This is a genomic window from Oribacterium sp. NK2B42 (assembly GCF_000424445.1).
Taxonomy (GTDB): domain Bacteria; phylum Bacillota; class Clostridia; order Lachnospirales; family Lachnospiraceae; genus Oribacterium.
On the sequence record NZ_AUJX01000016.1, the window covers coordinates 1 to 57,671 of the forward strand.

A 57,671-nucleotide genomic window follows, 5' to 3' on the forward strand; every position below is an offset into this window, starting at 1 on the left:
GCTTTATTATATCGCGCAAATCTTCCTTATATTGATTGTAAATTATTTTTCGTCTATACTTTGGTGTAAATACGATATGATATTTACACATCCATTTCGTATGGGCGAGCGAGTATTCTTTATTCGCCATTTATATCACCGTATCCTTTCTGTATAGTGGCTTGAGCACTACTATTATAGTGAGGATACGGTGATTTTGTATAACTTGAACACCCACCCGCATAGCGGGTGGTTTTGTGTGCCACGCGCTTGATCGTTTTGCTGCCGGCAAAACTTGAAGCAGCGCGCGGCACGTGGTCTCGACCTACAATAAAAAAACTGCCGGTACCTTTCGATACCGACAGTTTAAATCTCATTATATATGAAATTACTTAGCAGCGATAGCGCCTGTAGGACAAGCTTCCTCACATGCTCCACAATCGATGCAAGTGCCCTCATCTACAACATACTTTGAATCGCCAGCTGAAATAGCCTCTACTGGACATACAGATGCACATGATCCGCAGCTTACGCACTCATCATTGATAAAATGTGACATATTAGGTTCCTCCTTGAAATAATATAAATCAAAACTTAGTGTTCGATGAAGTGTTCAATCTCATCTGTATTGTATCTTAATATAGTTTCTATAAAAGCACAACAAAATAATTTTCTTTTTTTGTATTTTTTTGGATAATATATTTAGTTGAGACTAACCAATTCATAGCGGATGTATAGGAGATTCGAACCAGGGGGACGGGGTTAGTGGTTCATTTTTTGGAAGAATGAACCACTAACCCCGTCCCCCAGGTCCATCATACACATTGGCACATAAGTGCTTCATATAGTCTAAGTACTGCTGTGTACTGCAAAAATCGGTAACCACGGGGATAACGTGAATATTCAGGTCTGAAACATTAGCGCTCTGCTTCTATTCCGAATTCTCCCGGAAGGAATCTCGGGCAGACGTTGTCTGTTGTTAGGATTACCGAGTTTGCGAGTCTTGATCCGATCTGACAGGCTTCGTTAAGTGATTTGCCGTAGGTGAGTCCGATGGCAACGCCAGAGAAGAATGCATCTCCAGCTCCGGTTGTATCTATAACTTCTACTGATATGGTCGGGCTGAAGCCGGCCTCATCATTCATTGATGCGTAAACTGCACCCTTTGATCCCATGGTCACTACCATACGAGGATAATTAGCAAGCTTGATCTGCTTATCAAGTATCTGCATCATTTCTTCAGGAGTTTTATTGCAATAATCATCGGAGAAAAGCATTCCCGCTTCCTGCTCGTTGCAGACCAGAACCCCGGTGCGTTTGATCAGGTCTCTTCTCTGCATTGCGATAGACATATTGGAAACTACCGCATAAACTTCTTTCCCGTATTTTTCTGCAAGATCAAATACAAGCTTCAATATAGAAGAATCCATGTCGATCTCTACAACCACGCTGTCTGCTTCGGAAATAATCTCGTCTCCCTGCTCCTTAAGGATATCCTCGATTTCGCCAAGGTCAGGTCTTTTGGAAATTGAAGCTATGACATCGCCATCATTGTTGAAAATAGCAAGCCACATGCCGAGACCGTCCTCTACCTTTCGGATATATTTCGTGTTGATCTTGTGGCGGTTCAGTTTATTGATTACATCTACACCGGTTCCTGTATCATCCACCAGACTGACGAAGGTTGGCTTAAGCTCAACATTGGCTATATCCTCAGCTACATTTCGGCAAACGCCTCCGTGCACCTGCATTACCGAACCTGCATTTCTTCCGTTTTGGAGAAATGTCTCCGTTGGATATCCTTTGATGTCAACAAATGTGGCACCGATAACTACTATTCCGTTTTTGGACATACATTTTTACCTCTTGTATAGATTGTTGTTATTAATATTCATTGAAGTCTATCTCCGATTCAATTTCATCAAATCGTTTAACCTCAGGCTGGTTTTCAACGTGCTCGCCGATGAACTTTTCCATCCAGATCAAGTTGTACCAGCGATTGAACTTATAGCCGCACTTATGGAATTCTCCCACCATGCGGTATCCAAGGTGTTCATGGAATTCTGCGCTGTTTTTGGTGAGATGTTCATCTTCATTATCCGGGTAAGCGATGCTGACGTTAATGTTTAGATAGCCCTGCTTTTTCAATATATCTTCAAGTGCGATATATAGCCTTTTACCGAGGCCGCTGTGCTGGAAATCTTTATCGATATAAATGGAGGCCTCAATATTGAATCTGGCAGCCACACGGACGTGAAATGGTGCGGCGTAGGCATAGCCCACTATCTTTCCATCCTGCTCAGCAACGAGGTAGGGTAATTTCTCGAGAACGTGATTTATTCTCTGTTTGAATTCCCCTACAGTTGGAACCTCAACCTCGTAGGTTATGGCAGTTCCCAGAACGTATGGCGCGTATATCGAAACTAAAGCTTCGGCATCTGTTTCGGAAGCTTTTCTGATTTGAAAGGATTTTGTAATGGGGTCAGACCCCCTTACAGAATTCTTAATTTTGAAGTCATTTTTCATATGTCTCTCCCATTGATGTCTTGATTATAATGTCTATGCCGTAAGGTTATCCACCGGGGACGGTTCTCGCCGGCGAGAACCGTCCCTGATGGTACTTTGAGATGCATATACTATACGCTTTGAAAAGATTTAAGTCCACAGCTAAGAAGACTTATTAATCATACAACACAATATAGACAAAGCATCCCGAAGTCGGAAAGTATCGTGCTTTTATGTAAACTTATAATCTGGAATCATTAATTTATTCAGGAAACATATGCCTCCGGCTCGTTCAGGATTATGTCGGTAATGCCTTTGACTTCCATGGCTGTGAGATTCAGCCTGTGTCCGCTAGGCTCTTCAGGGAACAAACGGCCGCTGCCCCAGGCTCTGACGGTGTAGCCCTGTAATTCATCCAGGGTGCTGTCGATGGATCTGAATTCCGGGTGAATGGCGTCAGCATTAACACCGCCTCGGATTTTGAACAGGCAGTCAGAGGTGTAGCGGTCAAGGATGCCGATCTCAGCCTCATAATCAAGTTCACGAATGAGGTTCAGGGATTTTCCGTAGAAGGATGAGTAAACGATGGCATTCTCCAGACCTCTTTTGTGAACAAGCTCCACTATCTTCTGCTCCATGCCCTCGTAACGGATATTGCTGTTTTTGAGTTCCAGGTTCAGTTTCAATGTTCCTGCATTAAGACGAGGCTCAAGAAGGTCCAGGAGTTCTTCCACGGTGGGTATTCTTTCGACTCTGCCTTCTCCTGCATCTATTTTCATGTTTTTCAATTCTTCAAGTGTGTAGTTTCTGAGCTCGCCTTTTCCGTCTGTTGTCCGGTCCAGGGTCTCATCATGCATGATCATCATGTGACCGTCTTTTGACAACTGGATATCTGTCTCGATACCTGTGAGATCTTTTAGTTCCATTGCTTTTCTGAAAGCTGTAAGTGTATTCTCAGGAAATCTCAGACTGCAGCCTCTGTGTGCCCATATTCGCATAACATTCTCCTTTAGACTCTCCGAAATGATATTTCAAAGTGAGTCATTGTTCGTTGGATATATCTATGACTTCAATTATACTATAAAGAAAGGTTTGAAAACACCAAGAGGGTGATGGATCTCATTAAGAGAACCATCACCCTCCCGGCGTTGGAATTGATTAGAATTATTTGGATTTATAGTTGTCTCTGAAAGTGTTTAACTTGCTTTTTTACCGGAAGACTTACTCGTGGTCTTTTTACCGGAATTCTTTTCGTTCGCTAAACGGGATTTCAAGTCGGCTTTTGAATTGCTTTTTGTTTTACTGCTTTTTTCAATGTTATTTTCTATCGGCATGATGGAGGCGCCCATATATGCGAAATCATCAATGTGATCATCGTCGGATGCAGGGTAGAATACAAACTCCAGAATCATACCGTCTTCCACTTCAAATGCAAGACAGGCACAATCAGATTCCGGCAGGTCATAAGAAATAGCTTTGGTTCCATTAACTAAAATATAATTTACATTCTCAGCTTCGTCTAATTTTTCAACTTCTTTTTTATAACCCGCAAGATTCACTCCTACTTCAACATAGGTTATTGATGTAACTAGTTTTTGATCCTTTGTTTCATAGTAACCTATAAGTGTGCCATCCTCATCATCATATGTCGATTTGGTATCCTTCATTACATTTGGAATCCACATTTTGTAATTTACTTCATCGAAGGTGACGAATCTGCCTTGAGAAACCATGTCTTTTTTATATAACTTTTCAATCTGAAGAACATCATCCCAGTTAAGCTCTACAAGCTCTTCGGCAAACGAAATCACATTACATTGCAGCAGACATAAAGCAAGTATAAAAGCTAATACTCTCTTCATTTCAGACTCCTTTCATGGCTTTTCTACAGATAATTTTCATACATGTAAACATTAAAAATTACGATTATTTAACCCATATATAATTTTATCGACCATTTTGGAAGTCTAATAAGTCCTATAGAAAAAGAGTTCAGTTCTTTTTGATGCAGTTTATCCATCATGTAAAAAATAGATTTAAACACTGAGGATATAGAAAGACTGTTCAATGAGTTACTGTCCGATAAATTCATCCTGAAGTTCAAACCTGTATTTCTGTTTCACATCCGGATACTTCTCGTGGTCCACTTCGGAAAGGAACATGTCCTTTGGTCGCACCCAGAGGGAGCCGTCACCGTAGAGTTTCCGGTATATAACAATTTCCTGCTGAGTTTCTGAATCAAGAGCGATATCTTCAACCAGATAGTAGTTACCCTTGAAATGTTTGTATATGCGATGCAATAACAATTCCTGCATGATTAATCCCACCAATAACTTCCGTAGTATGTTGTGATCCTGTCACCATTTATGCCAACCTTGAAGACTCCGTGAAGGGGAACGCCTTCAGAGTAAGCTTCAGGATCGATTTTGTCGAGCTCAAGATTCTTTTTGATCCACTCATAAGGAGTTTCACCTTTTTTATAGTTTGTGAAGGTGCCGAGGTCTCCGTCCTTTGCGAACTCCGTGTCTTTATCAACGTAGAGATTCATTGTTGAGTTCTCGCACTCTAAAGGATAAGGAAGAGCTACAGGGACATCCTTCAAAAGGATATAATCATCCTCAACTGAGATTCCTTCTGTACTTGTCATGGTATAGAGGTACTCTCCTCCGATGTATTTTCCGGCATTCTTCACGTAGGCATCCTTGAAGCCTGCGGCCTTAACTTCTTTAAGGCACTTCTCTGCTTCTTCCTCTGTGATGAAAAGTCCTGCTGCTACAGCATAGTAGGGTTCTTTATTGAGGCCTGAAAAATCAGGGGTATATACCGTTAACTCATCGTAAAATTCAGCATCCATTAAGGCTGACTCTGTATCCAGGCAATCGTCTGAATTCTTTGAAGCCATTATAAATACACCGTAGACTTCCTCAGGACTTTCTGGAAGCACTGAGCTTTCGTGACCGGAACCTGAAAGCTGAACTTCATAAATTCCGCCGAAGTCAGAACCGTGGAGGCCTGCTTCATCATCGTCCCAGGCTTTAATGTAGTCACTGATGCGGATATCATAGGTCGCGTTCATATAGTTTATGGATCTTGAACCATCGCTGTTTTTTGTTTCTTTATGGTAGTTTACATTGATGATTCCATTGTCCCTTTGGATAATGTTATCGACGGTATATCCATCACCCTCCAGCTCTTTTACAACATCGGTTCCAACGATATCTTTAAGGTCGGAAGCATTAATCTCCTTTGCCCCGTACTCCATGAAATCCCCGGTGTTCCTGCTGTAATAGAAGTAGTATGGTTTCCAGCTGTGTCCTGCCCACATAGGCTCGTTGGAAACTTTTTCGTAAATACAGGTGCCGTCATAAACGCTTAATTTGATAACAAGGTCCCCAGTTTCCTGATCCACATATGCATCGCCGATCCTGGAAACAACAGACTCTTTGCAGGTATCGTCATCCATGTAGTAAAGGTTGGTGACTGCTGAAGTTACATACAGGTCATTAAACTCAACAAAGTTTTTGTCATGTCCTTCAACGATGCCGAAAACATTACCATCCTTGTTTAAAAGGTATTCAAACTTGTCATGCAGCTTCTTTGAGCCATCTTCATTAACAAACCATATCTCGCCTTCACAGGAGTTGTCTTCCTTGTTGGCTTCTGATCCGATGAACATGAAGCCTTCGTATTTTCCGTCAAAGTTGATATCATCAACAAGATGGAATCTTACATCTTTAGTATTTGCACCGGCATCCTTTGCGACTTTGGAAATGAAGAAATCTGTCATCTCAGCTTTGGCAGACTCTGTTTCCGAGGTATCCGAACCTTTGTCAGTCACAACCTCATCGGCTGCTTCAGACGCATCGGTTTTCTCTGTGTCGGTTTTTGCTCCGACGGTTTTCGTTGCATCTGTTTTTGCTCCGTCATTTTTTTCTACATCGGTTTTTGCTCCGTCGGCTTTCCCTGCTTCGTTTTTTGCTTCGTCAGTTTTCCCTGCATCGTTTTTCTCAGCTTCACTCTCCTGCTGAACCGCTGCAGTTGTCTCCTGAGGTTTATCGGAATTTGCGGCAGGTAAATTTGAACCGCCGCAGGACGCAAGTGACATCAGTACAGCTGCCGAAACACCAACAGAAACCAACACATTTAGATTTTTCTTTTTCATTTACAATTCCCCCATAATCACTTCACTGCCATTCGACAGCTACACCCCATTGGTTTTACTACTGTTTCTGATTTAGACACGCAGATTACTTTTGTCTGCTATTATACGTGTCATATTCTTCCATAACAGGCTTGTTTAGGCACGCAGATATCTCGTTTCTGTTCTTTTGCGTGTCTTATCACTTCAAAACAGGCTTGTTTAAACACGCAGATATCTTGTTTCTGCTCTTTTGCGTGTCATTTCCCACCGGGACATTCTTATTTAGACACGTAAATTACTTGTTTCTGTTCTTTTGCGTGTAATAACCCGACAAATCTTAGAACACTATCGCACATGTGCTTCCCAGCAAAATGAAGAACAGACCGATCATCAGTCCGAAACCTGAGCATCCCATCAGTTTCATGGTACCGAGAAGAGTTATACGCTTCCCGTTTCGATCCATTCTTCCTATGCCAAGCATTGACAGGATGCTGAGCTTTCGGTCGATGCGTTTGCCGATAAGCTTTTGTCTGCCGTCGGGCCTGAGCTCATAAATGTATGGATGATCGTAGACATCCTTCCTCACGCCCTTCACAAAATAAACAAGAACAATCATTGCAGCCAGAACATACCACGCGGCACCGTTCATAGGATAAAAGTGATCGAAAAATCCTTCACCCTCTTTCATATCCGCAAGTCTTAACAACGTCGCCGGGATAAGCGGAAGGAAAATAGTAACAAGTGCGTTAATGATTATTCCCACCCATCTTCCGAAGGTGTAGAACTTTAATCTCACGGGAACTCTCTCGCCCTTTGCATTAGCCTCATAAAACACCGGAATGTTACTGTAAGGGTTCTTCAAAATGCCCTTTCCTTCATTGATGACAAGCTCGCCGTCTTCACGGTATGCTTTTGAAGCTTCACTTTTGAGTGTTACCCTTCGGATCAGAGAGGTTCTGCCGTCGCACATTACCGCGAATATGATGCAGCCGAAAACCATGGCGCCGTAGAACATCGGCTCCGCAGCCCAGCCATAGAAGTATCCCATGATCAGGGTAAGAATCACCGTATAAATCGTGGGTTCGATCATCCATGGGTAGGATTTTGTGTTCCTGTTTTTAGAAACTGCGATTCGCCCGGTCTGACCGTTCATAACTGCGGTCAGGGGTCCGTTTTTAATGAAATAGACCGGAAGTATGGCGGAGAGGACATTAATCTTTTCCGTGTGAGTGCTGATCTGTACTCCGGAGGTCTGCATTACCGACTCAACCTTAGGTCGGAAGTCTTCTGTGACCTCTTCCTCGATTCGCTGGTTTATCACCTTGTCGGGAGAGTCATTGAGCTTGACGGGCATGCCTGCGATGAGGCCGAATTCGAAGGGTCTGGCTGCTGACCAGTCAAAGGGCTCCATCTCGTTCATCACCAGATTGTCAAACTGCTTCGAAGTATTGACTGCTGTTCCGTCCAGGTATCCGCCGCACTGATATCTTCTGTCATTTCCGTCCCTCAGAACTTCCGCATAAACAGGTCCCTTTGCCACCCTGTAGGGCAGATATGAGCCGTGGAACTGACCCATGGATGAAACCACAGCCTTTCCTTCAGGGGTGTTCGAATGTTTATGCCCCCAGTCCAGCATTCTCTTTTTTGCTTCCTCAGGCGTTATGGTAAATGGAATGATCAGGTCCGGCATCTGCGATGAGTCCGTGAGTTCCGATCTCACAAGCTTACTGCCGCAGAAAATGCATTTCTCTGAAGCTTCCCCTTCACCAAATATAACTATGGCTCCGCAGGCTGAGCAGGAACACTCTTCCATTTTGTCACCTGCAGCCCGGATCTTTATACTGTTTTTGTTTAGTTCTTTCCACTTATAAACCGAATCGTATGCTTCCTCTATGCCTGTTGACATACCGCAGTTCGGACATCTGTAGGTCTGATTAACGATGTCGAAATTTGCCGGTGCCCCGCAGTTTTTGCAATAGATCCTAAGTGGAGATCTGCTCTCATTCATACTCCCCTTCTACTCCCCTATGTTTTCTGTTTTAAAAAACCACCGGGGACGGTTCTCGCCGGAGAGAACCGTCCCCGGTGGATAAGTTTATTTTACCATCTCATACCGGAGAATCGTAGTATGCATATTTTTTAATATTTTTGTACGCAGTGACATTGAGCACCACCATAGAAATCAGAAGAAGCAGTCCTGTGAGGATCTGAATGATCTCGTTTTCGCTGCTGCTTCCGAGCATGCAAAGGAAGTCGTAGCCGCCATGAATCAGGATAGTTATGATCAGGCCTTTTTTTCGAAGCTTCTTTGAGCCTTCCAGATCCCCGTGAAGCTCATGAGACTTTGCTATGCCGTAGTAGTAACCCATGTAAATGCCGAAGACGCAGTGTCCAGGAAATGCCGCTCTCATGAAAGCAGTACTCAGGGTGCTGTCTGCAATATACATAAGGTTCTCGGCTATCTCGAAGCCAAGTGCAAGCATGGTGCTGTAAACCACGCCGTCAAAGCGGTAGTTAAATGCAGGATGCTTCCAGGTGTATTTTTTCAGAAGGAAATATTTGACCAGTTCCTCTGTGGCTGCAGCCAGAATAAATGCCTCCATAAAGCAGTAAACAACAGGATCCCAGAAGAACAGGAAATCTATGATCATGCCAATGAAGGATTCAATCAGTCCCGACACCAGAGTTGCGATACATGCACCTGCAAAAAAAAGCTTAAGCATTAAACCAACCGGCTCTGGCTCTATGCGGTCCATCTTGTAAATCAGAAATATCAGTACTATACCTGGCAGGCAGGATAAAATCATCGCGAGGTCGGCATCACCATCTTCAAATATAAATGAGCTGATGAGAAAACCCATGGTTAGTACAATGATGACAAAGATGGGTAGTCGCCTGACCACAAATGGCGGCTGCTGCACCATGCCGGAGGTTTGGATTCCGGGTGTCTCATATGTATTCGAGTTTCTCGTGGGATATGCCTGCCTTTGATCACTGTAGGTAGCTCTGGGCTTAGATATATCATCGGTATTCGAGTTTCCCGTTGAAAAGGTCTGCCTTTGATCACTGTAGGTAGTTCCGGGGTTAGGTGTCTCAACTGTTTCAGACTCTCTTGCAACAGAGTTCTGTTTTTGAACTATGGCAGGGGTTCCGCAGTTAGAGCAGAATTTATCTCCCTCTTTAAGCGGCGAGCCGCATTTTTGACAATTCATAGTACTTCTCCTGAACTTATGATGTGAATCAGGGGGACGGAGTTACCGGTCCATGGACCGGTAACTCCGTCCCCCCTGATTCATTATACACCTATTTATTATTCATGCAGTTTGAATTCAGTATCTTCCTTTATTATCTCAAGCATAATTGCTGCGAACTTCGGATCAAACTGGGTTCCGGAGCCTTTTTCAAGCTCACTCATGACCACATCCTGGGGGATGATGCCTCTGTAGCTTCTGTTGCTGGTCATGGCATCGTAAGCATCGGCAACTGCAATGATCCTTGCTTCTTCGGGGATAGCATCTCCCGCTAATCTGTCAGGATATCCTCTTCCGTCGTAACGCTCATGATGATAGCGAGCTCCGATGGAAAGCTTGGGCATTTCCACAATGTTCTGAAGTATTTTATAACCTCTTCCCGGATGTGTTTTTATGGTGTTGTATTCTTCATCAGTAAGTTTACCGGGTTTATTGATAACGGCATCAGGCACTCCTATCTTCCCTACATCGTGTAGAAGTCCTATCATGTATATCTCTTCCTGCTTTTCGAAGGTATAACCGGCTCTTTTGGCTATTTCCCTTGAATACTCGGCAACCCTGCTGGAATGTCCCTTTGTATAGGTATCCTTGGCATCGATGGCTTCTGCAATGGTCTGTACTATATGTACGGATAATGCTTCTATCTCTTTAGTTTTCTTTACTACTTCGGCATGCAGATTCCGCTGAAGCCTGATGAGCTCCAGAAGATGTCTCACACGCAGTGTCAGAACCTCTGCCATAAAGGGTTTTCTGATAAAATCCATGGCACCCATGGAAAGACCGGTAGTCTCAGCCCGGCAGTCATCATTAGCAGTAAAGAAAATAACCGGTATCTCTTCCTTTTGATTTTCTTTCTCCCACTGCCTTAGCAGCTTCATGGTCTCAAAACCGTCGAGGTCTGGCATCTTTATATCCAGAAGCAGGAGATCGATGGAATTCTTCACGACATATTCCAGCAAAAGCCGTCCGCTTTTAAGGCAGGTTACCTTAAACCCGGCTTCCGAAAGAACAGTTTTTGCACTTTTCAATATGATGGCGTCATCATCAACAATCACTACCCGTTCTTCCATTTATTTCCCTTTCTTTAGAGGATCAGTCCTCCCACAAACCTACTTTCTACGGAGGATCAGTCCTCCCATAAACTTACTTTCTTTCGGAGGATCAGTCCTCCCACAAGCTACCGTATGCAGCTATTGCCTCATCTACAGTCATAGTACCGTTTGCAACCTTGTAGGCTGCTGCGCGAAACTCCTTGTCTACGGCATCATTAAGACCGGTTTCCTGATAGCTGAATGACTTATCTTCAGGAAAACCTTCAAGAGACGAGTAAACCTCATCCAGAGAAAAATTATTTGTCGGAGTTATAAGTCTCTTTATCTGAGCCATATTTCCAAGTTCTTTTTCTCTCATGATGAACTTGATGAATTCATTGGTCATATTAAGGTTACTGCTGTTTTTATTCACACTGAAGAAAATATTGACCGAATCCAGAAAATATCCGCCATCATCCCCAATGGGTACCACATAGAATTTATACTTAAAGGGAGCTGATTGGAACTTTTCGGATTTACTCTCCCGCTTCAATGTTCCGGAAACCATGTCTCCGCTTCCCAGCATCATGGGAACATCCCCTTCGAAAAAGCGCATTATGACAGCATTATAATCATCCTCTATCTCCTCCGTGCATCGTCCGGGATTAAGGAATCCCCTGTCAACAAAGACCTTAAGCTTTTCCAAAGCGGGGCGCATCATTTCTCCTGCGGACTTATCCATGGCTTCAAGAGATTTTGCCGATCCCGGATTTTTTATGACGTCGTAACAGAAAAGAGGAAAGTCAAAAGCATAGTACATGCTTGCCACTGTTGTTCCATTGGCACCCATGATGGGTGTTTCGTATCCGGCTGCCTTAAGCTTATCACAAACCTCCATAAGCTCACTGTAATTGTTCGGGACCTTCAGTCCGTTTTTCTCAAAGATATCCATATTCACAAGCATTCCGTAGGATCTTGTGAATATGGGAAGCATGTTCACATCTCCGTTTTCCAAAGTCAGCATGGCTCCTTTACGGACACAATCCAGATCTATCTTAAGGGACGGATCGGAAAGGATCTCTGCATTTTCAAAAACAGAACTCATACTGTCATCCTCAAGCATCCATGTTGTGGTAACATAAATATCCGGAGCTTCATCACTCATGAGAGCACTGGTTATGGTATTTCTATAATCATCCAGATAAACATAGTTAAGGCTTACGTTCGGATAGTATTCATAAAACCTCTCAAATTCACTTTCAAGGGACTCAAAATTCGAGTAGTTTCCCGCCACCTTGATGGAGCATGCCGTATCGGTCGGCAATCCGGGCTTGAAATCCCCACTGTTATCCGGTTTTTGTGCGCAGGAAGTAAACAACATTAAAGCGGCTGCCGCCGGAATCAATACCCTCAGTTTAAACCCCGTATTTTTGATCATTATGCTGCCTCCCTCATATAAATCAAGCCCTTAGTCATTTTCCAGGGCCATATACTCTATGAATCTTCTCCACCTGCTAAGATTTCAGGTATCTTATCATAATCAAAATCGTCCAAAGCCTTTCTGAGTGCTTCAAACCTTTCGTTTTCATTCTCAGGTAATCTGTGATTTTCAAGTGATTCCACAATATCACTCACTTTATCAAAATCAAAGGATTTACAGCTCTCCCTGATATCAGAGTATGCCTTTTTAAGATCCTCCGGGGATATAACAGGTCTGTCATCTTCAGCATCCGATCCGGCTTCCGATGCTTTTTTATAGAAATTAAGAGGCTCAAGTTCCCTGACAAGCTTTCCATACCGGTCAAGAAGTTCTCCCAAATCTCTTTTCAGAGTATCTTCATCACCGTCTTCTCCTGCTTTTTCAAGCCGTGCCGCAAAATCTCCAAGCTTCGATGCCCCTATCAGACGGGAAGAACTTTTCAAAGCATGTATTTTGACTGTCAGGTTCTTGAGATCTCCGGCTGCCCGGTATCTTTCTATATCTTCTCTGTTCTTCTCAGCGGATTCAATATACTTCTCCACAGTATTTATATAGATTTTATCGCTTCCGCAAAATTTAAGGCCTGAAGCAACATCCAGTTCTTCTATATCATAGATAAATTCAGGTATAAGCTGACTCTTTTCATCATTCTCATCAGCTGCGGGAGCAATCTTCTCCTTCGGAAGATACTTAAGAAGCAGCTTCTCAAGCCGGTCAGGGTCTACAGGTTTCGTTATATAATCATCAAAGCCTGAGCTAATGTAGATATTCCGCATACCTGAAAGAGCATTAGCCGTAAAACATATTACAGGTGTATGAGCATTGGGTGCACCCGGAATTTCCCTCATTTCTATCAGCGTTTCTACACCGTCCTTATCAGGCATCATATGATCCAGGAATATGATATCGTATTTTCTCTGCTCATAAAGTACTATTCCCTCATCTCCGCTGATGGCAGTATCTATCTGCACTTTAGTCCGTTTAAGCAGGTTTTCGATAACAGAAAGGTTGACCTCGTTATCGTCCACCACCAGAAGTCGTGCCTCCGGTGCAGTAAAGGATTCTTTGTATTTTTTTCTTTTGGCAACGGTATTTTTGAAGGTTTCCACATAATCACCTATAGGTGTCCGGTCCTTTACAGCCTGAACAAGCTCGAAGGAGAAGGAAGATCCCTTCCCATATTCACTTTCCACCTCTATATGACTGCCCATCATGTTGAGAAAGCTTTGAGCAATGCTCATGCCAAGGCCTGTACCTTCGATATTTCTGTTCTTGCCCTCTTCTATACGTTCAAAAGCCATAAACAGGCGTTTCATATCTTCAGGCTTAATGCCTATGCCCGTATCCTTTACACTTATCAGAAGTCTTACGGAATCAGGACCTTCTTCTTTAAATCCTGCTTTAAAGGTGATGGATCCTTCCTTTGTATATTTTACCGCATTTGAAAGAATATTGGTGATAACCTGTTTGATACGTATTTCGTCTCCGTACATCACCATCGGGATATCCCTGTCCACATCAAGTTCAAGTAAAAGTCCCTTTTCCTCTGCCTTGGTCTAAACCATATTTACCAGGTCATTAAGCATTAAAACAAAGTTATAATCTGCATTGTGTATATCCATCTTTCCTGCCTCTATCTTTGAAAAATCAAGTATGTCATTAATAATTCCCAACAGTGTTTTACCGGCTGTCCTGATGCTTTCGGAATATGCAACGATTTCCTCTTCGTGACTGTCTCTCAGCACCATTTCATTAAGTCCCAGTATCGCATTCATAGGTGTGCGGATGTCATGGGACATGGTGGAGAGGAAGTGGGATTTTGCTTCATTGGCCTGATTGGCCGCCTCCGCAGCTTCCGAGAGTTTAATGTTGTAGGCCATGAGTATGATGTAATTAAAAACAAGTAGTCCGAGCAAGCCAAGGGTCACCATCCCAAGCAACAGCCAGTCAACCACTGTGTTGGTGCTAAGCTCCCGGGCCGGTATATATGCCAGGAGATACCATGTTTTAAGGGATTTCAAAGGAATATGAGAAATGATACATTCCTCTCCTTTTGAATTCAGCATCTTCATGGTGCCAAGCTCAGAGGTGATTTCCTTTGTCATGTTATTGTACCCGGTGCTGTCTGCCCGGTTATAAGACTTGTAATATTCGAAGAAATTGGAATTCTTCAGTGACTTGCCATGAACCAGATAATCTCCGTCCTTGTTTATGAGAGAAATCTCTACTCTGTCGTACTCACCGTTAAAAAATACAAGTTTATCCTCAAGAGTACTTACAGCCTCGACTCGCATCAGGATGGCCTCTTTAAGTTCTCCCGTTGTTTCATCCAGAACCTTAACGTAATTCATAAAGGCAATAGACTGTACCCCGTTCTGGGGGTTTGTATATGCTCTTGTAAGGTTTAATACTCCGTCTTCTTTACTTATGTTATCAGGATCACCAAAGAGATTGATCTTACTGTATGATACCGAATAATCATCCTGATCTGTCAATGAAGGGTTGGTCGATATGCCGTTTTTATTTGGATCCTCCGGAAATATCAGATGACCGTAAATACTTGGTGATATCTTAGCTTTTCTGATATAAGATATAGCTTCTTCTGCAGTCATGGGTGTTCCGGCATCTGCGGAACGATTGATAAAATTGGCCCAGATATCACAAAGATGCTGCTCGTCCAAAAGGTAGTTCGTGACGATCTGCTCTGCGGAAATCGTCATTTTCTCGAAAGCTTCAACAGCATTCCTGTTGCTCTCGTTCATCTTTGTATTGGCATATTGAATTATGAAGAAGAGTATCAGTGCAATGATCAAAAGGTTGATAGCAATGATCTTCGATTTTTTCAAGCTTACACCTCCATGATCATCCCAAAAATGTACAGTTCCCTTTATTATGTCGACAACAATACATATTTATCCATGCTTTAACTATGATTCTTCCTCTGTTTCAGTATCCACTGCACATTCCTGTCAATATATTTTGGATCCTTTGAGGTAAGTGACAGAAACTCCCTGATCCGTTCGGGACTGCAGTCACTGTTTACAAGTTCTGCCCTGTAAAGATAGTAATAGGCGACGGTGGAGGAAAGCTCTTCAAGGTCTGTACCGCCAAGCTTATCTTCAGCAAGGCGGAGTGCGGTATCATGCTCTCTTTCGATCATCTGAACGAGGTCCCCAAGTGTACGTTTTCCAAGGAAATCAAGCTGGATAAGCTGTGACTCGGGATTCGATTCGTTTACAGTGGCTCCGGTAATGGCTGCTATCTCCTTGAGAAGCTTCTGATAGGATCTGCTTCTTTTTGTAAACTCAGCGATGGTTATAGCGTCCAGATACAGATTGTCGGCACAGTCGTTTTCTATACTGCTGATAACTTCCTGTTTATAATGAACCAGACTTTTGTGAATTCCTGAGAAAAGATCATCAGCTGTTTCCAGGAGACTTGCTGCTTTTGAAAAATTCCTTCTAACATCACGTGGCGTTGTGAAGGTCGATTTGTATCCGATATCGTGTTCTATTTCTGCCCAAACGTGCTGAAGTAAGGTGCGGATCTGTACTTCAACCCACATATCCCGAAATTCTTCGGGATATTCGTCACTATCAGGAAGTGCGATGATATAGTGAAGTGAAAGATATCCAAAGGAAGTCGGGTCTATGAGATTTCTTTTGTCTTTTGATCTCGTCATGTCAACGCGAAATACTTCCGCAATTTTCCCGGCGACCATATCTATCCCTTCTTCAAAATAGCAAATAACACGAAAACCAAGGATATCACGAAGTTCATCAGCATTGTGATACCTGTCAGGTTTCCGGTCCAGCTTTCCCTTTATGGATTTCACTGTCTTGATTCTATGGGTGATGCCGTAGATGACAGAGCCGCCAAGCTCTCCTAAAGCATCATTAAGCCGTTCCTCCATAACCGGTTCCAATGCCCGGTATTTATCAACTAAATCTTCTATTTCCCGATCCCTGGTATAAATCATATTCTTTTCCGTTTCTCATTTATTGGTATCAGCTACTTTGATTCACTGTAAGTCTCAACATGTTGGGATACTCTTTTCTTAAATGCCGGATCTTAATCATTTTCCTTTACCCCCTTTAAGATCTGCTCTTTAGTTCTATGTTTTGGGTTGTATTTCAGTTCCATATGGCTGACCATGATTCCTATAAGCCACTCTAGCACATGGTATTGGCGAAGACATTACCGCCTCTGCATGTACAAGAGACGGTTCTCCGAAAAGAACCGTCTCTTGCTTTTTACGCAGCATTTGTATAATCCATAATAAAAATTTTACTCGCGATATTCTGTGCTTTGTCTAAAATTCCTTCAATTTTTTCAATTACGGAAGCCGTGTAAACCACCTCGCCACATTGATTGCATTTATAGCATGGAACATTTTCTATAATCACATAACAATTATCCAACTGTGCAAAGTATGTACATTTTGACTCGATCATGGAATCAGCTTTGCAAACTAAACACCTCATCAATATATCTCCTTTCTCGTCTTAAGATCATTACTCCATTTAGTAGGATCGGGATAATACGCAGTGATAATCCTGCTTGATTCACCTTCATCGCTCATACAGATGTGTATGATCTTATCATCACTTCCTTTTCCACATATCAAACAGCTTGGAAATGGGTAATCCTCAGGATAATCTTCAATTATCTCTCCACTTATAACAGCCATCCGGATATCTTTTATTCGTATGCCTCGTTGTCGAAATCTTTCTGCTGCATGTTCAGTTACAAATACTATATCCTCTGTAAAGAGGTTTCGTAATAGCTTTATATCAATCATGTAATATATCCTTCTAAACTATACTTTAGAACACTTTAATTATATATCAGTTTTGCGCAAATCTGATAATAAAATTTCAGATCATACGGTCCTTAGTGGGCTGGAATTTAGGTCTATTATTTTTTCCAGATAAAAAAAGACCGATGTTACTCGGTCTTAGTCTTAGATTCATTAAAGAATCTTTCCGTCTCTTGAAATCGTTACAACCTGCCAGGGAATAAACTTGCCACTGTTTCGAAGTGCTGTCTCTGCTGCCCTTTGCAGACCACCGCAGCAGGGAACCTCCATCCTGACGATCGTTACACTCTTGATGTCATTGTTTGAAATGATCTCTGTCAGCTTTTCGGAATAATCTATGTCATCAAGCTTCGGACACCCGATAAGAGTGATCTTCCCTTTCATAAAGTCTTCATGCATGTTGGCGTATGCATATGCAGTGCAGTCTGCAGCAATAAGAAGCTTTGCTCCGTCATAAAACTCTGCCTGTGTTGGGAGAAGCTTGATCTGACATGGCCACTGTCCGAGTCTGGATATAGGTTTGGAATACGATACAGGTGATGAATCCGGGGTTTCGTCGACTTCTGCCTGTTTAAGCTGCATAAATCTCGAACCGGGGCATCCGTGTCCTGCAGCATGTTCTGCCATTTCCTTCATCATTACCTTCTCATGATCTTTCATATTTTCCTCTCTCATTTTCATTTCCTGTGCACTCTTTACCGCAGCTTCATCATATGCCGGAGCTTCCCGTTCCTCAAATGTTATCGCTCCTGTCGGACATCCCGGCAGACAGTCTCCGAATCCATCACAGAAATTCTCTCTTACCAGTTTTGCTTTACCATCTATGATGTCAATGGCTCCTTCATGGCAGGCATTTGCACACAGGCCGCAGCCATTACACTTTTCTTCATCTATTCGGATTATTTTTCTGATCATAATGCTTTCGTCTCCTTCTGTTATTTCTTCCCGGTGCCGATGTAATATACCTTGAAATTGTATGATACATGGCTACATAAACATTGTGCCCTTGTTTTGACAGTACCAATATAATATACTTCCTCTTGTGAGTATGTGGCTTCAGCAACATTTTTCAAAATTCAGTGAGGTTTATATGGATATAAACGAACTAAAAAACAAGGTTCTGTTTCAGGGGATGACGGAAAGTGAGATCGGTAAATGTCTGTCAGCATTAAATGCCTCTGAGAAGAACTATAAGAAAGGAAATATCATAATGCAGGCCGGAGAACGTACCGACCGTATGGGAATGGTTCTTTCCGGAAGTGTGACCATCGAGAGTAATGACATTTGGGGAAACTGCACCATCTTGAGTCACGTTGGATCCGGACAGTATTTTGCGGAAACCTATGCGTTGCTTCCGGATGAAGTTATGCTTGTGGATGTAAAAGCCAATGCTGACTGCGAAATACTTTTTATTTATACATCCCATGTCCTGGACAGTCTTCCGCCCAGTTCATGGAAAGAAAAGCTCCTGAAAAATCTCCTTCGGATATCTGCAGGCAAAAACCTCGCATTGTCCGGAAGAAGCTTCCATACCTCCATAAAAAGCTGCCGCGGAAGGATACTGGCCTATCTGAATACGGTTTCACTTCAGAAACATTCCAAAGAATTTGATATTCCTTTTGACAGACAACAGCTTGCTGATTATCTGAATCTTGAACGGACAAATATGTCGAGAGAACTTACACGGATGAAAAATGACGGAATCATAGAATGCAAAAAGAACCATTTTAAGCTCATTTGAGACTCAGGGACGGAGTTCATGGTGCTTATGGTCTCAAGAGACTGCACCATGTATATACGCATAATAGTGGAGAGGATTACACGTCCATAAATCTGTAATCCCCTCCCCATGAATCTCACCTCAAATGTAGTCGAATATACCCTGAATAGCATCAGTTATATTGATGATATCAGGATAATGTATTCTATCTATTTTCGTATAGCCTCTGGCATTCAAATCAAGCAATGCCAGCTTCTCACATTGTACATAACCTTCAACATTCTCAGCTTTAATATGTATATGCAATGGTCCTGCTTCACCTGTTTCAAAAATAGGACAACCAATTATTTCAAAGGTCTGATTAAAGAAATCTTTACTCACAATGAGAACCGGTTTTCTGATATGCTCGATTTTAAGAATATCTCCCTGATTTAATTCTTCGTTCATTTACCAAATCTCTCTTCCTGCCGCTTCACCCCAGTCAAATTCACCGTCCAAATTAAGCTTTCCGTCGTATTCAGCAGCGCGCTCTTCTAATGTTTTATGTCTGAAAGGTTTAACAAGCATTATCATTCCATTAGATACCTTTACATCGAGAACATCATCTACAGAAATAGCTGCTTCCTGAAGCACTTCCTTAGGGATTCTGATTCCCTGACTATTGCCCCATACTTTTACTTGAGTCTGCATATGTATCTCCTCCTTGTATATACATCGTATATCCTTAAGGTTGAAAAATCAACTAATATTCCGTCCCCGGTGGTTATTAGGATTCCCTCGTTTTCGCGCCCATAGCCTTGAGCTCCTGCTTGCGCGCATACATCATTTTATCGGCTCTTTCAAATATATCCCTGACATGGTGGTCTCCCTCTTCCAGCACGGAATAACCAATCGACACAACGACACCCTTTTTTGGAATATTTTCTTCTACCTTCCTGTTCATGGTGCTTATGGTCTCATTCATGGAATCATAGCCTTTATCCTGAAGTATTACCACAAACTCATCTCCTCCTATTCTGAATACTGCACCATGTATAAAGATCTCGCATATCAATACGCAGGCATCCTTTATAAGCTTATCGCCGGCTGCATGCCCAAATGTATCATTTATATATTTAAGCCCGTTTATATCGCAAACAATAACTGCCAGATTTTTGAGCTCATCATCATGGATTTTCCGATTCAGAGCATGTTCATACTCTGTATACGCATGCTTATTTCTTACGCCGGTCATGGAGTCTGTATTTGCCAGATTTTGAAAAGCCATTCTCGATTCTTTTTCTGCATCAAGTTTCTTCTTTGATATTGCCCTTAATTCCAGCAAAAGAACAGTCGCGAAAAGCAGCACCGTAATAAGTGTAAAAGCAATCTGATTCCTGTTGGCTGTGAGGTTTTTCTCACTGATGTCACGGATCTCACCAAGGATAACGTTCTCATGGATCAAAACAGCAAACTCCCATCCTGTATTGAGAAGCGGAACGTAGCACATCGTTTCAGTTACACCGTTGCAGGAATACGACATGCTTCCCCCTGCATCATTTATAAAGTTTTCGCGATTCTCTTTCCATATATCATCGGAAACAAGTCCTTTTGTTGCTTCTAAAATATTCTGATCTGAAATTACCGGACCAAGTTCCGTTCCTGACAGATTGCTGCCGTTTACTGAATATAGTGCAAAATATGTTATGCCCTGATCATCAACCGCAAGGAGGTCAATGATGTCTTTTATGTCTATCTGGATAAAGCATGCTTTAAATCGTTTACCTAGGATAGTAAGCTCCGGCGTCGGTATAGCCAGGCAAAGCTGTTTGGAAGATCCGTAAAGGGAAACTGTACTGATGGTACGATCTTCCATTTTCTCTTCTGATAAAAACTCATGTCTGCTTTTACCGGTATATGTTGTATATTGCGTGTACACAACATCATCCTGATCTACCAGTGCAAAACGGTTAAGGGACAACAGATTTCTGATTTTACCAAGTGTAGTTCTTAATTCTTCCTGTGATTTAATGTTTTCTTCCCGAATAAAGTCAAGCGCCTTTTCCATCTGGCTGAATTCGCTTTCGATTCGACTTTCAACTGTCTGAGCTCGACGGTCAGCTATGTTTTCAAGATAAAAATTGCTTACAGCAAAAACTGCTTCCTCTGTCTGTAAAAGCGTCTGATTTGATGACCAGATTGCATTGGAAGTTATCATCACAATTATAAGCAAACTGCCTATTATGGCTGTAAGAAAAAATGTTCTGTTCGTTATCTGTTTCTTTTTCATCTTCAAATATCACCATACAGCAGTTCAAGCATCAATGCCGCGTCTTTCTGATAAATAACAGTGGTTATCTCATCTGTTTTGTCCGGAAATAACTCTCCCGGCAGATTTCCGTCAGCAATTTTTACTGCTACCTGAAGTGTATCAAAGCCTATTGAATAGCAATCCTGAACTCCCAGACAGTAAATCACTCCTTCATCAAGATATCTCAATGCTTCCTGATCATGATCCATGCCCACAATGACTGCTTTGCTGCCTGCTTCATTGATAGCTCTGGCAGCGCCTACGGGGTTACTCATATTACAACAGATAATGCCGTCAAGATCAGGGATCTTTTTCAGGATATTCAGTGTAAGCCTGTATGCCAGATCTACAGAGTCCATATCGTATTCCGTGGCCACGATCTTCATGTCAGCGTACTTTTCGATAGTATCCCGGGCACCCCTCGCCCTATCTTCATGACACGGAGCACCTTTGCTCCCCACAAGTATGGCTACTTTACCTTTGTACTGAAGCTTTTCGCAAAGGGCTTCCGTCAAGTCCACACCGTCCTCATAATTATGTGTGTTTCCGACATATGCTATCCTTTTACAACCATCGGCTGCATCCGAACTTGAAAAGGTCATTACCTTTGATCCTGCGTCGATCATTTTGTCAATTACCGGAGATATGACAGACTCGTCTGCAACATCCACGCCTATCACATCATAGTCTTTCTGTTCTGCCTGAAGCAGACGTTTTGTCTGATCCTCGGCAGAAGCCCCTTCCGGTGCCATGTACTCATAAGTAATAGTGATTCCTTTATCCAGAAACTGTCTCTGGGCCTCTTCCATACCAAGTGCTACGGCATCCCACCAGGGATGTACGGTTTTATATGTAAAATAGAAATTATAATGATACTTCTTCGGAATATACGAATCCAGCTCATGATCAAAATCAACCGCGCTTCTAACAGGTTCTGCATCTGTTGATGTGTCCTCAGATGAAGCTGTACCGGCTGTGCCGGCTGTATCGGCTGTTCCAGATGTATCAACTGTTCCGGATGAATTTGCTGTGCCGGTTGAATCAGCTGTTCCGGATGAATCAGCAGGAGCTGAAGTCACATTCAAACTATTACCAGGATTTGCGGTAGAGCAAGCCCCCAAAGAAAGTGCGATTGCCGATACCGGAATCACTAAATATAACTTCCAAAATTTATTTTTCTGCATTTAAATTGCCTCTTTATTCGATACTTCCCGGCAGAAAGCTTCGTTTCTTAGTAATACCTCAAATTGATATCCGCTTTCTGCCTATTATTATTTTTTATATCGACAAAAATTCAACTTAAATCAGTATTTTTTTGTTTGTCTCGGGGGACGGGTTTCATGGTCCATCCGGTTTGCATTGTACCTAAAAAATCAGATCCCACAACGGTAGTTGAATCCGGTGTGGGATCTGTGAATTTAGTTTGAACTTTCGTATAGCACGGGCTTTCCGTCTGCTTTAGTGTAAAGTACGCCGTTCTCTGAATAATATATCTCGTTTTCCGGGTCCACGTCAAAATACAGTGTCGGACGGTAAACAAGGATGCTGCCGTCGGACTGTATTATACCATCTTTGTAAATCTCTTCCAAAATGCTGTAATCGGATATATGTGGTCCCGTGCCTGAAACATTCTTGCCGATGTTTATGGTAAAAGTGATGTCCTTGTAAACTATGCGTTCCGGATCGATGTCTGATTCGGTTGCTAAACTGCCATCCGGATTATTTACCTTTATAAGATGACCAACCAGCTCATCCGGATGCTGTTCCGCATATTCCCGGTAGAAGGCATCAGCCTCTTCCTCTGTCATCTTTCGGCTTCTGCTTTGCGGGAGTTCAGGCCAGTTAACTTCATACTCGATGCGGAAGTGTAACGGAACACCTATACCGGTGAGGCCACCCATCGTTACGACAGGGGTTCCGTCCGAGAGAGTATCGGGGATAGTGATAACTACATTATCTTCTTTGGCGTTCCACTGATAGGATTCCGCCATGGCTTCCTTGTGATTGTCTGAAATATTGTATTCAACACCGTTTTCTATCACACTCTTCTCGTTACTATATCCTGTGCATGCTGTAAGTAATAGTGCGAACATGCTGAAAAGTATTGCTTTCTTCATGTGGGTCTCCAATCTGAAAATATATTGCCGGAATGTACCACTAACTACGTCCCCCCAGGTCCAATTAATGAGCCGTGGGGACGGAGTTAGTAGGCCGCTTAATGGGCCGAGAACCCCGTCCCCATGGTCATTGTCTTAATGGGTTTGTGAGACGGGTGTGTGATCCTCAACTAAAAAACTTGGAATGGGTATAGGTTTTTCCGCTGAATTCTGTTACAGGCCACTCTTTAGTTTTCTCTTTTCCCTGATTTTGTGTGGTGACTTTGACGGTGTAGCGGGGCATGCCTTCGGAAACAGTCATTTTGTACATGGCGCACCGCTCCTTGTTCAGGTACTTTGTATAGGTGAGCTGCTTATCACCCTCGTATACATCAGCCGTTGTATCATTCTGTAATGCAACAACCAGAACATCGTTCTCGGCCCCTTCCTCGATTACTTCCTGCATGTTAAATACATTCCGTGTCCAGATCTGAGGGTCTACTGCAACAAAGAAGACTGCGTCTTTAGGAGCATACTCCATAAACTTTCTGTAGTCGCTTGCTCTTCCCGAGTCTGCAAATGTGCAGTAAGCATTCATGGCACCATCAAGTCTTTCGGGCATTTCGAAAACTTCTTCATAGGTTTTACTATCCCCTGATTTGATTGCCGAACATCTTACTTTTTTGCCACCTTCTATGAAGGCAAGGTCCAGGATCTCATCATAATTCGAATGATACATGAGATCTCCGCAAAGGTCTATTACGTCATTCCCCTGTGAATATATGGCAGTCGTGAAATCATCATCAAGCCAGATAAGGTTTGTGCCTTGTATGGTCTCCGGGCAAAGCTCACCCAGGAATCTGTCATATATATAATACTCACTCATGTGCGGACTCACATGGCAATCTATGATCTCTTTTCCGTATGCATGGAACACGTCCATGATGGCATTGCCTGCACCCAGTTTGGAAAGGTCATAAAACTTGTTTTTAAAGTGGAATGTCATTCCCTCGAAGCTTATTTCCGGCTCCAGGTCTCCGAGATCATACATTCCGTAGAAGGCATGATCCACCTCTTCGATGTCCTTGAGACTGCCGTCTGAGTTAACTGTCAGCCTGCACATATATCTCGGGAAATCCAGCTCGAGATTGTATTCGTTGAGGAGCAGCTTCTTGTTTACACTGTTGGAATACTTATAATATTTGGAACCCATTTCCTTTGGCATGAATGCCGCTGCGGTATATGGGTTTCCGGTGTATTCATTTTCATCATCCCAGGTAAGGGGCTTCATCTCCTGAGCCCAGATGCCGTTATCGTCGGCTTTCCATATCCATGCGTAAAAGCTGTCAGTTTCGGCAGAAGCATTGGCAGCCTTACTGCTCTCTCTGTGCATGATAAATGAGTTTGAGCCAAGTGAAAATGTCTCATCCGGATATTTGGGATCCTGGAACAGCACGGAACTCATGAAGGAATCTCCGTTTCCTGTCTCCTCCATGTATATGTAGTCTTCTCCGTCGCAGTTTCCGTAATAGAGCTTCGCATATGTGGAATCGTATCCGTCGTCCGGAGCAAGATATCCCGTATCGGGAAATGTCATCTTGTCCAGTCCCGACACACTGAGAGCAAATGACAGAGGTACGTTCTCTTCTCCCATATACTGGTGGTCCGGCGTGAACACTCCGGTGCATCTTTCATCAGAGCCTGTGTATCCATACTTGAAATATCCGTTGTCCGATATTTCGATATGAGCGTAATCCTCATGAGTGACAGGATTTGTGAGATTCCATTCGCCGGACATGAAGGTGAAAAGGTCTTTTTCCGAGGCGGGGACTTTGAGGGTTTCTAAGTCGGATTTTGTGGTTGAGTCTGACTCTGTTGCTTGTGAACCTGAGTCTGCTTTTGATCCTGATTTTGATTCTGAGCCTGTTTTGGACCCTGAATATGATTGTGTTTTGGCTCCTGAGGAGTCTGCATTTTCCGCAGGATCACTTTTCCCGGCGCCTTCACTTCCGGCGCCCTCACTCTGCCGGGTACTCTCTTTCTGCAGTGTGCTGTCTTTCGCGCTTTGCGGTACATTGCCTGCGCATCCACCGAGGAGCAGGCCGGCTGATATCAGCATTGACGCTGTTAATAAGGTCTTTTTTCTCATTTTTCTTTTCTCCACTTCCTTTGATCCATGTTCTATGGACTTCAAGTAAAAGTATATCGCATTTTCAGGGCTGTGTGGGCGGGGTTTATAGGGACTTTTGATGGAAATGACACGCAGAAGAACTATAAAACGTAATCTGCGTGTCTTAACTGGTGGATTTTGGAAAGAAATGACACGCAGAAGAACGCCGGAAAGACAATTTGCGTGTCTAAATTAATCTTTGTTTTATTATCTCTTGTATGCCGCAACTCTTTTTGCTACGTTGTCCTTGATGTTGTTATAGTAAATCTGGTATTCGTCCTCGTGGAAGCTGTCAGGGCCGAAATATTCAGTCATCTCAGAGGCAGGGAAGTTTGCATTTGTCACAACCACACCACGACCGGGAACAACCTGCGCATCCGCACCTATGTCCTTAATCTCATACTCTTCTGCTTTTTCGTTAAATACCAGTGACCCCAGATTCTCGCTTGCCGGAGCGTACGTGTCATCAAGCTTCCAGTTAAGGGGGTTAATGCTTATGGCGTTAGGCATTACCACCACGTTATTAGCATTGGTCTCCACATTCTTTGGTCCTTCAGTGTTCCAGCTTACGATACATCCTGTATCACTTTCGCCGGTAGCAAACTTCAAATGCGGATATGTTTCAAGGTCTTCCTTTGTGACTGAGAAGCCTATTAAATAGGCTGCCACCATACGCTCATAATATTCAGGATGATCCTTGAAGTAATTCTTCAATACATACTTAACTATTCCGGAGCCCTGACTGTGTCCGGCAATGATAAACGGGCGTCCATTGTTGCATTTCTCGAAGAAGTAATCAAGGGCAGCCGAAATATCATCGTAAGGTATCCCCGATATTGCCGCGTCAATGCCTCCTGTCTTCTCACGGATCTCTCCTGCGTGCCGCATGCTGCTTTGTCGATAAAATGGGACAAATACATTTGTAGAATCTTCATATGCACTTGCATTTGTCACATATTCGCCAATTGCACCCATTACCATTTCCCGGTTGTCTATGGTGGCGTAAGCGGGATCATCCTTGCCCTGTCCCATGTACGCCGTCGAGTAAATGTAGAACGTGTCCACATCCTTGGTGATTTCCGGAAAACTCAGCCAGCTTTCTTCTTTGGAATAATCAATTTCACTCATTCTTTCTCCTCCTAATCTATAAACACATTTATTATGGCGACTACGATCAACAGCTCTGCCAGTGTAAAACCTTTTTTTATTCTTTCTCCAAAAACTGTATCAGTCTGTCTCTGAATTCATGATAATACGGTTTTTCAATCATGATAACATGAGAACCACCGTCAATCACCTGAACCTCTGAACCCTCCGGTAACTCGACTATTTTGTTTACGGCGGCAGCAATGTCATCTGAGGCATAATCAGAGTCGGGAACAAAGCCGTCTACAACAGTTTCAGACTGACCAAATCCCGCAATATCAAGTCGTCATACGCTATAATCGTCCTGAGCCAGTTTTCTCACCAGACTGTAATCTTCATAATCAGTATCAAACTCATTTGACGAGTACGTAACTCCATGGATAAGCAGGATGTCCTTACAGGTTTCATATGTCTTATTGAATCCATTTTACCAATTATCCGTCTATTTTTAAATGAAATTATTGAATAATCACAACCACCCGTTTGACGGGTGGTTGTGATTCTCCAATATTCTTTGTATGATGTTGGTAATCACAAATTTGAAAATATTACTGTCCGATAAGTTTCAGAAACCTTTTTTCATTCATCTGCTCATTTGTGACATACTCCCCATCATGAAATAAAGCATAGTTCGTCACAGGAGTCGGAGCATTCTGAGCTTCTTCTTTGCTTTCAATATGAATAGCATGGAATGGAATATTATTTTCTTTTGCAGTCTGCTCCAGAACCGGAACATACTTTGCATTGAACGGGCACTGGCTTGTGTAATACAAAACATAGCCCATCTCTTCTATATGTGGATGCCTTGCACATTCCTTAAATCTCGGAGCATCCGTCCCCTTATCAAATGGAAAATACCATAGCTGAATACCATTATCTGCCTCATCAGAAACGGAGAAGCCCTTGTACTTCAAATACTTCGGATCAGCAAGGAACGGTTTTTTCTTCTCGGCGCACAGAATACAAAGTCCTTTCTTCCCCTTTTCCTTGCTATCCTCTATGCAGGCGTTAAGCAGATCCGTTGAATATCCATGCCCCTTGAAAGACCCAGACACCCACATGCAGTCAATATACATATATCCCTCTGCCTCAATCGGAATCCATGCATATTCTGCAGGAATATATTCAATGAAGCACTTACCACGCTCGGCACTTTTAAGAAAGACAAGTCCCTCATCAAATCTATCCGCAAGCCAGGCTTTCTTTGAAGATACCTGTACATCTTTATTATTGGAAATAGCGCAGCAGATATGCTCTTTTTCCAGATTATCCTTTGTTACCCTGATATAATCCATGCTCATTTCTCCTCGTATCAAATATTACATAATTAATAAGGACACAACACGACATTCTCTTATTATTCTTCAAAATCCTTTAGTAGCTCAATGGCTTCAACAGCATATGCATAGCCCTCCGATGTTAATCTCTTTATTTTTGAAAGCTTTTTGTATTTTTCAGATGTAATAGGTCTTTTAAAGTATCCTTCTGGATTATCTATTCTTTTTATTTCAGAGTCAGTCAATACACAAGCTGCCACATACATTACCTTACATGCTCTGGCCACAGCCATTTCAGCGGTAAATTTCCCATCAAAAATATGATTATCTATCGCTCTTATACCAGATAAGTAATGCTCGTAATCCTTGCCTATCTGTCCTCTTCCAGCCACGCAAGCAGCTGCATCTATTGTATCAAGTAATGCATCTCTATAAGTTATGTCTTTCTCTCTGTATGATATTTCTGACTGAACTGTTGCAATATAGGAATCATGCACATCTTTATAGTTTTCAAATACATCAAACAGACACGATACATCATACATCTGCTTAATAATTTCAAGTTCTTTATCTATACCAAAAGGAATACCTGTTGTATGTGGTGCAAATGCCGTAAGCTTATCACCCATTATACAATCAGCTGTTGGCATTGTTACATTAATATAGGGTTCTGCGGTTATAAGCAAAGGACTCTTTATCTGCCTTTGAGTGATCTTTGCATAATGATTCTCCTCAAAAAGAATATCCAGTAATATATAAAATTCCCTTCCATAAGCCGGAGAGTCATAAGTAAACTTATAGTGCCTTTTTTCGATGTTACCTGCTCTATTTCTTTTTTGTTCTTCCTTAGCTTTAAAAGGAATAATCTTTGATGCCTCTTCAATATATTTTTCAAAATCTGTTCCTGGATCAACAATGATATCAATATCAGTAGATAACCTCATAGGGGAATCCAACAGTAAAATAAGGCAGGTGCCTCCTTTGAATATAAATGGAAGACCCACTCTGGCAAGTGCCTCCAGTAATCCTAAAGCATAAATACATCTTTCAAGAATAGTCTTATCTACTTTTTTTGAACCTCTTACATCTTCAATATGCTCAAGAGAAAAGTTCTGTTCTAATATCATCAATCTTCTCCCAACAATTTAATACTTGTATGATCTTTAATATATTTAATGAGCTCATTCTTTTTATTCCTGCGTCTTGCATACCTGAGCATCTTAGTCTGGTCTATATTATACTTTTCAAATATTGTTTCTAGCGCTTCCGGGTAATCTCCCTTAGAAATCATACTAATAAGAGTTTTGTTTGCAAACATCTCAACAATAATCTTCTCTATAGGAGTCTCATAAGCATTATTCTTCCCTTTAGGACTTTCACTAATCAAACGTTCTATAATAATACTGTCCGTTTGCAAATAATACTGCAGTTCCTTAACTGATGGTCTTAATAGCATCTTTCCACTATAGTCATCAGACAGAGATGTATATACAAACTCACACCCATCATTTTCTACATCTAGAAATATCCTGTTATGTGAAACCAAATGATTTAAAAACTCGTTTAGCCACGTAATCTCCCACACCTGAAAATTTAAATATGGGAATTTTTCCTTAACATCTACAATTATTTTATTTGCCTCATCTGAATAAACAGGACTATATTCCTGCTTATTACTACCCTTACGGACATAGACATTATGCGCGATCCTTACAATACTACCATCAACTATCATAGCTTCCATTAGATTTCTCATGTCAGATTCTTTGAAATCTTCTTTTGTACTAGAAGCAGCATAAAACACATCTCGTCTTGTAAAAATATTTTTATATATTCTATCTAAAATAATGCTGGTATCCATTGATATAACCTTTCTTATCAACTTGAACATATATAATTAATCTAAATTTAACTATTTACCCGTTTTGGCATTTTTTTATATTTTTGCCAATATGGGTAATGTAATAATATAGGTTTTTTTGCAAAGTATCAATACCCATTTTGGCAAATATTATTTTTTTTGCCAAAATGGGTATTATGAATTTCAATTGTACCAATTAAATGTTAGCCAATATGTCTATTATTCCTACAAGAGCCGATTCCCCAAATAGACAAACCAAACGCGGAAAAGCCCCAATTAACGAACCTCCAATCATCCCTTCTGCAAAAAGCTTCCAGTCTATGGGATGACAAAATAATCCACGTATAGCTCCTATTATTATAAATCCACCAACTAATCCAAATATTTTATCAAATATGCCGCCAGCAAAATCAATCACATAGACAAGTACAGACAAAATAATCTGAACCGGAAGCAAAGCTATCTTAATAATCAAGTGAATAATAAAACCTATACCCTTAAGTATCGTCATAAAAGCATCCATATCAACGTCCTATTTTTGCAGCATCTTTTTCATAATTTCTAATATTTCTTCCTGCTCATTTACTTCAAGCTTCATAAAAAGCTGGTAGTACTTTCCAAATCTATGCATACGTTCTATTTCATTTTGATCATTTCCAAAAAGGATCCAGTCTGTCGACACCTTATATAAATCAGAGAATTTCCTTATTTCATCTGCTGTCACTGCCCTTTTCCCTGCCTCAATGGCACTTAGCGTTGGTCGGGACATTCCCATGCTACGTGCAGCATCTTCCTGATGCATTCCAATATTGTTTCTTGCTTCCTTTAATCTATAACTAAAATCTTTGCCCATCATCCGCCTCTATGTCAGCATTTCTGACATCAATAATATACCACATCTCTCTGTCAATGTCAGCATTTCTGACATGCTGGATAAAAAATTTCAGACTCATGATTTTCATGAGTCTGGATTCATGATGCCCTTTTCAGGTTAAGCATTCATTCTATGCCATTGTTCAAGTAAAGATATTATCTGCATTTCCATTTCCCTGCTGTAAGTTAGGCGTCCTTCGACGATAATATTTTGTTTTATCTGACAGATTATGGTTTTGCACCTACGGTCCGACCAATCGGTCTTATCAAACGTGAAATGTTCGTAAAAGTGCGTAAATTCAAGGATTTCTTCTAGTTCTGTTTTTGTAGTAACGCTATACACTCGACATTGTTTGTGCGCGGAAACATATCAACAGGACAAAGCTTCACAACCTTGTATCCGGCAGCCTGAAGCGGGGTCAGGTCCCTTGCGAGACTGGAGGGCTTGCAGGCAACATATATCAGCTTCTCCACGCCATAATCTATAATTTTTGCGAGAGCCTTAGGATGAATGCCGTCTCTCGGAGGATCAAGGATGATGAAATCCGGTCTCGGAGCGTCCTCATAGGTGCCGTCTTCTTTAATGAGCCTGCCGCCCTGCTCGATAACCTTAAGTACATCTCCGGCGATGAAATCGCAATTGGTGACTCCGTTAAGCTCAGCATTTTCTCTTGCCGCAGTAACGGCTTCCTTAACTATCTCCACACCGATTGCCTTTGAAGCAACACTGCTCATGAGCTGTGTGATGGTTCCTGTTCCTGAGTAAAGGTCATAGATCACAGGCTTTTTAATATCTCCACTTTCCTGTTCCTTTCGAAGCTCACTAAAGCCTGCGTACTCTCTTACCTTGCTGTAAAGCTTTTCAGCTCCCAGAGAGTTAGTCTGGAAGAAGCTGAAAGGTGTGATCCTGAATCTGAGTCCCAATATCTCTTCATAGAAGTAATTCTTGCCATAAAGCACGGTGGTTCCCATATCGGTGACTGCATCGGCAAGGGAATCATTGATAGTATGAAGAATACCTGCGAAGGTTCCCTCTATTTTGCCTTCCTCCTTGAGTCCTAAAAGCATATCCTTCCAGCCCTCAAGAACCTCCTCTTCTGATACAGATGGCTTGACTCTTATGTATTTGTCCGGCTCTGGCTTTTTATGCTTCTTCTGAGCCTTGGGACTGTATCTTCTGTTAAACCACTCATCAAGCTCCTTTGCCCGCTGCTCGATCACTTCCTGAGGAGCCGGAACTCTCATGGCACTGTCCCACTGGGAAGTAGTCACGAGGTCCACAAGTATCTCCCCTGTTTTAACAGCTCTTCTGAAGAGAAGATGTCTCAGATACCCTTCATGCGCTTTCTTATGCTCATAGGTGATCTCAAGTTTTGAGAAGTACTCTCTTGTGGCTCTGACGATATAGTCTGCATCCTTGTGTGTAAGTGAGCAGCCGTCGGTATTGATAATGTTGAAAAAACTGTGCTTCTGGTGAAGTCCCAATGTAAGTGGTCCGTCTTTTTCCGAATCCCCGAAGGAAAACTCCATTTTATTTCTGTAGCCTTCATGTACAGGTGACGGTACTATAGGTTCAAATGTATAGTCCTCATTCCTTATGACAGGCTCTAAAAGCTCATGAAGCTGCTTTTCCTTTATTTTGATCTCGTCTTCATAAGATGTTCCCTGATAGTAACATCCACCACATCTCTCTGCATTGGAACATAAATTCATGAAAAAATCTCCTTTAATAAATACAGAATCCTTGCGGATTCTTTTGAACCGCTCAAATTTTGAATCAATTATGTGAAATATTGATATGTAGCGTCAGCCCTCGTGAAGCGATTTTCAATAGGCTGACGTTCCCGGTACCGCACGGCTCCCACGTTTAAAAATCGTGGGTTACAATAAAAGAGTCTTCCAACTCCGAAAGAGTCAGAAGACCTTTTAAACACTAATCTCTAAGCTTCGGTTAATCCTCAACAACTACGTCATCATCCTCTTCAGGATCCTCATAGTCATCATAGTCCTCAAGATAATCAGGAGCCACGAAACGGTATACTGCATAAGCAATACATGCTATTGATGCAATGATCCCGATAACTGTAAGAACCGAAAGGAACAGTTTTTTAAGCTTTTCATCTTCTCTCTTCTGCTCCATGTAATTCTGCAGCTTCAGTTTCTGCAGGAGAAGATCTGCCTGATCTTTTGCATCATTTCTGTAGCTTCTGAAATTATGTGTAAGTTCCTTTGCATTATCTCTTAACGCTTCGATATCAAATCTGTCCATGAGATACCTCCGATCTTTTATGTATATGAGGAAATTATATCATTTATGACGTATTTTTGCCATTAAACCGAGAAAATAATAAAAATATTGTTAAATCTTCTTCAGCTTGGCAAAGCTTGCAAACATCTTTTTCTGTCCGGCCTTTTCGAAATCCACAGTTACTTCGTAATCCTTTTTACCATCGACTATGGAAAGCACAGTTCCTTTTCCGAACTTAATATGACTTACGGTGTCACCGACTTTATAGTCAAGGCTGCTAAGCTTCTGTACGCCTGTATTCTGAAGACTCTTTGGTATTCCGGAGCCTGACTTTCTGCCTGATCCGTAGGAGGAACTGCTTCTGCCTGTATAGCCCGTTGAACCCATTCCGCTGAGACCGTAGCTGTTCACACCGAAACCGCCTGAGCTTCCACCGGAGAATCCGCCGGAACGACCACCGGAATAGCCACTGCCTCTGCCGCCGATAACATTACCGAAATCATCGTCATGGCGGTACTCGTCACGTTCATCATATCTCTGACTTTCGCGCCTGTTCTTTCTGTAGTCACCGTAACTTCCTGAACCATAGGAGCTGCCACCGAAGGAGCCACCACCAAAAGATCCGCCACCGAAGGAGCCCCTGCCAAATGCATCCGCAAAAGGCATCTCGTCTTCACCGTATCTGTTGAGTGTGCTCTTCTGACAAAGCTCATCCGGAATCTCATCAATGAACATAGAAGGCTTCATGCGCTCGTAGTTACCGTTGACCATTCTGGTTCTGGCCGAGGTCATGACCAGCTCATCCTGCGCTCTTGTGATACCCACATAACAAAGTCGTCTCTCCTCTTCCAGGTCTTCATGTTCGTTCATGGATTTATAGCCCGGGAAGAGTCCGTCACTCATCCCCACCAGATATACCTTCGGGAATTCCAGTCCCTTTGCACCATGAAGGGTCATAAGGGTAACGAGATCCGTATTATCATCCTTCCTGTCAATGTCAGCCACCAGTGAAACCTCCTCCAGGAACTCACTTAACTTCGGCTCCTCTGCATTCTTCTGATAATCCGAGGCCTTATTGATGATTTCCTCGATGTTCTGGAATCTGGTCTCTGCTTCTATGGTGCCCTCAAGCTTTATCTCGGCTCCGTAGCCCGAATCATCGCGGATGGATTCAATAAGTCTCTGGATGGAATAGCTGTCCTCATCAACAGCCTTTTCATCGAGGTAGCCGGCATAACGGAGCTTATCCTTCCAGTTCTCCACCATGTTAACAAACTCCTGAAGCATCTTGCCGGCCTTGCCGCCAATGCCGATGATCCCTGCCTTCGTAGCCGCTTCATACATAGTAACAGTATGCTCCGGAGTGGAATTGGCAGCTGCAAATACACTGAGCTTTTCAAGGGTGGCTTCACCTATGCCGCGCTTTGGAACATTTATGATTCTTTCAAATGCCACATTATCGGAGGCATTGGCAATGATCTTCATGTAGGCCAGCACGTCCTTGATCTCACGTCTCTGATAGAAATTCACGCCGCCGATTATCTGGTAGGGAACATTCATCTTGATGCACTGCTCCTCCAGAAGTCGTGACTGGGCATTTGTTCTGTAAAGGATTGCCTGGTCGTGATAGGCTCTTCCGCAGTCCTTTACCTCACGGATAACAGCATTAGCCTCATCATTGGCACCGTCAAATTCCTTAAAGGTGACATCCTTTCCGCCTTTATGGTCGGTCCAGAGGCGCTTCTGCTTGCGGCCGGTATTGTGGGCGATGACAGCATTGGCACAATCAAGGATCTTCTCCGTTGAACGGTAATTCTGCTCAAGCTTGATCACCTTCGCCCCGGGGAAGCTCTTCTCGAAGGAAAGGATGTTCTCGAGATTTGCGCCGCGGAACCTGTAAATGCTCTGGTCATCATCACCTACCACGCAGATGTTTTTGTACTTGCCGGCAAGCTTATGGACGAGGTTAAACTGGATGTCATTGGTGTCCTGATACTCGTCAACCAGAATGTACTTAAAGCGCTCCTGATAGTACTCGAGAACCTCCGGCTCTGTATCGAAAAGCTCAACGGTTTTAAGGAGCAGATCGTCAAAGTCCACAGCATCATTCTGGTGAAGCTTTTTCTCGTAAAGTTTAAAGCACTCTGCTATCTTCTTTTCATTGTAATCTCCGGCTGAAATCTGATCGCGGTACTCCTCCGGTGTCATCCCCTCATTTTTTGCCTTTGAGATGGCAGACAGCACCGCGCGCTCCTTCAGGTTTTTTGGGTCAATGTTTAGCTCCTTAAAAACCTGGCGCATCACTGTACGTTGGTCATCCGTGTCGTAAATTGAAAAGTTTGAAGTGTACCCAAGTCGGTCTATATGACGACGAAGGATACGAACACACATCGAATGGAAGGTAGATACCCAGACCTCTCTGCCCCTGAGTCCCACTATCTTGTCAACTCGGTCTCTCATTTCTCCGGCTGCCTTGTTAGTGAAGGTTATGGCCAGAATGTTCCAGGGCTGCACACCGCAATTCTCTATAAGATATGCTATACGATGTGTCAGAACTCTGGTCTTTCCGGATCCGGCACCGGCCAGTACAAGTAAAGGTCCCTCAGTTACCCGTACGGCTTCACATTGCTCTTTATTTAAAATACTTTCAAGATTTTCCATGATTCTCCTATATAAATATTTTTCTGAAATGAAGGAACTATGCTCTCCGGGATCTCATCAGGCTCACCCGGATATCAACGTGACGTAGTTCATCTTCATCTTTTTATCAAAACATATGTTGGTAGATTATAGCATAAGTCTTTCTCTTTCGCTACGTTGTTAAAACTTTTAATTAAACGTAGTTTTTAAAACTACGTATTGTAGCAAAAAATAGATTATGTTATACTTTATCGCATGGATAAAACAATGATTGATGAAATAATTAAATATTTCCACTCCCTTAACTATATAAAGTCCGAGGATATTCCGAATCTTGATCTCTATATGGATCAGGTTACTGGGTTTATGGAGAGAAATCTGGATCCTATCAAGCGGCATCACGATGATAAGGCATTGACCAAAACCATGATCAACAATTATGCCAAGAACAAGCTCCTGCCGTCTCCTGAAAAAAAGAGATATAATCGGGATCATATGCTCATACTTCTCTTTATCTATTACTATAAGGGCATGCTTCAGCTCAATGATATCGAAGCTCTGTTGAAGCCATTGAATGACAAATATTTCGGCGGAAAATCTTCCATCAGTCTCACAGACATCTACGATGAAGTCTTCACCATGGAGGCTTCCGAAAAGAGCCGTATCTTTAACGAAGTTGAAGAAATGAACAGGATTTCCCTTCGTTCCTTCAGTGCTGAGGATCCGAAATTCAGAGAGCTTTCAGACGAAGACCGCGAAGAGCTCCAGCTTTTTTCATTTATGTGCGAGCTGGGTATGGATGTGTTTATAAAGAAGCTTCTCATGGAAAAAATAGCCGATAGGTTACATGAGAAAGAGCTGGAAAGAATGAATAATGAAAGAGCAATGAAGAAGAAATAAAGAGATGCAGCCTTCCGGCTGCATCTCTTTATTTCTTCTTCAGATTATCCTCAAATCCAAGCCTCTCAAATACCATATCGTAACCGTCGGCACCGTAATTCAGTGAACGGTTAACTCTTGAAATAGTAGCTGTTGAAGCACCGGTTGCCTTCGCGATATTGAGATAAGTTTCACCTTCTCTCAGCATCTTTGCAACCTCATAACGCTGTGCCATACTGAGAAGCTCATTGATGGTACAAACATCTTCAAAAAATTTATAGCACTCTTCCTTTGATTTTAAAGTTAGGATCGCGTCAAATATATGATCTACTTCCTTGGTCTTTAATTTGTCGTTCATGTCAAAACCTCTGCTATTATATTTTAAAATGTTTAAAACGCACAAACACTTTAGTGTTTTCACGCGTTAATTTGTGCGCTTTTACACTTTAGTACATGAAAGTAGTATAGCACTCAGATTTTTCCATTGCAAGTAGTAAATTACTCATAAGTTCAGCCGGGGCATCTTATGCCCCGGCTGAACTGTTTCGTCGTTAGTTCCAAGTAATCGGAGTAGGACGTCTGGTGTCAAACACAGTACTTACGTCAAGAATATCCGAAAGCTTGTTATCCTCGCCTGAATAATCCATCCACAGTCTGTAACCATCCAGGTTGCGGCGACCCTGTCTTACTGCGTCCTCAGTATACTGAACCCACACAGGATTTGAATCTACATTACAGAAATAATCAAAGCCCGCAGCCTTAAGCATATTGAACTTATCATTTTCTGTTGAATACGGATGCCAGTCACCGATATCTGCTCCGAAAGGATAAAGAATGATATCGCAGTTGCCCGGCATAAGAGACTCAACATTGCGCTCCCATCTGTCGGTATCCCTCTGAAGATCTGCAAGCTCTCTCTTCGTAAAGTTGATGTGACCCCAGCTGTGGGAAGCAAGCTCATAACCGTCATCCACAAGAGCCTGGAAAAGCTTCTTTACAGTCTCTCTGTCTTCTGCGATGTTAGGATTGGCCTTCATGTTAGGATCACGATTCTCGGAGGACTCATCATAGGTTTCATCTGTACGGTAACCGAGAACACCGTTATAACCGGTAAATGCCATGATAGCCTTGGCTCCTCTGTAGGAGAAGTCGGGATGAGCCTCAACAAAGTTATCAAGAATAGGAACTATATCATAATCTCCGATGGAGACATTACCCTGTGCATCAGTGTACTGGAGCTTCAGCTTTCCGTTCTCATCGAAAACCATCTTATCTGCAAAGCCCTTGCCTTCCATGTACTCATAGTAGCAAACATCATCCTCTGACATAACAAAGGCTTTCTTGCCTTCCGGAAGCATTATCTGCTTCTTAACCATCTTTCTCGTGCCGTCCTCCTGTGTCTGCATCTCAGCCATATCATGAAGGCCAACCAGAACATATCCTCTGTCATACATCTGCTGAATGATAGCCTCAAACTCAGGAATGGTGGTCATTACCTGGTTGAAGTCCTTTCCGGCAGCATCGTTTGTAAATGCTCTTTCAGTATCCACACAAAGAATATGGAAGAAAACATGTGTGATCTGTGAGTTGTCAAACGGAACGCAGGCTGCCTTCTGTGCTTCATACTCCTGAATCTTTGCCTGTACTTCCGGACTCTCTGAAAATTCCGATGTGCTTAATGTCTCCACCGCGGCATCATAGTCATACATCATAGCCTGTCTGTCGCTCTGAGCTATGAGCTCTGTAAGAGCCTGTGCCGGTTCTTCTTCGGCTGCGGCAGTTGTTTCTGCTTCAGTCTCGACAGGTGCAGTGGTTTCGGTTTTTGAGCTGTTTCCGGGATTTCCGAAGAGACCGGACAGATTAAGATTTCCGGTTCCGATAAGTACAACAAGAACCAGCAGCAAGATGATGTCAACCGCAATGAAAGCATGGGTCATACGCTTCATCTTGCGCTTTCTGGAACGCTCTCTGTGACGGTTTCTTATTTCTTCACGTCGTTGAGCAAGCTTTTCTTCAAAAGCTTTTTCATTCACGGGGTCATCCTCCATGTAATCGAAAGAGTTTGATCCATGATCATTTCCCTGTTGGTAAGATGATTTCTGTCCCTGTATCGCATCAGAACCTTCGGGGGTGATGCGCGTTACATTATCTATGATTTCATCATCACGGTTCCGGCTGTTTTTTCTTGAATAATCTTTCAGGCTCATTTATCCCTAACCCCTTTTGTTAAAAATAATACATACGAATTCTAATTTTAACGCTAAATCAACATAAGGGCAAGGTCATTGACATGGTTTTCTCATTTGCTATATAATATGTAGTAATGAAAACTACGTCATGAAACGTGGAGGTTATATGGATTATAGAATTATTGCTGACAGCTGTTGTGACTTAACACCGGAGCTTAAGGCAGACGGACATTTTTTGATCGTCCCCCTTACTCTGGAGATAGGTTCCTATTCTGTCATTGATGATGAGAATTTTGATCAGGCGGATTTTCTTAAACGTCTCAGAGAATCACGCGAGGGTGCCAAAACCGCATGTCCTTCACCTGAAGCCTACAAGCAGGCTATCGTGGACAGTGATGCAGATGAGGTTTATATATTAACCATTTCAGAACATCTTTCAGGTTCGTATCAGGCTGCTGTTGTGGGGGCACAGATGTATGAAGAAGAATTCCCTGACAGCGGAAAGAAGATAAAAGTATTCAGCTCCGATGCCGCAACCGCGGGAGAGCTCAACCTGTGCATCACCGTTCAGGAGCTTAAAGAGTCAGGTAAAAACTTTGATGAAGTTGTAAAGCTTATCGAAGAAAAAATTCAGACCATGCAGATTTTATTTGTATTAGGATCTCTTGAAAATCTGCGCAGGAACGGACGACTTTCAACAGTCAAGGTATTTCTTGCATCAGCACTTAATATAAAGCCTGTCATGGTTGCGGTTCACGGGGTTATACATAAGCTTGAACAACAAAGAGGTGTCAACAAGGCCATCAAACGTATGCTGCAGCTGGCCGTAGAACGTGCAGGCGGTCCCGAAGTAACCAAGGATAAGCTTCTGACCATCACCCACGTCAATAACCTTGAGCGCGCAGAATATGTCAAGGAAGAGATTCTGAAGCTTGCCAGCTTCAGAAGGATTGTCATCGCAAACACCATGGGAGTTTCAACGGTATATGCAGAGGATGGCGGCATTGTAGTTGCAATTTAAACTTAGAAGCCATAGGGGACGGTTCTCGCCGGCGAGAACCGTCCCCTGTTGTTTTTTCAAATCAATCAAGAATTATATTTTCGTCAAAAATCGAAAAGAAATTATCAGCCTTGCTTTCACTGCCGGCAGTAAGGTCTATATCCTTCCAGAAATCAGATCTGAATCTGATTATATGTTTATCTGTATAGCCGTTAAATGCTTTGAAAAAGGCTTCTGTCTTTTGGGCATTCTGTATGAGGACTTTATTTTCGGCAGTAGCTTCTTCATCATAGGAATTGATACATTTTATGATGTGATACTTTCCGTCCTGTTCTACCACACCGGATATCTCACCCTGTTCAAGGGCGAAAGCCGTATTGAATCTTGCGTTATGTTCATCGACTCTTGAAAGGGTCTTTTCAATCTCCGGGTCTTCGCTGTTCTGTCTCGCATAGTAGGCAAAGTTCGCGCCTTTGACATTAACCTTTTTAACAAGATCTTCTGCAGTTTCTTTATCCGAAACTATGATCTCCTGAATCCTTATGACTTTGACATCGGCATCTGCTATTTCTTCATCCGCTTCGGATACAATGTATTGAGCTGTCTTGCAGGCCAGAAAATATTCGTTATACATGGCGATGACATCTTCCAAAGAACAATTTCCCATAACCTTTTTGTCCTCTTCGGTAAGTCCGTCATAAAACTCACCGGAGATTCTTCTGATGGCATCCATATCGGCAGCAGATGCCACGATACCGGTTTCTTTGGCTATGAGATTAAGAGTTTTAATATCCTCAAGAAACTCTTTCATCCTGGATATAAAATAAGGTCCGTAGGAAGTCTCCTGTTCTCCTTCGAGAGGCAGCTCCCAGATAGATGAGCCCAACGCATTCTGATACCGGTTCCTTTCTGAAAACAGAACCAGCCTGCACTGTGCTTCAGAATACTCATCAATCGCTTCTGTCCTGCCGGTTATCTCTACACCTTTACACGAAACTAAGCTGCATGCCAAAAGCATGCAGCTCAGTAAATACAATATCTTTCTTTTAATTCTTGTGATAATCATATGTTGGAAAATTCTGTAATCTCTAATATCTTGTCTTTACCATGAAGGCTACCAGGATACCAAGGAGAGCTCCCATAAGCACCTGCAATGGTGTATGTCCGACATACTCCTTGAGCTTCATCTCAAACTCTTCGGGTTTCCAGTTAAAGGGGTTGTCTTCCAGCATCTTATTGAGAAGCACAGCCTGTTTTCCTGTCTCTCTTCTGACTCCTGTAGCATCATACATTACAACACTTGCAAGTACAAAGCATATTGCAAAAATCGATGAAGACATACCATGTTCAATGGCCGCCGCTGTAGTCATAGAAACCACGAAGGCGGAGTGGCTGGAGGGCATGCCTCCCGAGCCCGTCATCCTTTCCCAGTTAATGGTTTTATTAAAATAAGCATCGATCATTGTTTTTATGATCTGAGCAAGAAGCCACGCGACAACCGCAGTTACAAGCATATAATTATTTAACAAGTCATACGTAAAATTCATCTAAAATCAATATCCTATCAACCAATCGTATAATTCCTGATACTTCAATGCAGAAGTTCTCCATGAGTAATCGGTTGCCATGGCACGATCTACCATCTTGTTCCAATCACGCTTACGATCATAGTAGATCTTCTCTGCATAACGTATCGTATTGAGCATCTCATGAGCATTGTAATTGGTGAAGGAGAAGCCTGTTCCCTTATCCTCATACTCATTGAATGGCTCTACTGTATCTCTCAGACCACCTGTTTCTCTGACTATGGGAACAGTTCCGTATCTAAGTGCGATAAGCTGTGAAAGACCGCATGGTTCAAAAAGTGAAGGCATGAGGTACGCATCACAGGCACCGTAAATCTTATGGCTTATTTCATTGGAATAATAAATCTGAGCAGATACCTTATTACTATACTTCCAGCCGTAGTGACGGAACATATTCTCATACTTCTCATCACCGGTTCCGAGAACCACAAACTGAATATCGTCCTGGCAAAGCTCGTCCATGATACATTCAACGAGATCAAGTCCCTTCTGATCAGTAAGTCTGGAAACGATACCGATCATCATCTTTCCGGGATCCACATCCATATTCCAATCCTGCTGAAGAGCCCTCTTGTTTTTTGCTTTTTCTTTACGGAAGTTCTTTGCACTGTAATTGAAATTCAGGTACTTATCAGTCTCCGGATTCCACTCATCATAATCAATTCCGTTTACGATACCGCGGAGATCATGCTCCCTTGCTCTCAAGAGTCCATCGAGACCTTCACCGTAGAATGGCATCTTTATTTCTTCCGCATAGGTGTCGGAAACAGTTGTGATGGCATCGGCATAAACGATACCTCCCTTAAGGAGGTTACCGTCCTTCTTGCACTCGAGCTTATCAGAAGTGAAATAATAATCACTTAACTGAGTGAATCTCTGAATAGTCTTAACATCCCAGACACCCTGGAACTTCAGGTTATGGATGGTGATAACCGACTTTATGGAACGGTAGAACTCCCCGCCCGCAAACTTGTCATGTAAAAGAACAGGTACAAGACCGGTCTGCCAGTCATGGCAATGGATCAGATCCGGATGCCAGTCAAGTAAAGGCAATGCTGAAAGCGCTGCATAACAGAAGAAGCAGAATTTCTCAAGATCCCAATACCAGTCACCATAAGGTCTGTCGCCTGAAAAATATGACTCATTGTCAATGAAATAATAGGTTACTCCGTCTTTTTCATATTTAAGAACACCTACATAGCGGGACTGCCCGAGATAATCCATGTAAAAGTGTGTAACATACTCCATCTTCTGACGCCATTCCCATGGAATGCACATGTACTTAGGAATCATTACACGACAATCATAATAACGCTTATCGATGGTCTTCGGAAGAGAACCAACAACATCGGCAAGTCCGCCGGTTTTGATAAAAGGAACCGATTCCGATCCAAGCATCAATATATTCTTCATATTTTTGCAGCCTCCCAACTTTTATTAGGTTTAAGTATCATCTTGTAAAATTTAAGAATACACAATATAACTTCTACTATTATACTTCTTTCAGCCTGTCATTAGCAAGTTTTTTAAGCTCTCTGGCATTGGCAAGAACAGCATCCGTAACTCTGCCTCCAGCAAGAAGTCTCGCAAGCTCCATAACGGATTCATCATCAGACAGTCTTCTGATATCCGTATGAGTATGTCCGCCCTCAGAAAGCTTTTCTATACAGAAATGTATATTGGCCTTTGCCGCGATCTGAGGCAGATGGGTTATCAGTATAACCTGGTGATTCTGAGCTATCTTTTTTAGCTTTTCAGATACCTTCTCCGCCGTTCTGCCGGAAATACCCGTATCTATCTCATCAAAGATAAGCGTAGGTATCTCATCAGTATCAGCCAGCACAGTTTTGATTGAAAGCATTATACGGCTCAACTCACCGCCGGATGCAACTTCACTTAAAGGTCTCACCGGTTCTCCCGGATTCAGACTTACCACAAAGTGTGCCTCGTCCTTTCCGTTTGATCCGGGCTCCTTAAGCTCCGAAAAAACCATATCAAAACGGACATCAAGGAATCCCATTTCCGTCATTTCGGATCGAATTCTTTCACACAGTATCTCGGCACCTTTTTTTCTTTTGGCTGTCAGCTCCCCACAGAGCTTTAAAAGTTCTGTTTCGGATTTTTTCAGCGCCTTTTGGCACTTCTCTCTTTCCGCATCATAATCTTCCAGCAATCTGAGTCTTTCCTGTTTCATCAGGAGAGCTGTTTCAGCTTTTTCCACTGTACCTCCATACTTGGCCATGACTCCACGGATATAATCAAGACGCTCTGTGATTTCCTGAAAGTCTTCCTCGTCAAAATCGTTTTTATCGAGGTAATGATCCAGCTCCCTTATGGTATCTTCGGAAATAGACTGAAGATCATACAGACTGTCGCTGATGTTCTGCAGGCTTTCATCATAGTTAAGGGCTTCCTGTATGGACTTTATGGCTGTGCTGAAATCAACCTCATCCATTACGGCTCTTGCCTTCTGAACAGAACCATAGATTTTTTGTATATTCTGGTATTTCTTATATTTCAGGGCGAGCTCCTCTTCTTCGCCTTCCTTAAGCTCTGCCTTCTCGATGTCTTCGATTTCGAATTTAAGGAAATCCAGTTCCCGGAGTCTCTCCGCTTCGTTCATATCAAAGCCCGCAAGCTTACCCTTGATAGCGGTATATTCATGATATTTATCGCTTATGTCTTTTCTTAAATCCGCAGTATCCTTAATCTGGAAATCATCAAGAACCTTAAGATGATAACCATCCCGGAGCAATGACTGATGTTCATGCTGTCCGTGAATGTCTATCAGAAGCTCGGTAACTTTTCTCAGTTTTGAAAGAGTTGCGGTTTCATCATTGATCTTGATTTCCGATCTTGTGTTGGAAATCTTTCTTTTGATGATAACCTGTCCGTCCTCCGGCTCAACATCAAGGGCACGCATCTCCGCTTCCTGATGCTCACTGAGTCCGCCGAAAACTATTTCAACAAAGCCGGATTCCTTTCCGCTTCTGATCATATCTTTGTTGGCCTTGGAACCAAGGCACAGATTGATGGATCCTATCAATATGGACTTACCTGCACCGGTTTCACCTGTAAGGATATTGAGCCCGGGTCCGAACTCAACCTCCGCAGAATCAATCAGTGCAAGATCTTTTACATGTAGATGATATAGCATTTTGTCTCCTCTTTTAACAGTTCAGCAGGTGAACTGTTACATCTCTTTAAGTTTCTTTATCATCCGGTAAATATCATAAATTCATCAGCCCATTATTTCCCGGATACGTTTCTTTATATCTTCCGCATCCTGGGCATTTTTCATGGCGCACATGATAGTATCGTCACCCGCAAGGGTTCCGACAATTTTCTCAAGTCTGAACTGGTCCAATGCCGCAGCAACTGCATTGGCCATGCCTGACATGGTACGGATAACCAGAAGATTTCCGGCAGTATCCATACTCATGAGTGCTTCCCTCAGAACTCTTATATATTTCTCAGAGTATACCTGTTCCTCTTTTTCGATGATCTTGTAATACTGGACTCCGTCATTGTCCGCAACCTTACTGAGCTTAAGCTCCTTGATATCTCTGGATACGGTTGCCTGAGTGACCTTATATCCTTCTTTTATCAGAATATCCGCAAGCTCTTCCTGTGTACCTATGCGCATGCGGCCAACAAGCTCAATTATTTTCTGGTGCCGTGATTTCTTCATCTCAGCTCTCCTTCGTCTGCTTTATCCCGATAGTTTCTGTAATTGTTTAATGCTTAAGCCGTAGGATCTTCGGCTTCAATGTATTCTGCAGGAACACATCCGCCGACGGTCAACGGTGAGTTTTCGCTTCCCGACTTACACAGGTCATCGTTCACTGTCCAGCTTTTCCCTAAGGGTCTCAAGGAAGCTTCCTTCTCTTAATTTGATAAGGGTTGTGAGCTCATTTGCTTTACGTACTGTAACAAGATCACCCTCCTGTAGCTCTATCACATGCTCACCATCAAAGGCCACCATCTCTCCGGGTGATTCGATGGTTATCTCTATACGGCTTGAAGCCGGTAATACAACAGGCCTGCTGCTCGTACTGTGGGCACATATGGGATTCATGATGATCACCGGTGAACCGGGTGCCACTATAGGTCCGCCTGCAGACAGATTGTAGGCTGTTGAGCCTGTAGGAGTGGCGAAAAGAATTCCGTCCGCTATATAACTGCTGAGGAACTTCCCGTCACACACAACAGAAAACTTTGTAACCATGATGCCTTTACTGCGGGTGATAAGTATTTCGTTAAGTGCGGTTCCCCTGCCTATGACTTCACCGTTACGTCTCAGACTTCCGTGAAGCATGCCTCTTACATCTCTCAGATAGTCATGTCTTATAAGTCTGTCCAGAGCTTCCGGTATCTGTTCCTTTTCAGATACTTCAGTGAGATATCCGAGATGCCCTGCATTAATACCAAGTATGGGGGTGTCCTGACCCCTCAGTACTCCGGCAACTCTTAACATAGTGCCGTCACCGCCGATGCTGACGATGGCATCGGCATCGTTGAAATCGTCTCTTGTATAGTTTTCCTGAAGAAGTGCCCTGTGGTGAACTCCCCTTGAATCAAGATACTCTTCAACTGTCTTCAGAAAATCCAGGGCTTCTGTTTTACTTTTATTTACTACCAATATTACATTCATGTTAGTCTCGATATATATATCAGATCTGATTTAGCTTGGCACTCCCCCGGGGATTTCTGTTCTCAGGGAATATCCTTCAAGCCATAGTCACAATGGATCATTTAATTTCCTGCATATCAGGTGATGCTTTAACGATCACTTTATATCCAGCATATCGTGTGATGCATCAACGATCTTTACAGCCTCATCATGAAGCCATGTAAGATCTGTTTCTTCGCTTTCCCCGGGCACAAGCTCAGCAAGATACTCGATATTGCCCTCCGGTCCTTTTATGGGACTGAAGGTAAGTCCTTTGAGAACAAATCCTATGGAGTAAGCAAAGGATAATGTCTTTTCAATGACTTCGGTATGAACCTTTTTGTCACGGACAACGCCTTTTTTCCCAACCTGGTCTCTTCCGGCTTCGAACTGCGGCTTAATGAGACAGACCACCTGGCAGTCATCATTGATAAGAGTTTTCACAACGGGAAGCACCAGCTTCAGACTTATAAAGCTTACATCGATGGAAACAAGGCTTGCCTTCTCACCGAGATCCTCGGGGGTCACATATCTTATGTTGGTTTTCTCCATACATACAACACGTTCATCATTTCGAAGCTTCCAGTCAAGCTGTCCGTGTCCAACATCAATGGCAAAAACCTTTACCGCTCCGTTCTGAAGCATGCAGTCTGTAAAGCCTCCGGTGCTGGCGCCTATGTCAAGGCAAACCTTTCCTTCACAGGAAACCCCGAATTCCTTTATGGCTTTTTCAAGCTTCAGACCTCCTCTCGAAACGTAAGGAAGTACATTGCCTCTTACCTCGATGGAAACCTCCGGATCAAAGGTTGTTCCGGCCTTATCCTCCTTTTGTCCTTCAACATATACGATTCCTGCCATTATAGTACGTTTTGCTTTTTCTCTTGACTCCGCAAGACCTTTGTTCACAAGCAAAACATCCAGTCTTTCTTTCTTCAATACTATCCCCTTTATAATTTACAAGACATATCTCAGACTGACCTCCATCTTTCTGAGATGTTGTGCAAATATCTTTGTATGATCACATATTTTAGCCTTTTTATACAGACTACAGTATGCACATCCTGCATCATCAATCCTGTTTTGTACCTTCACATCCGAAATCAATGATGCCCTTTTCATTGAGAAGCTTCATGACGGATTCACTGTCAATATGAAGTCCTTCCCTGAGTTTTGTAACATTACCATGCTCCACGTATTTGTCGGGAAGGGTTACAGTCACAACTTTTATCTCAGGATGGTTTTCCAGAACATACGCCTGAACCTGTATTCCGAAACCGCCCTGCTTGACATTTTCTTCAAGCGTAACTATGACCTTATGGTCTTTAACAAGCTCATCGATCATATGTGTATCTATGGGCTTAACAAAGCGGGCATTGACCAGTGTGAGATCATAGCCTCTCTTTAATGCCTTGTCTCTGATATGTTCAGCTGTGGAAACCATGGAACCTGCCGCAAAAAGGGCAATGTCTCTGCCTTTATAAATAAGCTCTGACCTGCCATATTCTATTGGCTCCTTAAACTCACTGAGTCCCTGATAAGCCACGCCTCTCGGATATCTGATGCTTATGGGGAGAGGATACTTCATGGCAAATTCCATCATCATCTCAAGCTCCCCTGCATTCTTCGGTGCCATGACCGTCATGTTGGGGATGGAGGTAAGGAAGCTGTAGTCAAAAATACCCTGGTGAGTCTCTCCGTCAGAACCCACAAGTCCTGCTCTGTCTATGCAGAAAACCACAGGCAGTTTCTGAAGGCATACATCATGAACTATCTGATCGTAGGCTCTCTGAAGGAAGCTTGAGTAAACCGCAAAAACAGGTTTGAGTCCGTTGGAAGCCATTCCGGCTGCACTGGTTACTGCATGCTGTTCGGCTATTCCCACATCAAAAAACCTTTTGGGAAATTCCTCTGAAAATCTGGTGAGTCCCGTACCATCCGGCATAGCCGCAGTGATTCCGACAATTTTTTTATTGTCCTTTGCAAGCTCGCAGATTTTGTCTGAAAATACTTCCGTATAGGTCTTTCCTCCGTTTGAGAGAGTTTTTCCGGTGTTAATATTAAAAGGAGAAACCCCGTGATATCTTGCAGGGAATTTTTCCGCAGGTTTATAACCCTTGCCCTTCTTGGTTATCACATGCACAAGAACGGCATGATTGATACGCTTTGCTTCATTAATGGTGCGTTCAACCTCTTTTATATTGTGACCGTCTATGGGACCGAGATAAGTGATGCCCATGTCTTCAAAAAGCATCCCCGGAATGACCAGCTGCTTAAGCGAGTTTTTCGCCTGCTGTATCTGATGAACGAGAGCTTCACCCACCACGGGGACCTTCAGAAGAGTTCCTCCCACATCCACCTTCAGACGGTTATATCCGCTGTCAGAACGAAGGCCGTTGAGATACTTGGACATTCCGCCTACATTTTTGGATATGGACATCTTGTTGTCATTTAAGACAATTATGAAATTCTTCTTCATGCGGGAAGCGTTGTTGAGACCCTCGTAAGCGAGACCGCCGGTGAGAGAACCATCTCCGATGACGGATACCACTGTATAGTTTTCGCCTTTTATATCTCTGGCTTCCGCAATACCCATGCCCGCGGAAATGGATGTTGAGCTGTGACCGGTGCCGAAGCAGTCATAAGGACTTTCGGCACGCTTTGGGAATCCGCTTATACCATGGTACTGCCTTAGCCCGTCAAAATCATCCTTCCTGCCGGAAAGGATCTTGTGGGTGTAAGCCTGATGTCCAACGTCCCAGACTATCTTATCCTTGGGAAGATCAAGAGCTCTGAATAAACCGATGGTCAGCTCAACCACGCCGAGATTTGACGCGAGATGTCCGCCGTACTCAGAGGTTTTTTCTATTATAAATTTTCTGATTTCGGAAGCCAGCTGCTGAAGTTCCTTATCGTTGAGCTTCTTTAAATCAGCAGGTCCGTGTATATCATCAAGTAGCATTTCGATAACTTTCTTTATTTTTTACGATGGATCAGAATACCCGTAAGTGAAATGATGAAGTCCCGGGCGTCTTCATTGACACCCTCTAACTCTGTGAAACTGTCAATAGCTTCATGGGAAAGCTTTTTCACCTCAGCTCCGGCTTTTTCAAGTCCGTAAATAGAAACATAGGTGGTTTTCTGATTTTCTTCATCAGAATGTATGGGTTTCCCAAGTTCTTCCACTGTACTTGTTTCGTCTAAAATATCATCCTGTATCTGGAAGGCCACGCCTATCTTTTCGCCGATACCGGAAAGCTTTTCGAGATCGGCTTCCGAAGCTCCGGCAAGTACTGCTCCTGTCATGAGAGCACACTGAAGAAGCGCACCGGTCTTTAATCTGTAAATGAACATAAGCTGCTCATCACTAAGGGATTTTCCTGTCATTTCCACATCAACTGTCTGACCGCCCAGCATTCCATAGATGCCGGATTTTCCGGACAGGATATTTACAGCCTTAACAAAAGCTTCAGAGGCTTCCGCCAATGTTTCTGCCGGAACGTAAGCCTCTCCGGATTTTACTTTTTTAAGCTGAATGTCAAAAACCCGTGATACCAGTTCAAAGGCATAAAGCATAAGCCCGTCTCCCGCAAGAGTACCCATATCCTCGCCATATTTAAACCAGGTGGATTCCCTTCCTCTTCTGTACTTGTCATTATCCATACAGGGGAGGTCATCATGACAAAGACTGAAGGTGTGAATCATCTCCAGTGCAGTCATAAAGGAATGTACCACCGGAAGCATGAACTCATATTTTTCACTGCTCATCTTATCTTTATAAAGCTCAAAGCTTTTCAGCATGAGCATGGGTCTTATGCGCTTCCCGCCTGCCTCTACAGAATAATCCATGGCGTCTATTACAAGCTTCTGAAGACCCTCCCTTTCAGGAAGATATGACTCTATAATTTCATTTATATTCTTAACTGTAAGCTCAAATTCATGAGAGAATTCCATCTTCATCCAACACCTTTACCTGTTTTTCGATCTTATCGATACTGTCCGAAGCTTCCTTCAAAAGAGTTACGCCCTTTTTATACATTTCAAAGGTCTTCTCAAGGCTGTCTTCTGTTTCCATATTTCCTATGATCTCATCAAGTTCCGAGAATACTTCATTTAAAGGTTTTTTATTTTCAAGGTCTTTCTCAGCCATTAATGCTTCCTCCATCAATACTCTCAACCCTGCTCTTAATGCTTCCGTCCTTCAGGGTTGTTGTGATCTCTGAGCCAATGCTTACATCCTTCACACTTGAAACCTTGCCTCCGTCTTCCTTCTGAATATATCCGTAGCCGGTGGAAAGTTTACGTAAAGGACTCACTGCCTCAAGCTTTTCCGTTTGAAGCAAAAGCCGGTGTTTTGATCTCTCAAGGCTTTGCTTCATCATGGAAGGCAGATGCTCATAATCTCTCAGCCTGTTCCTGAACTTCTGCAGGCGGTCTTTCATGATTGTTTTAAACTCATCGTATTCTTTTATCCGTTCTTTTTCCTTTAGAAGTTTATCCTGCATCAGCTTCTGAAGCTCATTTTTATACATCAGCTCCCGCTTTTGAAATTCATTCAGAATATTTTTCGGACTATGCCGGTTCAGCTTCAGTTTATACATGGATACCCTTTGGCGTTCATCCTGAATATGCTCAGACATGGCAGCATCAAGAGTCGCACGATATCCGGAAAGATCATCAAAAAACTTGTTAATATCGAATACTGCAAGTTCAGCTCCCGCGCTCGGGGTCGGAGCCCTGAGATCGGCCACAAAATCCGCAATGGTAGTATCTGTTTCATGCCCCACGGCACTGATGATAGGTGTGTCGGCATCAAATATTGCCTGAGCCACTATCTTTTCATTAAATGCCCAGAGATCCTCGATGGAACCACCGCCTCTTCCGACGATAATGACATCAAGTCCCATGAGATCCAGGGTTTTGATACCTCTGACAACAGACTCGGCAGAGCCTTCGCCCTGAACCTGAGCGGGATACAGAGTGATATCCACATATGGATTACGTCTTTTCGCAATCTGAATGATATCTCTGACAGCCGCACCGGTCTTCGCGGTAACAACACCTATCTTTCCGGCATATTGAGGAATGGGTTTCTTGTACATCTCATCAAACATCCCCATCTCGGAAAGTTCTTTTTTCAGCTGTTCAAACTTTACATAGAGATCTCCGAGTCCGTCGGCAGTGAAGCTTTTGGCATATATCTGATAGCTTCCGCCCCTTTCATATACACCCACATTTCCGGTGCACAGGACACTCATGCCATCCTCTAATTTAAACTGAAGCCCCGCACGGTCTCCGGCAAACATGATGCCGGAAATCTGCGAAGCTGTATCTTTTAATGTAAAGTAAATATGACCTGAAGAATGATACTTCAGATTTGATATCTCGCCCTTTATGGTGATACCCGAAAGGGCAAAATCCTGAGCGAACATATTGGCAATGTAGCGATTCAGTTGGGAAACCGAATACGCTCGAATCGGCTTATTCATGATTTACTTATTATTCTTATTGATAAGGATATGAACGCTCTTACCTTCCGAAGACTTCTTTTCTGTTATCTCACCCTGAAGCTTACGGGGAGCCTTTTCTACTCTGGTGGATTCACGGCTGCCGTCAACAAGTCTTGCAAGAACTCCGTTAACGAAGGATCCGGACTCATTACCGCCGTACTTTTTAGCCAGTTCGATGGCCTCATTGATGGCTACCTTCTCAGGAACATCCTCATCGTAGCTAATCTCATAAAGTGCGAGACGAATAGCTGTAAGGTCAGTCTTTGTCATACGGTCTGTCTTCCAGCCTTCAGCCGATGAATTGATCCTTTCATCAAGCTCGGGAATCTTGTCTACGATCTTCTGTACTGCGGCTTCAAGTTCCTTCTGTTCTTCCTCGGAAACATTCTCAACCCTGATGAGTACATCGCCATCTTCATAATCAGGTGATGCAAAATAACTCTCCATCTGTGCAGGTATCTCCGAACCGGGATAAAACTGTGTGGAGAAAAGAAGTTTAAATTTGTGATCTCTTTCTTCTCGCTTATTCATATCTTTCCTATCTACTTTATGTTTCTTTTATGCAAATGCTTATTCTTTTGCATATGATCAATAGTTATACCATCAGCCAGTATAAATATCTGAAATTACTCAGTGGTGACAACGCCTGAAATCCTGACATTAACATCAAGTACGTTAAGTCCTGTCATGGATTCGATAGCCTGTGCAACCTTTTCCTGAACGTTCTTTGATACTTTGGGGATAGAGTAACCGTATTTGACATTGAGACTTAGATTTACGGATACATGTCCTTCCTCTATGCTGGTAGTAACTCCCTTGCTGAGATCCTTGATACCCATTCTGGAAATGATCTCACCTGACCATCCTCCGTCCATGGAATCAACACCCTCTGTTTCTGTGGCAGCGATGCCTGCGATGATGGCAACAACCTCATCAGCAATTATTACCTGACCGTCATCGTCTTTTGAATATACAACGTGAGTCATTCTCTCCTGATTCTGTTCCATTAAGAGCCTCCCTTATAAGTTGTGCAAATGCACATTTTACAGACATTAGCCTGATTTGTACAGATTATTTTCACATTTAGGCACAGTCCGACAAATTTTTTTGTAAGCCTGGGTCTATGATAGCACAATTCTGTATATTATGCATTAGGGAATCTTTTATACAAAAGCCGGGACATGAAATACACCTGTTAAAAGACGACGAAAGTGCAGGGCAGACAATTAGACCGTGATATATTCTTTCAGTTTCTCAAATGTCTTGTCCCCGATACGTTTTACGTTTTTTATTTCTTCTATATCCGCAAAGCCGCCATACTTTTCCCTATAGTCGATAATGTTTTTGGCGGTAGCGGGGCCGACTCCGGGCAGGGTTTCTAGTTCTTTCTGGGTGGCATGGTTCAGATTGATAAGATGGTCGGATTTTTCATTTCCGGAATCACCGGTCTCGTAATCACCTGATAAATCTGCTGCTTTTGAATCACTGCCCTCAGAGGATTCTTTTGACTCATGTTTACTACTGTATTCGGGTATATCTTCTAAATCAGGTATATTCCTGTTCTCAGAGGTTTCTTCTGATTCCTGTACACTTCCGCTCTCGAAGGTTTCTTCGGAATCCTCTAGATAGGTGTCTTCTGTTTTCTCCATATTGATTTCGGAAGCTTTTTGCTCAGTAAAGGCGTAGGCTGTACTATCCTTTTCCCTGCCTTTGGTTACATACCATATTCCGCTTATAACCATCAGGGCTATGATTATCATCTGTTTTATTTTCTCGAGTTTTTTATGAATTTTATATTTATTCTTTTCAGTCATACATTTAATTATTCACTTTCTTAATTGTTAAAATCAATTTTTATGCATAAGGATTTAACTTGACAGTTTTTCCTCAGAGTTTATAATTTCTTATATAAACGCTAGGGGCGCTTTTGCTGAGATGATCTACGGATCAACCCTTTTTACCTGATCAGGTTAGTACCTGCGTAGGGAAGCAAATATCTGACTATCCATGTTCGGATAGTACTCTGCCCCTCCATTTTAAGGAGGTTTTTTTATGTTAAAAAATGTCAGGACACTCGCTTACTGTGCGCTTTGCATCGCACTGGCTACTGTAACTTCAATGATCAAGGTCTTTGAATTTCCTACGGGCGGAGCCATCACTCTTTGTTCCATGCTTTTTGCCACTCTTCCCGGTTTTCTTTTCGGACCTGTAGTCGGTCTCGTTTCCGGTGTAACTTATGGAATTCTCCAGTTTATTCTGGAGCCTATTGCTCTTTCACCTGTGCAGGTTATTCTTGATTACATTCTTGCTTTTGGTGCTTTTGGTGTGTCAGGTTTCTTCTGCAGCAGGAAGAATGGGCTGTTCATCGGATATCTGGCAGCCTGTGGGCTTAGATGGTTCTTTTCTTTCTTATCAGGTTGGGTTTTCTGGGGCGAATATGCCTGGAGTGGTTGGAATCCGGCCGCTTACTCGGCGGTTTACAATTTGATCTACATCGGGGCTGAGGCGCTCGTCACTGTTGCGATGCTTAAGGTCACTTCGGTCTTCCATGCTTTCGACAGAGTTAAGGCCATGGTGGCAGCGCAATGATGCTTTGCTGTATTGTAGTACTAAAAAATAAATCGCACAATGTCTGTTTTTAGACTATATATGAATGTGATAATGCCCGAGCGGTCTGAAGACCGGCTCGGGCATTGATTTTTTGAATATTTATAGGTTTTTCTGGAGTTTTGTGGCCTCAACGAGGTGCCGGGCCAGGACGGCGGTGGTTACGGTTCCTACGCCGCCGGGGACGGGGGTTGCGGCTGAAGCTTTGAGGACGATCTGATCCCAGTCGCAGTCTCCGCAGAGATTGCCTTGTTCGTCTACGTTGATTCCGACGTCAATTACAGTGGCATCTTCTCTGACGTAGCCTCCGCTTATTTTCTTGGCTTTTCCGATGGCGGCAACTACTATATCGGCTTCGCTTGCAACAGCTTTTATGTTCTCAGTCTTTGAGTGACAGACTGTTACTGTTGCGTTTTCTTTGAGGAGGAGCATGGAAAGAGGTTTACCTACCACCATGGATCTTCCGATTACGCAGACGCGCTTTCCGGCCATTTCGATGTTGTAGTCTTTGAGGATTTCCACAACTGCCTGTGCGGTACAGGGGGCAAATGCATGCTTGTCACCACGCATCACGCCGGCAACATTGGCATCGGTGATTCCGTCAAGGTCCTTTAAAGGATTCATTTTTTTCAGCATTGCCTCTTCGTCTATCTGGGCGGGAAGCGGTCTCATGACCAGTATTCCCTGTATTTCAGGGTCATCATTTATGAAATCAAAGACTTCCTGGAATTCTTCGTTGGTGCAGTTTGCCGGAAGCTCATAATCCTTTACCTCCAGTCCGTAATCCACAAAGCGCTTTTTTATGCTTCTTTCATAGGCGATGTCATCTTCCTTTTCACCTACTCTCAGCACTGCGAGAGCCGGAAGGATTCCGTTGTATTTCCCAACAAAGTCGAGGCATTCGCCCTTTATTCTGTCTGCAATAAGCTTTCCTCTTAATTCCTTCATAGTACTCCTTAACTAAAATCCACTTTATTTCTTTCTATTTTATCTTCATAATCATACTTTGGTTTGATGGTGCTTTCAACCTGTTCATAGATGAGTCTCGCTTTGGAGGTTCCGTCCAGAAGCAGCTTTCTTGCATATTCATTGAGCTCGATCATGCGGTTTGTGTTTTTCATCATTTTTGTATTGATGTAAACATTCATCACGGCTCCTTCAAGAGCTGTATTTAGAAATGAAACTCCCACACCGACGTCACTTAACATGAGTTTTGATCCGTTGTCCGCAAGCTCCTGCATATAGTTTATGGCTTCGCATGCTTTTTCCATGACTTTTATGGGGGTCATGGTTGCATTGGACAGGCAGGTTTCGAGAGTTGTTTCCTTATGATCCTTCTCTTCAACTGTATTCTCCGGAAGTCCGTAAGCCTTGCTGAGTGGATAGAACACCTCTTCATCTTCATCTGAAAGCTTAAGGAAATCCTCTCTCAGCTTAGTCAGCTTTTCCTGTATCCTCACAAGCTCCGGCTCAAAGTCGGCGTATTTCTTTTTTCCGCTTGTAAATGCACACACCATAAGTCCGAGACTAACGCCATAAGCTCCCGCAAGCGCACTGGCACCTCCCCCTCCCGGAACCGACTCCTTTGCTCCGAGTTTTTCCAGATAATCATTGAGTTTCATTTCTCTTGCTGTCATCAGTTTCTCCATTCAGTTTATTTATATACCTAACTTGATGTATATTCTTCATTACATCTATGCTATTGTGTGGCAGGTTACTATAAATCGTTTATTGCAAAAGTAATCAACATATCTGATCGAGGTTTTAAAAAAGTACCACACAACTATGATCTTTCAGTCTTTTTTTGTTCTGAGTTTCAGTATCTCATCCAGAAGTCTGTTTGCAGCATCCCACTTAGACATCAAAGGAAGCTCGTTTTCGGAGTCCTTTGAGATGAGGGTGAGTACATTGGTATCGCCCTGGAATCCTGCGCCTGCTACCTTTACGTTGTTGGCTGCAATGAGGTCGAGATTTTTCTTTTTCAGCTTCTTTCTTGAATTTTCCAGCATTTTTTCTGTTTCCATAGAAAATCCGCAGAGGAACTGACCTTCTTTTTTATGTTCCCCTAGGTATTTAAGGATATCCTTCGTTCTTTCCAAAGGGAGACTCAAGTCTGTGCCGTCATCTTTTTTCTTAATCTTGTTATCCGAAACTGTTGCCGGTCTGTAATCGGCAACGGCGGCGGCTTTTATGATGATGTCTGACTCTTCCTGATGCGATGTTATTTCCCGATACATATCTTCCGCACTGCGAATGTTTACTACATTGACACATGCAGGAGCCGGAAGTTCAACTGGTCCGCTCACCAAAGTAACTTCTGCGCCACGGCATGCAGCGGCCTTTGCTATGTTGTAACCCATCTTTCCCGATGATCGATTTGTTATATAGCGCACCGGATCCAGATCCTCACAGGTAGGTCCTGCGCTTACCATAACCTTTAGTCCTGACATATCTTTCTCATGGGCGCAGGCATTAACAACGTAATCCACGATCATTTCAGGTGACGCAAGCTTTCCGGAACCATCGTAGCCGCAGGCCAGGTGTCCGTTTTCCGGCTCTATGATGGAGAAGCCATAATGTTTAAGCTTTGAGACATTATCCTGAACTATGGGATTCTGCCACATGTGGGTATTCATGGCAGGAGCTATGAGCCTGGGACAACGACAGGCAAGAAGTGTTGTGGAAAGCATGTCGTCTGCTATGCCGTTTGCAAGTTTTCCTATTATATTGGCTGTTGCCGGGGCAATGATTACACAATCGGCTTTATCGGCAAGAGCTATGTGCTCTACTTCAAAGGGATGATTCCTGTCGAAGGTATCTGTTGTAACCTTATTGTGACAAAGCGCCTCAAAGGTGTTCGGCGTAATAAAGTTGAGGGCATGCTCAGTCATAATGACGTCGACATTGGCATGAAGCTTCACAAGTCGGGAACAGATGTCTGCTGCCTTGTATGCGGCTATTCCACCTGTGACACCAAGAAGTATATTCTTTCCTTTAAGCATATCGTGGTCCTTTACTTAATATATGGTTTATTAATATGTCAAACATCGTTGTATATATGTTACCACTATAATAAATCCAACGCTAAAAAGATATTCCTGTCTTATATATGACAGATTTAGATCAACTGTATTGAATTAGTGGTTCATACAGTAATCAACTGCATTTTTTATAATAAAAAATGATAAATACCTTTACAGAGATTTCCGGTAAAGCAATTCAAGTCCCTTCAACAGAAGATCCGGTTCGAAATGGGCTTCATGCTTCATCCAGGGAAGCACCAGTTTACTGAGTCCACCTGTAAGAACCAATGGGAGTTTCTTAGCGTTGATTCCCAGTTCTTCGGATACTCTTTCATGGATTCCGTCTATCATGGCTGCTGTCCCGATAACTACTCCATTGATCATACATGAAACTGTATCATCACCTATGAGTTTTTCTGGTTCTTCTGCCCTCAGTTTAGGAAGCTGGGCAGTCTTTTCTGCTTCCGCATAGAGTCCAAGCTGAACTCCCGGGGATATCATTCCGCCAATGAAATACCCATCAGCATCAATCACAGACATGGTTGTGCAGGTTCCCAGGTCATATATCATAACCGGTGAACCATATTTTTCTTTTGCCGCAAGTATATCCACCATTCTGTCCATTCCGAGAAGTGACATGTCATAGTTTTTTACAGGAATACCTACATTATCCATATTCGC

At 42.8% G+C, this 57,671-nt stretch carries 58 protein-coding genes and 1 riboswitch (1 of these 59 running past the window's edge); of the genes, 4 read left to right on the plus strand and 54 right to left on the minus strand.

The window, feature by feature from the left end; all coding sequences use genetic code 11:
- The 18 genes from G625_RS18755 to G625_RS0106965 form a co-directional block, all read right to left on the minus strand.
- Window positions 1–130 (minus strand): transposase (locus G625_RS18755; protein WP_044931929.1); only part of this gene is annotated, 130 nt, incomplete at its 3' end.
- A gap of 237 nt (window positions 131–367) precedes the next feature.
- Window positions 368–538, minus strand: coding sequence for a DUF362 domain-containing protein (locus G625_RS0106890; protein ID WP_029200537.1), 171 nt, complete (start codon window positions 536–538; stop codon window positions 368–370).
- A 358-nt stretch (window positions 539–896) separates the two neighbouring features.
- The gene (locus tag G625_RS0106895) at window positions 897–1,832 is read right to left on the minus strand and encodes a PfkB family carbohydrate kinase (protein ID WP_029200538.1); all 936 of its coding nucleotides are present in this window, start codon (window positions 1,830–1,832) and stop codon (window positions 897–899) included.
- Between the two features lie 31 nt (window positions 1,833–1,863).
- A complete protein-coding gene (locus G625_RS0106900; protein WP_084152798.1) occupies window positions 1,864–2,505 on the minus strand; it encodes a GNAT family N-acetyltransferase in 642 nt (213 codons plus the stop codon).
- Window positions 2,506–2,750: 245 nt separating this feature from the next.
- Window positions 2,751–3,482, minus strand: coding sequence for a glycerophosphodiester phosphodiesterase family protein (locus tag G625_RS0106905; protein ID WP_029200540.1), 732 nt, complete (start codon window positions 3,480–3,482; stop codon window positions 2,751–2,753).
- Window positions 3,483–3,680: 198 nt separating this feature from the next.
- Window positions 3,681–4,346: a hypothetical protein gene (locus G625_RS0106910; protein ID WP_029200541.1), complete on the minus strand. Its 666-nt coding sequence runs from the start codon at window positions 4,344–4,346 to the stop codon at window positions 3,681–3,683.
- 210 nt (window positions 4,347–4,556) lie between these two features.
- Window positions 4,557–4,799: a DUF1653 domain-containing protein gene (locus G625_RS0106915; protein WP_029200542.1), complete on the minus strand. Its 243-nt coding sequence runs from the start codon at window positions 4,797–4,799 to the stop codon at window positions 4,557–4,559.
- A 2-nt stretch (window positions 4,800–4,801) separates the two neighbouring features.
- Window positions 4,802–6,646: a hypothetical protein gene (locus G625_RS0106920; RefSeq protein WP_029200543.1), complete on the minus strand. Its 1,845-nt coding sequence runs from the start codon at window positions 6,644–6,646 to the stop codon at window positions 4,802–4,804.
- 316 nt (window positions 6,647–6,962) lie between these two features.
- On the minus strand, window positions 6,963–8,633 hold the full coding sequence (locus tag G625_RS0106925) for a hypothetical protein (RefSeq protein ID WP_029200544.1): 1,671 nt from the start codon (window positions 8,631–8,633) through the stop codon (window positions 6,963–6,965).
- Window positions 8,634–8,733: 100 nt separating this feature from the next.
- The gene (locus G625_RS0106930) at window positions 8,734–9,837 is read right to left on the minus strand and encodes a PrsW family glutamic-type intramembrane protease (protein ID WP_029200545.1); all 1,104 of its coding nucleotides are present in this window, start codon (window positions 9,835–9,837) and stop codon (window positions 8,734–8,736) included.
- Between the two features lie 98 nt (window positions 9,838–9,935).
- Window positions 9,936–10,946, minus strand: coding sequence for an HD domain-containing phosphohydrolase (locus G625_RS0106935; protein ID WP_029200546.1), 1,011 nt, complete (start codon window positions 10,944–10,946; stop codon window positions 9,936–9,938).
- A 91-nt stretch (window positions 10,947–11,037) separates the two neighbouring features.
- A complete protein-coding gene (locus tag G625_RS0106940) occupies window positions 11,038–12,345 on the minus strand; it encodes an ABC transporter substrate-binding protein (protein WP_029200547.1) in 1,308 nt (435 codons plus the stop codon).
- A gap of 56 nt (window positions 12,346–12,401) precedes the next feature.
- A complete protein-coding gene (locus tag G625_RS18760) occupies window positions 12,402–13,886 on the minus strand; it encodes a hybrid sensor histidine kinase/response regulator (RefSeq protein WP_198014874.1) in 1,485 nt (494 codons plus the stop codon).
- Window positions 13,887–13,943: 57 nt separating this feature from the next.
- Entirely contained in the window at window positions 13,944–15,233 is a 1,290-nt protein-coding gene (locus G625_RS21120) for a sensor histidine kinase (RefSeq protein WP_049895777.1), read from the minus strand.
- A gap of 77 nt (window positions 15,234–15,310) precedes the next feature.
- Window positions 15,311–16,366: a GTP pyrophosphokinase gene (locus G625_RS18765; RefSeq protein WP_049895778.1), complete on the minus strand. Its 1,056-nt coding sequence runs from the start codon at window positions 16,364–16,366 to the stop codon at window positions 15,311–15,313.
- A gap of 274 nt (window positions 16,367–16,640) precedes the next feature.
- The gene (locus G625_RS23480) at window positions 16,641–16,871 is read right to left on the minus strand and encodes a type II toxin-antitoxin system MqsA family antitoxin (RefSeq protein WP_029200548.1); all 231 of its coding nucleotides are present in this window, start codon (window positions 16,869–16,871) and stop codon (window positions 16,641–16,643) included.
- Window positions 16,871–17,188, minus strand: coding sequence for a DUF4258 domain-containing protein (locus G625_RS0106960; protein WP_044931932.1), 318 nt, complete (start codon window positions 17,186–17,188; stop codon window positions 16,871–16,873). The genes G625_RS23480 and G625_RS0106960 overlap by 1 nt, the downstream gene beginning before the upstream one ends.
- A 171-nt stretch (window positions 17,189–17,359) precedes the next feature.
- Window positions 17,360–18,121 carry an ATP-binding protein gene (locus G625_RS0106965; protein ID WP_029200550.1) on the minus strand — a complete coding sequence of 254 codons (762 nt, stop codon included), beginning with the start codon at window positions 18,119–18,121 and terminating at the stop codon, window positions 17,360–17,362.
- 175 nt (window positions 18,122–18,296) lie between these two features.
- Here G625_RS0106965 and G625_RS0106970 point away from each other — a divergent pair, with 175 nt between their 5' ends.
- Entirely contained in the window at window positions 18,297–18,947 is a 651-nt protein-coding gene (locus G625_RS0106970) for a Crp/Fnr family transcriptional regulator (RefSeq protein WP_029200551.1), read from the plus strand.
- A 120-nt stretch (window positions 18,948–19,067) separates the two neighbouring features.
- Here G625_RS0106970 and G625_RS0106975 read toward each other — a convergent pair whose 3' ends face one another.
- From G625_RS0106975 to G625_RS0107055, 16 genes are all read right to left on the minus strand, one after another.
- The gene (locus G625_RS0106975) at window positions 19,068–19,373 is read right to left on the minus strand and encodes a type II toxin-antitoxin system PemK/MazF family toxin (protein ID WP_029200552.1); all 306 of its coding nucleotides are present in this window, start codon (window positions 19,371–19,373) and stop codon (window positions 19,068–19,070) included.
- Window positions 19,374–19,616, minus strand: coding sequence for an AbrB/MazE/SpoVT family DNA-binding domain-containing protein (locus G625_RS0106980; protein ID WP_029200553.1), 243 nt, complete (start codon window positions 19,614–19,616; stop codon window positions 19,374–19,376).
- Window positions 19,617–19,692: 76 nt separating this feature from the next.
- Entirely contained in the window at window positions 19,693–21,195 is a 1,503-nt protein-coding gene (locus tag G625_RS21125) for a GGDEF domain-containing protein (protein ID WP_029200554.1), read from the minus strand.
- A gap of 2 nt (window positions 21,196–21,197) precedes the next feature.
- Window positions 21,198–22,400 carry a substrate-binding domain-containing protein gene (locus G625_RS18775; RefSeq protein ID WP_084152799.1) on the minus strand — a complete coding sequence of 401 codons (1,203 nt, stop codon included), beginning with the start codon at window positions 22,398–22,400 and terminating at the stop codon, window positions 21,198–21,200.
- A 234-nt stretch (window positions 22,401–22,634) separates the two neighbouring features.
- A complete protein-coding gene (locus G625_RS0106995; protein ID WP_029200555.1) occupies window positions 22,635–23,333 on the minus strand; it encodes a hypothetical protein in 699 nt (232 codons plus the stop codon).
- 166 nt (window positions 23,334–23,499) lie between these two features.
- Window positions 23,500–25,461, minus strand: a complete 1,962-nt coding sequence (locus tag G625_RS0107000) for a hypothetical protein (RefSeq protein ID WP_029200556.1) — start codon at window positions 25,459–25,461, stop codon at window positions 23,500–23,502.
- A gap of 228 nt (window positions 25,462–25,689) precedes the next feature.
- Complete coding sequence (locus G625_RS18780) at window positions 25,690–26,610, minus strand: DUF3089 domain-containing protein (RefSeq protein WP_049895779.1); 921 nt, start codon at window positions 26,608–26,610, stop codon at window positions 25,690–25,692.
- 11 nt (window positions 26,611–26,621) lie between these two features.
- Entirely contained in the window at window positions 26,622–26,726 is a 105-nt protein-coding gene (locus G625_RS23630) for a prepilin-type N-terminal cleavage/methylation domain-containing protein (protein ID WP_084152802.1), read from the minus strand.
- A 450-nt stretch (window positions 26,727–27,176) separates the two neighbouring features.
- Window positions 27,177–27,923 carry an N-acetyltransferase gene (locus G625_RS0107015; protein ID WP_029200557.1) on the minus strand — a complete coding sequence of 249 codons (747 nt, stop codon included), beginning with the start codon at window positions 27,921–27,923 and terminating at the stop codon, window positions 27,177–27,179.
- Window positions 27,924–27,985: 62 nt separating this feature from the next.
- Window positions 27,986–29,032: a nucleotidyl transferase AbiEii/AbiGii toxin family protein gene (locus G625_RS0107020; protein ID WP_029200558.1), complete on the minus strand. Its 1,047-nt coding sequence runs from the start codon at window positions 29,030–29,032 to the stop codon at window positions 27,986–27,988.
- Entirely contained in the window at window positions 29,032–29,766 is a 735-nt protein-coding gene (locus G625_RS0107025) for a DUF6577 family protein (protein WP_029200559.1), read from the minus strand. The genes G625_RS0107020 and G625_RS0107025 overlap by 1 nt, the downstream gene beginning before the upstream one ends.
- A gap of 196 nt (window positions 29,767–29,962) precedes the next feature.
- On the minus strand, window positions 29,963–30,277 hold the full coding sequence (locus tag G625_RS0107030) for a hypothetical protein (RefSeq protein WP_156885061.1): 315 nt from the start codon (window positions 30,275–30,277) through the stop codon (window positions 29,963–29,965).
- Between the two features lie 21 nt (window positions 30,278–30,298).
- Complete coding sequence (locus tag G625_RS21130) at window positions 30,299–30,622, minus strand: helix-turn-helix domain-containing protein (protein ID WP_084152800.1); 324 nt, start codon at window positions 30,620–30,622, stop codon at window positions 30,299–30,301.
- A 329-nt stretch (window positions 30,623–30,951) separates the two neighbouring features.
- Window positions 30,952–32,352, minus strand: coding sequence for a class I SAM-dependent RNA methyltransferase (locus G625_RS0107045; protein ID WP_029200561.1), 1,401 nt, complete (start codon window positions 32,350–32,352; stop codon window positions 30,952–30,954).
- A gap of 238 nt (window positions 32,353–32,590) precedes the next feature.
- Window positions 32,591–32,908, minus strand: coding sequence for a hypothetical protein (locus G625_RS0107050; RefSeq protein WP_029200562.1), 318 nt, complete (start codon window positions 32,906–32,908; stop codon window positions 32,591–32,593).
- Between the two features lie 90 nt (window positions 32,909–32,998).
- Window positions 32,999–35,548, minus strand: coding sequence for an ATP-dependent helicase (locus tag G625_RS0107055; protein WP_029200563.1), 2,550 nt, complete (start codon window positions 35,546–35,548; stop codon window positions 32,999–33,001).
- A gap of 246 nt (window positions 35,549–35,794) precedes the next feature.
- Between G625_RS0107055 and G625_RS18790 the strand changes: the two genes are divergently transcribed.
- On the plus strand, window positions 35,795–36,427 hold the full coding sequence (locus G625_RS18790) for a DUF1836 domain-containing protein (protein ID WP_242826607.1): 633 nt from the start codon (window positions 35,795–35,797) through the stop codon (window positions 36,425–36,427).
- Between the two features lie 28 nt (window positions 36,428–36,455).
- Here the strand turns inward: G625_RS18790 and G625_RS0107065 are convergent, their stop codons facing one another.
- Window positions 36,456–36,764, minus strand: a complete 309-nt coding sequence (locus G625_RS0107065) for a YerC/YecD family TrpR-related protein (RefSeq protein ID WP_029200564.1) — start codon at window positions 36,762–36,764, stop codon at window positions 36,456–36,458.
- Window positions 36,765–36,957: 193 nt separating this feature from the next.
- Window positions 36,958–38,613 (minus strand): polysaccharide deacetylase family protein, encoded by a 1,656-nt coding sequence (locus G625_RS0107070; RefSeq protein ID WP_242826608.1) that lies wholly within the window; start codon window positions 38,611–38,613, stop codon window positions 36,958–36,960.
- Between the two features lie 148 nt (window positions 38,614–38,761).
- Between G625_RS0107070 and G625_RS0107075 the strand changes: the two genes are divergently transcribed.
- Window positions 38,762–39,616, plus strand: coding sequence for a DegV family protein (locus G625_RS0107075; protein WP_029200566.1), 855 nt, complete (start codon window positions 38,762–38,764; stop codon window positions 39,614–39,616).
- A 61-nt stretch (window positions 39,617–39,677) separates the two neighbouring features.
- Here G625_RS0107075 and G625_RS0107080 read toward each other — a convergent pair whose 3' ends face one another.
- The 14 genes from G625_RS0107080 to G625_RS21135 form a co-directional block, all read right to left on the minus strand.
- Window positions 39,678–40,613, minus strand: a complete 936-nt coding sequence (locus tag G625_RS0107080) for a peptidylprolyl isomerase (protein WP_442852566.1) — start codon at window positions 40,611–40,613, stop codon at window positions 39,678–39,680.
- Between the two features lie 70 nt (window positions 40,614–40,683).
- Complete coding sequence (locus G625_RS0107085; protein WP_029200568.1) at window positions 40,684–41,142, minus strand: divergent PAP2 family protein; 459 nt, start codon at window positions 41,140–41,142, stop codon at window positions 40,684–40,686.
- Window positions 41,143–41,148: 6 nt separating this feature from the next.
- Window positions 41,149–42,594, minus strand: a complete 1,446-nt coding sequence (glgA, locus tag G625_RS0107090) for a glycogen synthase GlgA (RefSeq protein WP_029200569.1) — start codon at window positions 42,592–42,594, stop codon at window positions 41,149–41,151.
- Window positions 42,595–42,673: 79 nt separating this feature from the next.
- Window positions 42,674–44,338, minus strand: a complete 1,665-nt coding sequence (gene recN / locus G625_RS0107095) for a DNA repair protein RecN (RefSeq protein WP_029200570.1) — start codon at window positions 44,336–44,338, stop codon at window positions 42,674–42,676.
- 84 nt (window positions 44,339–44,422) lie between these two features.
- Window positions 44,423–44,872, minus strand: a complete 450-nt coding sequence (gene argR / locus G625_RS0107100) for an arginine repressor (RefSeq protein WP_029200571.1) — start codon at window positions 44,870–44,872, stop codon at window positions 44,423–44,425.
- A gap of 144 nt (window positions 44,873–45,016) precedes the next feature.
- Complete coding sequence (locus G625_RS0107105) at window positions 45,017–45,835, minus strand: NAD(+)/NADH kinase (RefSeq protein ID WP_029200572.1); 819 nt, start codon at window positions 45,833–45,835, stop codon at window positions 45,017–45,019.
- A gap of 135 nt (window positions 45,836–45,970) precedes the next feature.
- The gene (locus tag G625_RS0107110) at window positions 45,971–46,789 is read right to left on the minus strand and encodes a TlyA family RNA methyltransferase (RefSeq protein WP_029200573.1); all 819 of its coding nucleotides are present in this window, start codon (window positions 46,787–46,789) and stop codon (window positions 45,971–45,973) included.
- Window positions 46,790–46,922: 133 nt separating this feature from the next.
- Entirely contained in the window at window positions 46,923–48,812 is a 1,890-nt protein-coding gene (gene dxs / locus G625_RS0107115) for a 1-deoxy-D-xylulose-5-phosphate synthase (RefSeq protein ID WP_029200574.1), read from the minus strand.
- Between the two features lie 14 nt (window positions 48,813–48,826).
- Window positions 48,827–49,804, minus strand: a complete 978-nt coding sequence (locus tag G625_RS0107120) for a polyprenyl synthetase family protein (protein ID WP_029200575.1) — start codon at window positions 49,802–49,804, stop codon at window positions 48,827–48,829.
- A complete protein-coding gene (gene xseB / locus G625_RS0107125; RefSeq protein WP_029200576.1) occupies window positions 49,788–50,000 on the minus strand; it encodes an exodeoxyribonuclease VII small subunit in 213 nt (70 codons plus the stop codon). Before xseB ends, G625_RS0107120 begins: the two co-directional genes overlap by 17 nt.
- Window positions 49,993–51,339, minus strand: a complete 1,347-nt coding sequence (gene xseA / locus G625_RS0107130; RefSeq protein ID WP_044931935.1) for an exodeoxyribonuclease VII large subunit — start codon at window positions 51,337–51,339, stop codon at window positions 49,993–49,995. The genes xseB and xseA overlap by 8 nt, the downstream gene beginning before the upstream one ends.
- 3 nt (window positions 51,340–51,342) lie before the next feature.
- Window positions 51,343–51,891 (minus strand): transcription antitermination factor NusB, encoded by a 549-nt coding sequence (gene nusB, locus G625_RS18795; protein ID WP_084152801.1) that lies wholly within the window; start codon window positions 51,889–51,891, stop codon window positions 51,343–51,345.
- A gap of 95 nt (window positions 51,892–51,986) precedes the next feature.
- Complete coding sequence (locus G625_RS0107140) at window positions 51,987–52,367, minus strand: Asp23/Gls24 family envelope stress response protein (RefSeq protein ID WP_029200578.1); 381 nt, start codon at window positions 52,365–52,367, stop codon at window positions 51,987–51,989.
- 219 nt (window positions 52,368–52,586) lie between these two features.
- Window positions 52,587–53,174: a ComEA family DNA-binding protein gene (locus G625_RS21135; RefSeq protein WP_049895781.1), complete on the minus strand. Its 588-nt coding sequence runs from the start codon at window positions 53,172–53,174 to the stop codon at window positions 52,587–52,589.
- Between the two features lie 93 nt (window positions 53,175–53,267).
- A riboswitch (TPP riboswitch) is annotated at window positions 53,268–53,365 on the plus strand.
- A gap of 47 nt (window positions 53,366–53,412) precedes the next feature.
- On the opposite strand from G625_RS21135, the gene G625_RS0107150 reads away from it, so the two are divergent.
- Window positions 53,413–53,949: an energy-coupled thiamine transporter ThiT gene (locus G625_RS0107150; RefSeq protein ID WP_029200579.1), complete on the plus strand. Its 537-nt coding sequence runs from the start codon at window positions 53,413–53,415 to the stop codon at window positions 53,947–53,949.
- Window positions 53,950–54,069: 120 nt separating this feature from the next.
- Here the strand turns inward: G625_RS0107150 and G625_RS0107155 are convergent, their stop codons facing one another.
- The 4 genes from G625_RS0107155 to G625_RS0107170 all read right to left on the minus strand — a co-directional run.
- The gene (locus G625_RS0107155; RefSeq protein ID WP_029200580.1) at window positions 54,070–54,915 is read right to left on the minus strand and encodes a bifunctional 5,10-methylenetetrahydrofolate dehydrogenase/5,10-methenyltetrahydrofolate cyclohydrolase; all 846 of its coding nucleotides are present in this window, start codon (window positions 54,913–54,915) and stop codon (window positions 54,070–54,072) included.
- A gap of 8 nt (window positions 54,916–54,923) precedes the next feature.
- Window positions 54,924–55,604: a cyclodeaminase/cyclohydrolase family protein gene (locus tag G625_RS18805; RefSeq protein WP_044931937.1), complete on the minus strand. Its 681-nt coding sequence runs from the start codon at window positions 55,602–55,604 to the stop codon at window positions 54,924–54,926.
- A gap of 156 nt (window positions 55,605–55,760) precedes the next feature.
- Window positions 55,761–56,969, minus strand: a complete 1,209-nt coding sequence (gene coaBC, locus G625_RS0107165) for a bifunctional phosphopantothenoylcysteine decarboxylase/phosphopantothenate--cysteine ligase CoaBC (protein WP_029200581.1) — start codon at window positions 56,967–56,969, stop codon at window positions 55,761–55,763.
- Window positions 56,970–57,161: 192 nt separating this feature from the next.
- Window positions 57,162–57,671 carry the 3' portion of a type III pantothenate kinase gene (locus G625_RS0107170; RefSeq protein WP_049895782.1) on the minus strand. 267 nt of this gene lie beyond the right edge of the window, so only the last 510 of its 777 coding nucleotides appear in the window; the start codon falls outside the window, past its right edge; it ends in the stop codon at window positions 57,162–57,164.

What these genes read in the sequence shown, in the direction of transcription:
- G625_RS0106890 (WP_029200537.1), bottom strand. Translation starts at nt 538, where the DNA reads ATGTCACATTTTATCAATGATGAGTGCGTAAGCTGCGGATCATGTGCA.
- G625_RS0106895 (WP_029200538.1), bottom strand. Translation starts at nt 1,832, where the DNA reads ATGTCCAAAAACGGAATAGTAGTTATCGGTGCCACATTTGTTGACATC.
- G625_RS0106900 (WP_084152798.1), bottom strand. Translation starts at nt 2,505, where the DNA reads ATGAAAAATGACTTCAAAATTAAGAATTCTGTAAGGGGGTCTGACCCC.
- G625_RS0106905 (WP_029200540.1), bottom strand. Translation starts at nt 3,482, where the DNA reads ATGCGAATATGGGCACACAGAGGCTGCAGTCTGAGATTTCCTGAGAAT.
- G625_RS0106910 (WP_029200541.1), bottom strand. Translation starts at nt 4,346, where the DNA reads ATGAAGAGAGTATTAGCTTTTATACTTGCTTTATGTCTGCTGCAATGT.
- G625_RS0106915 (WP_029200542.1), bottom strand. Translation starts at nt 4,799, where the DNA reads ATGCAGGAATTGTTATTGCATCGCATATACAAACATTTCAAGGGTAAC.
- G625_RS0106920 (WP_029200543.1), bottom strand. Translation starts at nt 6,646, where the DNA reads ATGAAAAAGAAAAATCTAAATGTGTTGGTTTCTGTTGGTGTTTCGGCA.
- G625_RS0106925 (WP_029200544.1), bottom strand. Translation starts at nt 8,633, where the DNA reads ATGAATGAGAGCAGATCTCCACTTAGGATCTATTGCAAAAACTGCGGG.
- G625_RS0106930 (WP_029200545.1), bottom strand. Translation starts at nt 9,837, where the DNA reads ATGAATTGTCAAAAATGCGGCTCGCCGCTTAAAGAGGGAGATAAATTC.
- G625_RS0106935 (WP_029200546.1), bottom strand. Translation starts at nt 10,946, where the DNA reads ATGGAAGAACGGGTAGTGATTGTTGATGATGACGCCATCATATTGAAA.
- G625_RS0106940 (WP_029200547.1), bottom strand. Translation starts at nt 12,345, where the DNA reads ATGATCAAAAATACGGGGTTTAAACTGAGGGTATTGATTCCGGCGGCA.
- G625_RS18760 (WP_198014874.1), bottom strand. Translation starts at nt 13,886, where the DNA reads ATGGTGATGTACGGAGACGAAATACGTATCAAACAGGTTATCACCAAT.
- G625_RS18765 (WP_049895778.1), bottom strand. Translation starts at nt 16,366, where the DNA reads ATGATTTATACCAGGGATCGGGAAATAGAAGATTTAGTTGATAAATAC.
- G625_RS23480 (WP_029200548.1), bottom strand. Translation starts at nt 16,871, where the DNA reads ATGAGGTGTTTAGTTTGCAAAGCTGATTCCATGATCGAGTCAAAATGT.
- G625_RS0106960 (WP_044931932.1), bottom strand. Translation starts at nt 17,188, where the DNA reads ATGATTGATATAAAGCTATTACGAAACCTCTTTACAGAGGATATAGTA.
- G625_RS0106965 (WP_029200550.1), bottom strand. Translation starts at nt 18,121, where the DNA reads ATGATCAGAAAAATAATCCGAATAGATGAAGAAAAGTGTAATGGCTGC.
- G625_RS0106970 (WP_029200551.1), top strand. Translation starts at nt 18,297, where the DNA reads ATGGATATAAACGAACTAAAAAACAAGGTTCTGTTTCAGGGGATGACG.
- G625_RS0106975 (WP_029200552.1), bottom strand. Translation starts at nt 19,373, where the DNA reads ATGAACGAAGAATTAAATCAGGGAGATATTCTTAAAATCGAGCATATC.
- G625_RS0106980 (WP_029200553.1), bottom strand. Translation starts at nt 19,616, where the DNA reads ATGCAGACTCAAGTAAAAGTATGGGGCAATAGTCAGGGAATCAGAATC.
- G625_RS21125 (WP_029200554.1), bottom strand. Translation starts at nt 21,195, where the DNA reads ATGAAAAAGAAACAGATAACGAACAGAACATTTTTTCTTACAGCCATA.
- G625_RS18775 (WP_084152799.1), bottom strand. Translation starts at nt 22,400, where the DNA reads ATGCAGAAAAATAAATTTTGGAAGTTATATTTAGTGATTCCGGTATCG.
- G625_RS0106995 (WP_029200555.1), bottom strand. Translation starts at nt 23,333, where the DNA reads ATGAAGAAAGCAATACTTTTCAGCATGTTCGCACTATTACTTACAGCA.
- G625_RS0107000 (WP_029200556.1), bottom strand. Translation starts at nt 25,461, where the DNA reads ATGAGAAAAAAGACCTTATTAACAGCGTCAATGCTGATATCAGCCGGC.
- G625_RS18780 (WP_049895779.1), bottom strand. Translation starts at nt 26,610, where the DNA reads ATGAGTGAAATTGATTATTCCAAAGAAGAAAGCTGGCTGAGTTTTCCG.
- G625_RS0107015 (WP_029200557.1), bottom strand. Translation starts at nt 27,923, where the DNA reads ATGGATTATATCAGGGTAACAAAGGATAATCTGGAAAAAGAGCATATC.
- G625_RS0107020 (WP_029200558.1), bottom strand. Translation starts at nt 29,032, where the DNA reads ATGATATTAGAACAGAACTTTTCTCTTGAGCATATTGAAGATGTAAGA.
- G625_RS0107025 (WP_029200559.1), bottom strand. Translation starts at nt 29,766, where the DNA reads ATGGATACCAGCATTATTTTAGATAGAATATATAAAAATATTTTTACA.
- G625_RS0107030 (WP_156885061.1), bottom strand. Translation starts at nt 30,277, where the DNA reads ATGACGATACTTAAGGGTATAGGTTTTATTATTCACTTGATTATTAAG.
- G625_RS21130 (WP_084152800.1), bottom strand. Translation starts at nt 30,622, where the DNA reads ATGATGGGCAAAGATTTTAGTTATAGATTAAAGGAAGCAAGAAACAAT.
- G625_RS0107045 (WP_029200561.1), bottom strand. Translation starts at nt 32,352, where the DNA reads ATGAATTTATGTTCCAATGCAGAGAGATGTGGTGGATGTTACTATCAG.
- G625_RS0107050 (WP_029200562.1), bottom strand. Translation starts at nt 32,908, where the DNA reads ATGGACAGATTTGATATCGAAGCGTTAAGAGATAATGCAAAGGAACTT.
- G625_RS0107055 (WP_029200563.1), bottom strand. Translation starts at nt 35,548, where the DNA reads ATGGAAAATCTTGAAAGTATTTTAAATAAAGAGCAATGTGAAGCCGTA.
- G625_RS18790 (WP_242826607.1), top strand. Translation starts at nt 35,795, where the DNA reads ATGATTGATGAAATAATTAAATATTTCCACTCCCTTAACTATATAAAG.
- G625_RS0107065 (WP_029200564.1), bottom strand. Translation starts at nt 36,764, where the DNA reads ATGAACGACAAATTAAAGACCAAGGAAGTAGATCATATATTTGACGCG.
- G625_RS0107070 (WP_242826608.1), bottom strand. Translation starts at nt 38,613, where the DNA reads ATGAGCCTGAAAGATTATTCAAGAAAAAACAGCCGGAACCGTGATGAT.
- G625_RS0107075 (WP_029200566.1), top strand. Translation starts at nt 38,762, where the DNA reads ATGGATTATAGAATTATTGCTGACAGCTGTTGTGACTTAACACCGGAG.
- G625_RS0107080 (WP_442852566.1), bottom strand. Translation starts at nt 40,613, where the DNA reads ATGCTTTTGGCATGCAGCTTAGTTTCGTGTAAAGGTGTAGAGATAACC.
- G625_RS0107085 (WP_029200568.1), bottom strand. Translation starts at nt 41,142, where the DNA reads ATGAATTTTACGTATGACTTGTTAAATAATTATATGCTTGTAACTGCG.
- glgA (WP_029200569.1), bottom strand. Translation starts at nt 42,594, where the DNA reads ATGAAGAATATATTGATGCTTGGATCGGAATCGGTTCCTTTTATCAAA.
- recN (WP_029200570.1), bottom strand. Translation starts at nt 44,338, where the DNA reads ATGCTATATCATCTACATGTAAAAGATCTTGCACTGATTGATTCTGCG.
- argR (WP_029200571.1), bottom strand. Translation starts at nt 44,872, where the DNA reads ATGAAGAAATCACGGCACCAGAAAATAATTGAGCTTGTTGGCCGCATG.
- G625_RS0107105 (WP_029200572.1), bottom strand. Translation starts at nt 45,835, where the DNA reads ATGAATGTAATATTGGTAGTAAATAAAAGTAAAACAGAAGCCCTGGAT.
- dxs (WP_029200574.1), bottom strand. Translation starts at nt 48,812, where the DNA reads ATGCTACTTGATGATATACACGGACCTGCTGATTTAAAGAAGCTCAAC.
- G625_RS0107120 (WP_029200575.1), bottom strand. Translation starts at nt 49,804, where the DNA reads ATGGAATTCTCTCATGAATTTGAGCTTACAGTTAAGAATATAAATGAA.
- xseB (WP_029200576.1), bottom strand. Translation starts at nt 50,000, where the DNA reads ATGGCTGAGAAAGACCTTGAAAATAAAAAACCTTTAAATGAAGTATTC.
- xseA (WP_044931935.1), bottom strand. Translation starts at nt 51,339, where the DNA reads ATGAATAAGCCGATTCGAGCGTATTCGGTTTCCCAACTGAATCGCTAC.
- nusB (WP_084152801.1), bottom strand. Translation starts at nt 51,891, where the DNA reads ATGAATAAGCGAGAAGAAAGAGATCACAAATTTAAACTTCTTTTCTCC.
- G625_RS0107140 (WP_029200578.1), bottom strand. Translation starts at nt 52,367, where the DNA reads ATGGAACAGAATCAGGAGAGAATGACTCACGTTGTATATTCAAAAGAC.
- G625_RS21135 (WP_049895781.1), bottom strand. Translation starts at nt 53,174, where the DNA reads ATGACTGAAAAGAATAAATATAAAATTCATAAAAAACTCGAGAAAATA.
- G625_RS0107150 (WP_029200579.1), top strand. Translation starts at nt 53,413, where the DNA reads ATGTTAAAAAATGTCAGGACACTCGCTTACTGTGCGCTTTGCATCGCA.
- G625_RS0107155 (WP_029200580.1), bottom strand. Translation starts at nt 54,915, where the DNA reads ATGAAGGAATTAAGAGGAAAGCTTATTGCAGACAGAATAAAGGGCGAA.
- G625_RS18805 (WP_044931937.1), bottom strand. Translation starts at nt 55,604, where the DNA reads ATGACAGCAAGAGAAATGAAACTCAATGATTATCTGGAAAAACTCGGA.
- coaBC (WP_029200581.1), bottom strand. Translation starts at nt 56,969, where the DNA reads ATGCTTAAAGGAAAGAATATACTTCTTGGTGTCACAGGTGGAATAGCC.